This is a genomic window from Curtobacterium sp. MCBD17_003 (assembly GCF_003234885.2).
In the GTDB taxonomy this organism is placed as follows: domain Bacteria; phylum Actinomycetota; class Actinomycetes; order Actinomycetales; family Microbacteriaceae; genus Curtobacterium.
In genome coordinates this window covers 3130692-3184386 of record NZ_CP126275.1, presented here as the reverse complement: position 1 = coordinate 3184386, position 53695 = coordinate 3130692, and the positions used below count along the sequence as shown (strand labels likewise).

General features: G+C 72.7%; 62 protein-coding genes (2 of these 62 only partly in view). 34 read left to right on the top strand and 28 right to left on the bottom strand.

All coding sequences use genetic code 11. The annotated features are described in order from the left end of the window. Positions 1-516, bottom strand: partial view of a sigma-70 family RNA polymerase sigma factor gene (locus tag DEI88_RS15135; protein WP_111071869.1) — the 5' portion only. Its footprint begins 66 nt before the window's first position; only the first 516 of its 582 coding nucleotides appear in the window; its start codon is at positions 514-516; its stop codon lies beyond the left edge, outside the window. 223 nt (positions 517-739) lie between these two features. Here DEI88_RS15135 and DEI88_RS15130 point away from each other — a divergent pair, with 223 nt between their 5' ends. The 4 genes from DEI88_RS15130 (at position 740) to DEI88_RS15115 (ending at position 2871) form a co-directional block, all read left to right on the top strand. Next, positions 740-1165, top strand: a complete 426-nt coding sequence (locus DEI88_RS15130) for a BLUF domain-containing protein (RefSeq protein WP_181435132.1) — start codon at positions 740-742, stop codon at positions 1163-1165. 107 nt (positions 1166-1272) lie between these two features. After that, positions 1273-1887, top strand: a complete 615-nt coding sequence (locus DEI88_RS15125; RefSeq protein ID WP_111071867.1) for a hypothetical protein — start codon at positions 1273-1275, stop codon at positions 1885-1887. A gap of 75 nt (positions 1888-1962) precedes the next feature. Beyond that, positions 1963-2391 carry a hypothetical protein gene (locus DEI88_RS15120; RefSeq protein WP_111036248.1) on the top strand — a complete coding sequence of 143 codons (429 nt, stop codon included), beginning with the start codon at positions 1963-1965 and terminating at the stop codon, positions 2389-2391. 126 nt (positions 2392-2517) lie between these two features. Next, on the top strand, positions 2518-2871 hold the full coding sequence (locus DEI88_RS15115) for a hypothetical protein (RefSeq protein ID WP_111071866.1): 354 nt from the start codon (positions 2518-2520) through the stop codon (positions 2869-2871). A 36-nt stretch (positions 2872-2907) separates the two neighbouring features. Here DEI88_RS15115 and mgrA read toward each other — a convergent pair whose 3' ends face one another. Continuing rightward, complete coding sequence (gene mgrA / locus DEI88_RS15110; protein ID WP_111071865.1) at positions 2908-3948, bottom strand: L-glyceraldehyde 3-phosphate reductase; 1041 nt, start codon at positions 3946-3948, stop codon at positions 2908-2910. 206 nt (positions 3949-4154) lie between these two features. On the opposite strand from mgrA, the gene DEI88_RS15105 reads away from it, so the two are divergent. Next, positions 4155-5198: an NAD(P)-dependent alcohol dehydrogenase gene (locus DEI88_RS15105; RefSeq protein WP_111036246.1), complete on the top strand. Its 1044-nt coding sequence runs from the start codon at positions 4155-4157 to the stop codon at positions 5196-5198. Between the two features lie 57 nt (positions 5199-5255). On the opposite strand, the gene DEI88_RS15100 is transcribed toward DEI88_RS15105, so the two are convergent. Both DEI88_RS15100 and DEI88_RS15095 read right to left on the bottom strand, forming a co-directional pair. Continuing rightward, positions 5256-5420 carry a VapC50 family PIN domain-containing toxin gene (locus DEI88_RS15100; protein ID WP_181435131.1) on the bottom strand — a complete coding sequence of 55 codons (165 nt, stop codon included), beginning with the start codon at positions 5418-5420 and terminating at the stop codon, positions 5256-5258. Then, on the bottom strand, positions 5413-5700 hold the full coding sequence (locus DEI88_RS15095) for a hypothetical protein (RefSeq protein ID WP_146242853.1): 288 nt from the start codon (positions 5698-5700) through the stop codon (positions 5413-5415). The genes DEI88_RS15100 and DEI88_RS15095 overlap by 8 nt, the downstream gene beginning before the upstream one ends. Before the next feature lie 32 nt (positions 5701-5732). Between DEI88_RS15095 and DEI88_RS15090 the strand changes: the two genes are divergently transcribed. Then, the gene (locus tag DEI88_RS15090) at positions 5733-6365 is read left to right on the top strand and encodes a DNA alkylation repair protein (RefSeq protein ID WP_181435130.1); all 633 of its coding nucleotides are present in this window, start codon (positions 5733-5735) and stop codon (positions 6363-6365) included. Here the strand turns inward: DEI88_RS15090 and DEI88_RS15085 are convergent. Beyond that, on the bottom strand, positions 6310-6909 hold the full coding sequence (locus DEI88_RS15085; RefSeq protein ID WP_111025828.1) for a hypothetical protein: 600 nt from the start codon (positions 6907-6909) through the stop codon (positions 6310-6312). The two genes, DEI88_RS15090 and DEI88_RS15085, sit on opposite strands and share 56 nt — an antisense overlap. Before the next feature lie 259 nt (positions 6910-7168). On the opposite strand from DEI88_RS15085, the gene DEI88_RS15080 reads away from it, so the two are divergent. The 4 genes from DEI88_RS15080 (at position 7169) to DEI88_RS15065 (ending at position 11051) form a co-directional block, all read left to right on the top strand. Next, positions 7169-8356 carry a zinc-dependent alcohol dehydrogenase gene (locus DEI88_RS15080; RefSeq protein WP_111010613.1) on the top strand — a complete coding sequence of 396 codons (1188 nt, stop codon included), beginning with the start codon at positions 7169-7171 and terminating at the stop codon, positions 8354-8356. Beyond that, positions 8353-9375, top strand: coding sequence for an NAD-dependent epimerase/dehydratase family protein (locus DEI88_RS15075; RefSeq protein ID WP_111036240.1), 1023 nt, complete (start codon positions 8353-8355; stop codon positions 9373-9375). Before DEI88_RS15080 ends, DEI88_RS15075 begins: the two co-directional genes overlap by 4 nt. A gap of 158 nt (positions 9376-9533) precedes the next feature. Beyond that, positions 9534-10367, top strand: a complete 834-nt coding sequence (locus DEI88_RS15070; RefSeq protein ID WP_111036238.1) for a hypothetical protein — start codon at positions 9534-9536, stop codon at positions 10365-10367. 27 nt (positions 10368-10394) lie between these two features. Continuing rightward, positions 10395-11051 carry a pentapeptide repeat-containing protein gene (locus DEI88_RS15065; protein ID WP_111025824.1) on the top strand — a complete coding sequence of 219 codons (657 nt, stop codon included), beginning with the start codon at positions 10395-10397 and terminating at the stop codon, positions 11049-11051. On the opposite strand, the gene DEI88_RS15060 is transcribed toward DEI88_RS15065, so the two are convergent. Continuing rightward, positions 10994-11755, bottom strand: a complete 762-nt coding sequence (locus DEI88_RS15060) for a TetR family transcriptional regulator (protein WP_111025822.1) — start codon at positions 11753-11755, stop codon at positions 10994-10996. The two genes, DEI88_RS15065 and DEI88_RS15060, sit on opposite strands and share 58 nt — an antisense overlap. 353 nt (positions 11756-12108) lie before the next feature. On the opposite strand from DEI88_RS15060, the gene DEI88_RS15055 reads away from it, so the two are divergent. Further along, entirely contained in the window at positions 12109-14301 is a 2193-nt protein-coding gene (locus DEI88_RS15055; RefSeq protein WP_111071864.1) for an acyltransferase family protein, read from the top strand. Positions 14302-14507: 206 nt separating this feature from the next. After that, complete coding sequence (locus DEI88_RS15050; protein WP_111036235.1) at positions 14508-14825, top strand: hypothetical protein; 318 nt, start codon at positions 14508-14510, stop codon at positions 14823-14825. Between the two features lie 51 nt (positions 14826-14876). Here DEI88_RS15050 and DEI88_RS15045 read toward each other — a convergent pair whose 3' ends face one another. From DEI88_RS15045 to DEI88_RS15030, 4 genes are read right to left on the bottom strand one after another with little or no spacing between them, the layout of a single operon-like run. After that, entirely contained in the window at positions 14877-15680 is an 804-nt protein-coding gene (locus tag DEI88_RS15045; RefSeq protein ID WP_111025817.1) for a metal ABC transporter permease, read from the bottom strand. Continuing rightward, the gene (locus tag DEI88_RS15040) at positions 15680-16612 is read right to left on the bottom strand and encodes a metal ABC transporter permease (RefSeq protein ID WP_111025815.1); all 933 of its coding nucleotides are present in this window, start codon (positions 16610-16612) and stop codon (positions 15680-15682) included. The genes DEI88_RS15045 and DEI88_RS15040 overlap by 1 nt, the downstream gene beginning before the upstream one ends. Further along, entirely contained in the window at positions 16609-17460 is an 852-nt protein-coding gene (locus DEI88_RS15035; RefSeq protein ID WP_220038140.1) for a metal ABC transporter ATP-binding protein, read from the bottom strand. Before DEI88_RS15035 ends, DEI88_RS15040 begins: the two co-directional genes overlap by 4 nt. Further along, positions 17457-18383: a metal ABC transporter solute-binding protein, Zn/Mn family gene (locus tag DEI88_RS15030; RefSeq protein WP_220035673.1), complete on the bottom strand. Its 927-nt coding sequence runs from the start codon at positions 18381-18383 to the stop codon at positions 17457-17459. The genes DEI88_RS15035 and DEI88_RS15030 overlap by 4 nt, the downstream gene beginning before the upstream one ends. 59 nt (positions 18384-18442) lie before the next feature. Here DEI88_RS15030 and DEI88_RS15025 point away from each other — a divergent pair, with 59 nt between their 5' ends. Then, positions 18443-18904, top strand: a complete 462-nt coding sequence (locus DEI88_RS15025) for a Fur family transcriptional regulator (RefSeq protein WP_111010622.1) — start codon at positions 18443-18445, stop codon at positions 18902-18904. A gap of 27 nt (positions 18905-18931) precedes the next feature. Here DEI88_RS15025 and DEI88_RS15020 read toward each other — a convergent pair whose 3' ends face one another. The 4 genes from DEI88_RS15020 to ykgO all read right to left on the bottom strand — a co-directional run bounded on the left by DEI88_RS15020 (position 18932) and on the right by ykgO (position 20169). Continuing rightward, the gene (locus DEI88_RS15020; RefSeq protein ID WP_111010623.1) at positions 18932-19351 is read right to left on the bottom strand and encodes a Fur family transcriptional regulator; all 420 of its coding nucleotides are present in this window, start codon (positions 19349-19351) and stop codon (positions 18932-18934) included. Positions 19352-19422: 71 nt separating this feature from the next. Continuing rightward, positions 19423-19713 (bottom strand): ArsR/SmtB family transcription factor, encoded by a 291-nt coding sequence (locus tag DEI88_RS15015; protein ID WP_258368623.1) that lies wholly within the window; start codon positions 19711-19713, stop codon positions 19423-19425. Positions 19714-19794: 81 nt separating this feature from the next. Then, positions 19795-19950, bottom strand: a complete 156-nt coding sequence (locus DEI88_RS15010; RefSeq protein WP_111010625.1) for a zinc transporter permease — start codon at positions 19948-19950, stop codon at positions 19795-19797. A 96-nt stretch (positions 19951-20046) separates the two neighbouring features. Next, positions 20047-20169 (bottom strand): type B 50S ribosomal protein L36, encoded by a 123-nt coding sequence (gene ykgO / locus DEI88_RS15005; protein WP_071274734.1) that lies wholly within the window; start codon positions 20167-20169, stop codon positions 20047-20049. On the opposite strand from ykgO, the gene DEI88_RS15000 reads away from it, so the two are divergent. Both DEI88_RS15000 and DEI88_RS14995 read left to right on the top strand, forming a co-directional pair. Beyond that, positions 20168-21280 carry a GTP-binding protein gene (locus DEI88_RS15000; RefSeq protein ID WP_284183575.1) on the top strand — a complete coding sequence of 371 codons (1113 nt, stop codon included), beginning with the start codon at positions 20168-20170 and terminating at the stop codon, positions 21278-21280. The two genes, ykgO and DEI88_RS15000, sit on opposite strands and share 2 nt — an antisense overlap. An 8-nt stretch (positions 21281-21288) precedes the next feature. After that, a complete protein-coding gene (locus DEI88_RS14995) occupies positions 21289-21606 on the top strand; it encodes a hypothetical protein (RefSeq protein WP_111012994.1) in 318 nt (105 codons plus the stop codon). 10 nt (positions 21607-21616) lie between these two features. Here the strand turns inward: DEI88_RS14995 and DEI88_RS14990 are convergent, their stop codons facing one another. The 4 genes from DEI88_RS14990 to DEI88_RS14975 all read right to left on the bottom strand — a co-directional run bounded on the left by DEI88_RS14990 (position 21617) and on the right by DEI88_RS14975 (position 25652). Then, positions 21617-23026 carry a hypothetical protein gene (locus tag DEI88_RS14990; RefSeq protein ID WP_146242851.1) on the bottom strand — a complete coding sequence of 470 codons (1410 nt, stop codon included), beginning with the start codon at positions 23024-23026 and terminating at the stop codon, positions 21617-21619. Beyond that, positions 23016-23828 (bottom strand): TIGR03943 family putative permease subunit, encoded by an 813-nt coding sequence (locus DEI88_RS14985; RefSeq protein WP_111036222.1) that lies wholly within the window; start codon positions 23826-23828, stop codon positions 23016-23018. The genes DEI88_RS14990 and DEI88_RS14985 overlap by 11 nt, the downstream gene beginning before the upstream one ends. Further along, positions 23815-24840 (bottom strand): permease, encoded by a 1026-nt coding sequence (locus DEI88_RS14980; protein WP_181435126.1) that lies wholly within the window; start codon positions 24838-24840, stop codon positions 23815-23817. The genes DEI88_RS14985 and DEI88_RS14980 overlap by 14 nt, the downstream gene beginning before the upstream one ends. Positions 24841-24914: 74 nt before the next feature. Next, the gene (locus DEI88_RS14975; RefSeq protein WP_258371991.1) at positions 24915-25652 is read right to left on the bottom strand and encodes a TetR/AcrR family transcriptional regulator; all 738 of its coding nucleotides are present in this window, start codon (positions 25650-25652) and stop codon (positions 24915-24917) included. 107 nt (positions 25653-25759) lie between these two features. Here DEI88_RS14975 and DEI88_RS14970 point away from each other — a divergent pair, with 107 nt between their 5' ends. Beyond that, the gene (locus tag DEI88_RS14970) at positions 25760-26671 is read left to right on the top strand and encodes an NmrA family NAD(P)-binding protein (RefSeq protein ID WP_111036218.1); all 912 of its coding nucleotides are present in this window, start codon (positions 25760-25762) and stop codon (positions 26669-26671) included. Between the two features lie 8 nt (positions 26672-26679). After that, positions 26680-27387: a ThuA domain-containing protein gene (locus tag DEI88_RS14965; protein ID WP_111036336.1), complete on the top strand. Its 708-nt coding sequence runs from the start codon at positions 26680-26682 to the stop codon at positions 27385-27387. Positions 27388-27411: 24 nt separating this feature from the next. On the opposite strand, the gene DEI88_RS14960 is transcribed toward DEI88_RS14965, so the two are convergent. Beyond that, the gene (locus DEI88_RS14960; protein ID WP_258368642.1) at positions 27412-27588 is read right to left on the bottom strand and encodes a twin-arginine translocase TatA/TatE family subunit; all 177 of its coding nucleotides are present in this window, start codon (positions 27586-27588) and stop codon (positions 27412-27414) included. Positions 27589-27917: 329 nt separating this feature from the next. Here DEI88_RS14960 and DEI88_RS14955 point away from each other — a divergent pair, with 329 nt between their 5' ends. The 4 genes from DEI88_RS14955 (at position 27918) to DEI88_RS14940 (ending at position 31291) form a co-directional block, all read left to right on the top strand. Continuing rightward, the gene (locus tag DEI88_RS14955; RefSeq protein WP_111036216.1) at positions 27918-28796 is read left to right on the top strand and encodes an aldo/keto reductase; all 879 of its coding nucleotides are present in this window, start codon (positions 27918-27920) and stop codon (positions 28794-28796) included. A gap of 252 nt (positions 28797-29048) precedes the next feature. Next, positions 29049-29936: a hypothetical protein gene (locus DEI88_RS14950; RefSeq protein WP_111036214.1), complete on the top strand. Its 888-nt coding sequence runs from the start codon at positions 29049-29051 to the stop codon at positions 29934-29936. Between the two features lie 114 nt (positions 29937-30050). Then, the gene (locus tag DEI88_RS14945; protein ID WP_111010637.1) at positions 30051-30992 is read left to right on the top strand and encodes a sugar phosphate isomerase/epimerase family protein; all 942 of its coding nucleotides are present in this window, start codon (positions 30051-30053) and stop codon (positions 30990-30992) included. A gap of 104 nt (positions 30993-31096) precedes the next feature. Then, positions 31097-31291, top strand: a complete 195-nt coding sequence (locus DEI88_RS14940) for a hypothetical protein (RefSeq protein WP_111010638.1) — start codon at positions 31097-31099, stop codon at positions 31289-31291. 4 nt (positions 31292-31295) lie between these two features. Here DEI88_RS14940 and DEI88_RS14935 read toward each other — a convergent pair whose 3' ends face one another. Together DEI88_RS14935 and DEI88_RS14930 are read right to left on the bottom strand one after the other, a co-directional pair. Then, positions 31296-33842 (bottom strand): ATP-dependent DNA ligase, encoded by a 2547-nt coding sequence (locus DEI88_RS14935; protein WP_111071863.1) that lies wholly within the window; start codon positions 33840-33842, stop codon positions 31296-31298. 2 nt (positions 33843-33844) lie between these two features. Then, entirely contained in the window at positions 33845-34735 is an 891-nt protein-coding gene (locus DEI88_RS14930; protein WP_111036211.1) for an SDR family oxidoreductase, read from the bottom strand. A 135-nt stretch (positions 34736-34870) separates the two neighbouring features. On the opposite strand from DEI88_RS14930, the gene DEI88_RS14925 reads away from it, so the two are divergent. Then, complete coding sequence (locus DEI88_RS14925) at positions 34871-35611, top strand: alpha/beta hydrolase family protein (RefSeq protein ID WP_146242850.1); 741 nt, start codon at positions 34871-34873, stop codon at positions 35609-35611. Beyond that, positions 35526-35894, top strand: a complete 369-nt coding sequence (locus DEI88_RS16405; protein ID WP_349775205.1) for a type II toxin-antitoxin system HicA family toxin — start codon at positions 35526-35528, stop codon at positions 35892-35894. Before DEI88_RS14925 ends, DEI88_RS16405 begins: the two co-directional genes overlap by 86 nt. Before the next feature lie 47 nt (positions 35895-35941). On the opposite strand, the gene DEI88_RS14915 is transcribed toward DEI88_RS16405, so the two are convergent. Both DEI88_RS14915 and DEI88_RS14910 read right to left on the bottom strand, forming a co-directional pair. Continuing rightward, entirely contained in the window at positions 35942-37393 is a 1452-nt protein-coding gene (locus DEI88_RS14915; RefSeq protein ID WP_111071862.1) for an MFS transporter, read from the bottom strand. After that, on the bottom strand, positions 37390-38013 hold the full coding sequence (locus tag DEI88_RS14910; RefSeq protein WP_181441210.1) for a helix-turn-helix domain-containing protein: 624 nt from the start codon (positions 38011-38013) through the stop codon (positions 37390-37392). The genes DEI88_RS14915 and DEI88_RS14910 overlap by 4 nt, the downstream gene beginning before the upstream one ends. Positions 38014-38154: 141 nt before the next feature. Between DEI88_RS14910 and ku the strand changes: the two genes are divergently transcribed. Next, a complete protein-coding gene (ku, locus tag DEI88_RS14905) occupies positions 38155-39162 on the top strand; it encodes a non-homologous end joining protein Ku (protein WP_111071860.1) in 1008 nt (335 codons plus the stop codon). Positions 39163-39278: 116 nt separating this feature from the next. Then, a complete protein-coding gene (locus DEI88_RS14900) occupies positions 39279-40046 on the top strand; it encodes an SDR family NAD(P)-dependent oxidoreductase (protein WP_111071859.1) in 768 nt (255 codons plus the stop codon). 31 nt (positions 40047-40077) lie between these two features. Here the strand turns inward: DEI88_RS14900 and DEI88_RS14895 are convergent, their stop codons facing one another. Together DEI88_RS14895 and DEI88_RS14890 are read right to left on the bottom strand one after the other, a co-directional pair. Further along, the gene (locus DEI88_RS14895; RefSeq protein ID WP_111013012.1) at positions 40078-40599 is read right to left on the bottom strand and encodes a DUF6328 family protein; all 522 of its coding nucleotides are present in this window, start codon (positions 40597-40599) and stop codon (positions 40078-40080) included. A gap of 66 nt (positions 40600-40665) precedes the next feature. Then, positions 40666-41634 (bottom strand): glycosyltransferase family 9 protein, encoded by a 969-nt coding sequence (locus DEI88_RS14890; RefSeq protein WP_111071858.1) that lies wholly within the window; start codon positions 41632-41634, stop codon positions 40666-40668. 102 nt (positions 41635-41736) lie between these two features. Between DEI88_RS14890 and DEI88_RS14885 the strand changes: the two genes are divergently transcribed. The 8 genes from DEI88_RS14885 to DEI88_RS14850 all read left to right on the top strand — a co-directional run bounded on the left by DEI88_RS14885 (position 41737) and on the right by DEI88_RS14850 (position 49527). After that, entirely contained in the window at positions 41737-42360 is a 624-nt protein-coding gene (locus DEI88_RS14885) for a D-glycero-alpha-D-manno-heptose-1,7-bisphosphate 7-phosphatase (protein ID WP_111071857.1), read from the top strand. Beyond that, positions 42357-43415, top strand: coding sequence for a glycosyltransferase family 9 protein (locus tag DEI88_RS14880; RefSeq protein WP_111013015.1), 1059 nt, complete (start codon positions 42357-42359; stop codon positions 43413-43415). Before DEI88_RS14885 ends, DEI88_RS14880 begins: the two co-directional genes overlap by 4 nt. 97 nt (positions 43416-43512) lie before the next feature. Next, positions 43513-44580: a glycosyltransferase gene (locus tag DEI88_RS14875; protein WP_111071856.1), complete on the top strand. Its 1068-nt coding sequence runs from the start codon at positions 43513-43515 to the stop codon at positions 44578-44580. Then, positions 44577-45887 (top strand): glycosyltransferase, encoded by a 1311-nt coding sequence (locus DEI88_RS14870; protein WP_111010655.1) that lies wholly within the window; start codon positions 44577-44579, stop codon positions 45885-45887. The genes DEI88_RS14875 and DEI88_RS14870 overlap by 4 nt, the downstream gene beginning before the upstream one ends. Beyond that, a complete protein-coding gene (locus DEI88_RS14865) occupies positions 45884-46522 on the top strand; it encodes a D-sedoheptulose-7-phosphate isomerase (RefSeq protein WP_111013017.1) in 639 nt (212 codons plus the stop codon). Before DEI88_RS14870 ends, DEI88_RS14865 begins: the two co-directional genes overlap by 4 nt. Beyond that, positions 46519-47907 carry a PfkB family carbohydrate kinase gene (locus DEI88_RS14860; protein WP_111025782.1) on the top strand — a complete coding sequence of 463 codons (1389 nt, stop codon included), beginning with the start codon at positions 46519-46521 and terminating at the stop codon, positions 47905-47907. Before DEI88_RS14865 ends, DEI88_RS14860 begins: the two co-directional genes overlap by 4 nt. Before the next feature lie 97 nt (positions 47908-48004). Beyond that, positions 48005-48709: an SDR family oxidoreductase gene (locus tag DEI88_RS14855; RefSeq protein WP_111010658.1), complete on the top strand. Its 705-nt coding sequence runs from the start codon at positions 48005-48007 to the stop codon at positions 48707-48709. Between the two features lie 218 nt (positions 48710-48927). Then, on the top strand, positions 48928-49527 hold the full coding sequence (locus DEI88_RS14850; protein ID WP_111071945.1) for a putative antibiotic biosynthesis monooxygenase: 600 nt from the start codon (positions 48928-48930) through the stop codon (positions 49525-49527). Here DEI88_RS14850 and DEI88_RS14845 read toward each other — a convergent pair. After that, the gene (locus DEI88_RS14845; RefSeq protein ID WP_258374999.1) at positions 49493-50674 is read right to left on the bottom strand and encodes a glycosyltransferase family 9 protein; all 1182 of its coding nucleotides are present in this window, start codon (positions 50672-50674) and stop codon (positions 49493-49495) included. The genes DEI88_RS14850 and DEI88_RS14845 overlap by 35 nt on opposite strands. A gap of 199 nt (positions 50675-50873) precedes the next feature. After that, positions 50874-51446, bottom strand: a complete 573-nt coding sequence (locus DEI88_RS14840; protein WP_111071855.1) for a TetR/AcrR family transcriptional regulator — start codon at positions 51444-51446, stop codon at positions 50874-50876. A gap of 77 nt (positions 51447-51523) precedes the next feature. On the opposite strand from DEI88_RS14840, the gene DEI88_RS14835 reads away from it, so the two are divergent. Beyond that, a complete protein-coding gene (locus DEI88_RS14835; protein WP_111071943.1) occupies positions 51524-52426 on the top strand; it encodes an aldo/keto reductase in 903 nt (300 codons plus the stop codon). A gap of 49 nt (positions 52427-52475) precedes the next feature. On the opposite strand, the gene DEI88_RS14830 is transcribed toward DEI88_RS14835, so the two are convergent. Continuing rightward, a protein-coding gene (locus DEI88_RS14830) for a cation:proton antiporter domain-containing protein (protein ID WP_220038138.1) crosses the window boundary here: on the bottom strand, positions 52476-53695 show its 3' portion. It continues 235 nt past the right edge of the window; the window shows 1220 of its 1455 coding nt (coding positions 236-1455); its start codon lies off the right edge, out of view; its stop codon occupies positions 52476-52478.

The window sequence follows — 53695 nt, the reverse complement described above, 5'->3', positions numbered from 1 at the left end:
GCCGACCGGGACGCTCAACCGGTCGGCGACCTCCAGGTCGGTGAGCCCGTCGCGGTACCGCAACAGCACGGCGGATCGCTGGTTCGGCGTGAGGTCGGCGAGCGCGTTCCGCACCGCGACCCACTCGGCCAGCACGTCCAACCGCTCGGCGGCGTCGTGGTCGACCGGCTCGAAGTCCCGCATCCCGACGCGGATCTCCCGCTGTCGGGTGCGTTCGATGGACCGGACCCGGTCGACGGCGCGACGGTGGGTGAGGGTCTGGAGCCAGCTCGTCGCCGAAGCGCGCGCGGGGTCGTACGGTGTCGTGTCGTCGGACCAGACGTCGAGGAGGACGTCGTGCACGACCTCCTCGGCCTGGGCGTGGTCAACGAGCGTCCGGCGGGCGAACGACACGAGGCGCGGCGTCAGCCGGACGTAGAGCTGGCGGAAGGCCTCGCGGTCGCCGCCGCAGACGGCGATGAGCAGCGCGTCATCGCTCGTCGTGACGGGGTCGGTGGTCGGTCGACGGTGCAGCATCTCGGGTCCGTCTCGGGTGTCGTGATCTCGGGTGGTCCTGTCGACGCTGACTCCGCCGACGGGGTACGACGGCTCCGTCCCGTCTACTCGTGCGTCCTGGACCGGCTCGGAGGCACCGTTCGGGCCGTGCTTCCCCGATGCGCCCCGAACTGGGTGTCCCGCTCGCGGCGGTCGGGGGTGGAATCTGGGTCCTACCCCTGATCCCCACCTGAGGAGAACCGTCGTGCTGTCCACCGTCTACACCAGTTCCGCGACCTACCCGTTCACGGATGACGACCTGGCGGTCCTGCTCCTGAACAGCCGCGCGAACAACGCCCGTGCCGGTCTGACCGGCGTCCTGCTGCACCAGGACGGGCAGTTCATGCAGGTGCTCGAGGGCCCCGACGACGCCGTGCGCGAGCGCTACGCGATCATCGCGTCGGACCCGCGCCACGGTGCGGTCCAGCTCGTCGCGCAGGAGTCGATCGCCGAGCGACGGTTCCCGGCGTGGACCATGGGGTACCGCGCGGTCGTCGACACCGGCACCGACGACCTGCCCGGCTTCGACGACTTCTTCAGCGCGCCCGCGGCCGGTCGGACGTCGGAGACCGCGGCGCGGGTGCAGGACCTCGTCGCGCAGCTCGGCGACGAGGACCCGACCGCGGCCTGAGCCCCGGCGCAGGAGGCGGATGTCGGCCGATCCTCGGCGCGCCGTCCGCGGGACGACGATGATGAACGGGTCCGTTCCGGGCCTCGGGGCCCACGCGAGGAGGCCCCATGCAGCTGTACGCCGCCGATCCCATCCGTCGTGTGCGGCAGCTGGTCGCCGACGTGGTCGCCCTCGTCGCGATCGTCCTGGCGGTCCTGCTCGGGCGCGCGGTCGGGGCGTCGATCGCCGCACTCGGTGACGTTGGCCGGCGCGTGCAGGACGCGGGTGAGGGTTTCCGCAGCACCATGTCGCGGGCGGCGGACCGCATCGCCGACCTGCCGTTCGCGGGCCGTGCCGTGAGCACGCCGTTCCGGAACGCGAGTGACGCCGCCCGGACCCTCGTCGCCGCGGGGCGCGACCAGCAGGAGGCAGCCCACCACGTCGCGGTCCTCGTCGGCGTCGTCGTGGCGGGCCTGCCCGTCCTCCTCGTCGTCGTCCTGTGGCTGCGCCGGCGGGGCGGCTTCGTGCGGCGGGCGGCCGCGGTCCGGGCGTTGCTGCGCACACCGCTCGGACTGGAAGCCCTCGCGGCACAGGCGTTGGCGCACGCGCACCCCCGCACGCTGCGTGCCGTGGAGCCCACCGTGGTCGAGCGGTGGCGGGCCGGGGAGCCCGACGCAGTCCGGGTCCTCGCCACACTCGCGCTCCGCGACGCCGGGGTGCCGCTCCGGCTCCTGCCGCGCTGACGTCGACCGGAGACGCAGGGAGTCAGTGCGATCCTGGTGTGTCCACAGGAAACGCACCGAGTCCCAGAAGGATCAATGCACCAGCTCCACAGCACCACCCGTTCCACCCGATTCGTGGTCGGCGCCGCGACCGCACTCGCAGCGGCCGCACTGCTCGCCGGCTGCAGCTCGAGCACCTCCGCCGGTTCCTCCGGCTCCGCGTCGGCCTCCTCCGCATCGGGGTCGTCGTCCTCGTCGAAGCTGCCGGCGAACTTCCCGAAGGCCGTGCCCGTCGTCAAGGGTGACGTGATCGTCGCCCGCGGCAACGCCAGCGACGGCTGGAGCGCCACCGTCTCGCCGAAGGGCGGGAAGGGCTTCGCCCAGGCGGGCCAGGCACTCGCGTCTGCCGGCTTCACCAAGCAGGGCGGCGGCACCGCCACGCAGGCGACCTACACCAGCGACCGCTACACCGTGAGCATCAGCACGCCCGGCTCGTCCGTGACGTACATCATCTCGACGCGCTGACGCGCTGACGCGCTGACGCGCTGACGCTCGATCGCGCGGACCGGATGGAGGCCCGGAGTGGCCTCCATCCGGTCCGCTTTGCGCAACCCCCCGGACGGAGATCGCTAGACCGTCTAGCTTCATGTCATGTTGATCCCCAGCGTGTTCGACTTCGAGCCGGACCGCCTCCGCAGCTACTCGGCGTCGCGCATCGACCGGCTCTTGCAGGACCGGCCCGTCGAGTACCTGGCGCACCTGTCGGTGGCGCGGCAACTGGACACGTGGATCGCGCAGACGCTGGCGGACCCCGACCCGGACGACGAACGGTTCGACGCCGGGTTCGTTGCGGCCCTCCGCGCGGTCCGTGACGGCCTGCGCCAAGGGGACTTCGCGCCGGGTGGCCTCCACGGCAGCCGCCCGAGGGACGGGGCCGGAACAGGCCCCGACCCCGATCCCGACCCCGACCCCGGCGCGGCGGCGGGCGGCACCCCCGGGACCTGAACCGCCCCCGCAGCTGAGCGCACTGACCGACGGCGCTCAGACCTCGCCGGCCCGAGCGCCCGCCCACAGGTCGATGCCGGCCGAGTCCACCGCGTGCTCGTCGATGGCGCGCAGCTCGTCCTCCGTGAAGGACAGGTGGTCGAGCGCCGCGACGTTCTGTTCGACCTGCTCGACCCGCGAGGCGCCGATCACGAGCGAGGTCACCCGCTCGTCGCGGAGGGCCCACGCGAGTGCGAGCTGGGCGAGGGACTGCCCCCGAGCGGCCGCGATGTCGTGCAGCGCCCGGAGGTGACCGACGACCTCGGGCGTGATGACCGAGGGGTCGAACGAGGTGCCGGCGGCGGCGCGGGTCCCCTCGGGCACGCCGTCGAGGTACTTGCCCGTGAGCAGGCCCTGCGCGAGCGCCGTGAACCCGATGACCCCGAACCCGAGCTCGTCCGCGGCGTCGAGGAGGCCCTCGGTCTCGATCCAGCGGTTGAGCATCGAGTACGACGGCTGGTGGATGAGCAGCGGGGTGCCGAGGTCGCGGAGGATCGCCGCCGCCTGACGGGTCCGCTCCGTGTCGTACGAGGAGATCCCGACGTAGACCGCCTTGCCCTGCCGGACAGCCGTGTCGAGCGCGGTCATGGTCTCCTCGAGCGGCGTGGAGGCGTCGAGGCGGTGCGAGTAGAAGACGTCCACGTAGTCGAGGCCCATGCGCTGCAGCGACTGGTCGAGCGATGCGAGCACGTACTTCCGACTCCCGCCGCCCTGCCCGTACGGGCCCGGCCACATGTCCCAACCGGCCTTGGTCGAGATGACGAGCTCGTCCCGGTACGGGTGGAGGTCCTCCCGCATGATGCGGCCGAAGTTGATCTCCGCGGCGCCGTAGGGCGGCCCGTAGTTGTTCGCGAGGTCGTGGTGCGTGATCCCGAGGTCGAACGCCCGCCGGCTGATCGCGCGCTGGGTCTCGAACGGTCGGTCGTCACCGAAGTTGTGCCAGTACCCGAGTGAGAGCAGCGGCAGGTCGAGGCCGGACCGGCCGGTCCGGCGGAACGGCATCGAGTCGTAGCGGTCGTCACGGGCGACGTAGGTCATGGGGATGTGCCTCCGAGCGGGGTGGGGATCAGGGGTCCAGCCTCGCATGGAGGACGGTGGGGCGGGCCTCCGGACCGGTCAACGACACCTGTCGTGCACAGCGACAGGTGTAGTGTGACTGCCGGATCTTCCATCCGACCGCGACGCCGCGCCGACTCGATGACGGGGTGCCGATGGGCCACCACCAGCACAGAGAGCAGCCATCCATGCGCGCCGTCGTCTTCGAACAGTGGCAGACCTTCCCCTCGCTCACCGACGTGCCGAAGCCGGTCCCGGGACCGGGAGAGGTGCTCATCAAGGTCGCGGGCGCGGGCGCCTGCCACTCGGACGTCGCCGTCTACCGACACTTCTCCGAAGGCCAGCCCGGGGCGCAGGCGCCGGCGTTCACGCTCGGTCACGAGAACTCCGGTTGGGTCGAAGCAGTTGGCCCAGGAGTCGAGGGCTTCGCCGAGGGAGACGCCTACCTGGTGTACGGCCCGATCGGGTGCGGGCACTGCAGGGCCTGCTCGCGCGGGCAGGACACGTACTGCGAGAACGCCGCGACCATGCCGTACCTCGGCATCGGACTCGGCCGCGACGGCGGCATGGCCGAGTACGTCACGGTCCCCGCGCGGAACCTCGTACCGCTTGGGGACGCCGACCCCGTGCTCGCCGCGCCGCTCAGCGACGCCGCCCTGACGCCGTACCACGCGATCAAGAACAGCCTGCCGAACCTCGCGGGCGGGGGCCGCACCGCACTCGTCGTCGGGCTCGGCGGCCTCGGCCAGATCGCCGTGCAGATCCTCACCGCCCTCACCGGCGCGACCGTCATCGCGACGGACACCAAGGCGGACGCCATGACGCGTGCCGCCGAGCGCGGTGCGGTGACCGTCCCGGGAGGCCCGGATCAGGCCGCCAGGATCCGCGAGATCACGGGAGGCAAGGGCGTCGACGCCGCCTTCGACTTCGTCGGCGCGACGCCGACCATCGAGCTCGCCCAGGCGTCCATGGCGCAGGGAGGCCGGCTCACCGTCGTCGGGATCGCCGGTGGCGTCACGTCCTGGTCGTTCTTCTCGACGCCGTACGAGTCCACCTTGACGAACACCTACTGGGGCACGATCGAGGACCTCCACGAGGTCGTCGACATGTACCGAGCCGGTCAGATCGTGCCCGACGTGGAGCGCTTCGCGATGGACGACGCCCTGGAGGCCTACCGGCGGCTCGAGGCCGGCGAGCTGTCCGGGCGCGCGGTGGTCACGCCGAACGCCTGACGGAAGCGTGTCGGGAACTGCCGAACGGTCCTTCTACCCGACGCGAACGGGAGGCGCTCAATGCTCCGCGAACCGCTGGAGCGCGTCCACCGCGAAGCGTGGTACGCCGCTGCGCGCCAGGGCCCGCAGGAGCCCGACCTCGGTCAGCGGGGGATTCCGCATGTCGGCGGACCAGGACCGGAGCGCGTCGAGGACCGGACCGGGCAGAGGGAGGTCATGCATCGTCCTCGAACTCACTGTGCCGGCGCAGCGGTGAGACCGGGCCCGGCTCGGTCCCGACGCCCTGCGTGAGCGCGGCGAGTTCTCGGAGCGCCGAGCGACGCTCGTCCTGCTCGTGCTCCTGGTCCGCGACGAGGTCACTCAGGGCTCCCCGACGGTGTCGACCTGGCTTCTGGAACGGGATCGCACCCGCTTCGAGGAGCTTCGCGGCTCCGCCCTCGGCGACGTCGGACACGTAGCCTGGATCGGTGCCGTCCTCCTCCCGGTCCTGTCCGTCCGTCACGCGCCCCGTCGCGATCGGTTCGGCGGACTGACGTGGCCGTCGACACCGCCGAGGACGTCCTCGGCGCACTCGCCCGCACCCCGGGCGACCTCGCCGCCGCTCGACGCGTCGCGCGCCGGTTCGCGGCCCTCGGTGACGGCCAGGTGGGGGCGCTGCTCTGGAGCGAGGTCGAGGACGCACGGCTCGTGGCGGTGCTGCTGCTCGTCCAGCGGTTCCGGGACGGTGACGACGCGACCAGGTCGGTCGTGGTGGAGGACTACATGGCAGCGGCCCACAGCGAGCGCGTCGACAGCGACCTCCTCGTCGAGGTCAGTGCGGAACACATCGTGGGCGCGTGGCTCGCGGACCGTCCGCGTGGCCCGCTGTTCGCGCTCGCCAAGAGCGACGTCGTCTGGGAGCGGTGCATCGCCGTCAGCGCGACCCTGGCGTTCGTGAAGCGCGGTGAGGCCGCCACCGCGCTCGACATCGTCGGCAGGCTCGTGCGGGAGCGGAACGAGCACGTGCGGCGCGCCGTGGCGCTCGTCCTGCGCGGGGTCGGCAAGTGGGCCTCGCACGACGAGCTCGTCGCGTTCCTCGAGTCGAACGCGAGCGGGATGGACCGTGCGCTGCTCAGTGCGGCGACGGAGCACCTGCCTGCGGCTGCGCAGGCGCGGTTCCGCCGGTAGGAGCGTCGGCGGGGTAGGTCCACGAACTGCCGCGCTGCTGGAGGGTCCCGAGCACCCGGCGGATCCGTGGGAGCACGCGGCGCGTCTGGACCACGCTCCAGATGCCGAGGGCGACCCAGAGCACGACGAGCGCGATCCCGATGGGATCGGCGAACTGGGTCAGCAGCCAGACCGAGACGAGCGCGAGGACCGCGCAGAGCACCGGAGCCAACCACGCGGACCGTCGCTGCTGCCGCTCCCACCGCTCGAGCATCGGTGTCCAGGTGCTGGGATCGGCGTCATCGGGCACCTGGCCGGTCTTCAGGGAGCGTCGCATGGCGGAGAGGGCGCTCGTACCGCCCGCGCGCCGCCGGGCGATGCTGACCCGTACGGACAGCAGGGCTGTCAGCAGGACCGCGTAGACGGCGTCACCGATGAGCTGCGCGGGCCAGTCGGTGTGTCGCGGCGGGTCGACGAGGTCGATGCCACCACGGACGACGACGAGGACGACGAACATCACGACGGCCAACGCCCATATCGGCAGGTTGCGGAAGCGCTCGAGCATCACGGTCTCCTTCGGGTGGGATCGACCCGAGCTTGCCCCCGATCAGCATGAGTGATCCTCGTTGTACCCCCAACCAAGGACGTCCTCCCAGCCAGCAGTGGGCCGAGCCGATCCGCAGGGCGGGGGACACCCCCGGCTGGACGGGACCTGCACGGGTCGGACGTGGCAGGTGGCGGACGGGTAGCGATGGACCCGGCGCGGGAGGGGCCTCCCGGCCGACCGCTGCGGCACCGCCGCAGCCCGACGAGCTGGAGGAACCATGCGCGCACTCACCTGGCAGGGGACCGAGAAGGTCTCGGTCGAGACCGTCCCCGATCCCACGATCCAGGAGCCCACCGACGCGATCATCCGGATCACGTCGACGGCGATCTGCGGGTCCGACCTCCACCTGTACCGCGTGCTCGGGCCGTACATCGACAAGGGCGACGTGCTCGGCCACGAGCCCATGGGGATCGTCGAGGAGGTCGGTTCGGGCGTGACGAACCTCGCTCCGGGTGACCGCGTCGTGATCCCGTTCAACATCTCGTGCGGGCACTGCTGGATGTGCACGCACGGGCTGCAGTCGCAGTGCGAGACGACGCAGGTGAAGCAGTACGGCAGCGGTGCCGCGCTGTTCGGCTACACGAAGATGTACGGCCAGGTGCCGGGTGGGCAGGCGGAGTACCTCCGGGTGCCGCACGCCGACTACGGGCCGATCAAGGTCCCCGCGACCGGCCCCGACGACCAGTACCTGTTCCTCAGCGACATCCTCCCGACCGCGTGGCAGGGCGTGGCGTACGCCGACGTGCCCGAGGGCGGGACGCTCGCGGTGCTCGGGCTCGGCCCCGTCGGGCAGTTCGCGGCCCGGATCGGCAAGCACCTCGGGTACCGCGTGCTCGCCGTCGAGCCGGAGCTCGTCCGCCGCGAGATGGCGGCGAAGTACGGTGTCGAGACGTTCGACATGTCGGACGACGTGGTGGAGCACCTCGTGGATCTCACCGACGGACGCGGGCCGGACGGCGTCGTCGACGCCGTCGGTATGGAGGCCCACGGTGACGCCGTCGCCGGGTTCGCCCAGCGGGCGGCCGGGCTGCTGCCCGACAAGCTCGCGCAGAAGGCCATCGAGACCGCGGGCGTCGACCGGCTCGTCGCGGTGCACGCGGCGATCGACCTGGTCCGGCGCGGCGGCACGGTCTCGCTCAGCGGTGTCTACGGCGGAACGGCCGACCCGATGCCGATGATGACGCTGTTCGACAAGCAGATCACGGTCCGTGAGGGACAGTGCAACGTCCGCCGCTGGCTCGACGACCTCATGCCGCTCGTCGAGGACCCGTCCGACCCGTTGGGCACGCTCGACCTGACGACGCACCGCGTGTCCCTCGAGGACGCCCCGCACATGTACGAGGTGTTCCAGAAGAAGGAGGACGGCTGCGTCAAGGTCGTCCTGACCCCCGGCGCTCCGGCATGACCCGCGTCGCCGTCGTCGGCGCCACCGGCAACGTCGGCACGGCGCTGCTGCGCCGCCTGCAGGCCGAGGAGGCCGTGACCGGCATCGTCGGCATCGCCCGACGGATCCCGGACCGGTCGGCCGACCCGTACGCCGGGGTCGAGTGGCACAGCGTCGACGTCGGCGCCGACGGTGCCGTGGCGGCCCTGACGCCGCTCCTCGAGCACGTCGACGCCGTCGTCCACCTGGCTTGGGCGCTGCAGCCGACGCACGACATCCCGACGCAGTACCGCGTCAACGTCGAGGGGACGGCCGCCGTGCTCGAAGCGGCCGCCGCCGCGGGCGTGGGGCAGGTCGTCGTGGCGTCGTCGGTCGGCACCTACCGGGCTGCGGACAAGCGGCTGCGCGTGGACGAGTCCTGGCCGGTCGACGGCATGGCCACGGCGACGTACAGCATCCACAAGGCGCTCAACGAGGCGGCCCTCGACGAGTTCGCCGACACCCACCCCGACATCGTGGTCACCCGCCTGCGCCCGGGGTTGGTCTTCCAGCAGCCGGCGGCAGCGGAGATCCGGGGACTGTTCCTCGGGCACCTCGTCCCCATGCGCGTCGTCCGCGCGGCCCGGTGGGCGGTGCTCCCGCTCCCGGGACCGTTCGTGTTCCAGGCGGTGCATGCCGACGACCTCGCCGACGCGTACTGGCGGACGATGGACCAGCGGGCGGCCGGCGCGTTCAACATCGCCGCCGGGCCGGTGCTCACGCCACCGCGGCTCGCCGCGGTGCTCGGCATGCGTCGCGCCGTCCGGATCCCGCTCCGACTGCTCCGCGCCGTCGTCACCCTGACATGGCACCTGCGGATCCAGCCGACCGACGCCGGCTGGATCGACATCGCGGCGAACGTGCCGATCATGCGGACCGACAAGGCGCGCGAGGAACTGGGGTGGGAGCCACAGCACACGGCGGTCGAGGCCTTCGCCGACCTCGTCGAGGGATTCCGGCAGGGCTCGTCCGTGCCCGCGTCGGGGCCGCTCCGCGGCTGAGGGACAGCGCGGGTGCCGCGACCGGTGACGCCTGGGAGGGGCTGTCCCCCGTTCCCAGGAGCCATGACGCACCGGGTGTGGTGCGAGCACACTGTGGGCCGGACGACGCACACCGCGTCCGACCCGGGACGGCCCGGACGGGCCCCGAGGAGGAACCCATGAGCAACGCCGATGACGGCCGCCAGACGACACCGGCGGTCCCACTCACCAACCCGAACGACGGCGAGCACGTCCCCGAGCACCGGGCGCCGGTGGACGACCGGGGTCCCGCCGACGACGGGGCCGACCTGCGCGACCGTGCCGTGGCGCACGAGGACCGCGACCGTGCCGTGGCCCATGAGGACCGCGACCGTGCCGTGGCGCACGACGACCGCGACCGTGCCGTGGCGCACGAGGACCGGGACCGTGCGCCCTTGACCCGGCAAGAGGTCGTCGGACGCCAGAAGGAGGAGTTCGGCGGCTTCAAGTTCGGATCGGCCTTCTTCGGGTGGCTCACCGCGATGGGCACGGCCGTCATCCTCACGGCGATCCTCGGTGCGATCGGCGCCGGACTCGGCCTCGGCATCACCGGCGGGAACGCGAACCAGGTCGGCAAGGCCGCCACGTCGAACGCCGGCACCGTCGGACTCATCGGCGCCATCGCGCTCGCCGTGATCCTGTTCGTCGCCTACTACTGCGGCGGGTACGTCGCCGGGCGCATGGCACGGTTCGACGGCGTCAAGCAGGGCCTCGCCGTCTGGTTCTGGGCCGTCGCCATCGCGATCGTCGCCGCGATCGTGGTCGCGATCGCCGGGACGCAGGCGAACTTCCTCCAGCAGGTGAACGCGTTCCCGCGGATCCCCGTGGACGAGGGCAGCCTCACCGTCACCGGGATCATCACCGTCGTGGTCGCCCTCGTCCTCAGCCTGGTCGGCGCGATCGTCGGCGGTCTCGCCGGGATGCACTACCACCGCAAGGTCGACCGCGTCGGGCTGGAGCGCCCCGTCGACTGACCGGTGACCGGCTGCGATGATCGGGGCATGCCCGAGCACCGCACCCGGCCGCCCCGACACGAGGACGTCGCCCCCGTCGAGCTCGAGCCCGGCGGGGGCGACGTCCTGCTCCCCGGCGATCTCCTCGAGGGGCGGGACATCCGTGACCTCGACGTCGTGGACCGTGCCCTGACCGGACTCGTCGTCGAGGAGTGTCGCATCGGCACGCTGCGAGCCGGCGACGCGGACCTCGGCATGCTGCGTGTCCGGGACACCGTGGTGGACGTGCTCGACGCGCCCGTGTTCCGCACGCCACGGTCCACCTGGCGGTCCGTCGTGATCCGGTCCGGCCGGATCGGGTCGGCAGAGTGGTACGACTCGACGTTCGACGACGTCCGCGTCATCGGCGCCAAGCTCGGGTTCGTCAACCTGCGTGCCGCGACCCTCCGTGACGTCACGTTCGAGGACTGCACGATCGAGGAACTCGACCTCGGCGGCGTCGTGGCCGACCGCGTCGCGTTCCCGGGCTGTCGGATCCACGAGCTCTCCGCAGCGGGGTCCCGCCTCCGGGACGTCGACCTCCGAGGCGCCGACGTCGCGGTCGTCGCGGATGCGGCGGCGCTCCGCGGTGCGACCGTGTCCGAGGTTCAGTCCGCGTTGCTGGCGACCTCGTTCGCTCGCGCCCTCGGGGTCGTCGTGGACTGACCCGAGCGCCCCTGCCCGCTGCCCACGTGCTCGTACCGGCTGGCGACGCGGTCCGCGCCGGTGAGCCCGGCCTCCCGGATCGCGCTGGCGGAACGACCCGCTGCCCGCAGGAGCGCGTCGGCCGACGCGCCCATCGTCGCGAAGCGGTCCAGGGTCCCGACGGCCGCGCTCGCGGCGAAACCCTCGTGGTCGCCGAGCGCGGTCGTGACCTCGCGCACGCCCGCGAACTGCGCGACGAGCATGCGGGCCTCGAACGGCACGTCGATGCACGCCGGGAGCTGCCCGAGGGCGATCGCGCGGGTCAGGGCGTTCCGGCAGCGCCCGACCCAGCCGAGGTAGGGCGGGGGCATCCGTGTCGGGATGAGCGGCGCCTCACGTTGCAGGCGCATGGCCGCCCGCGCGATCACGTTCGACTCCTCCTGGATCGCGACGTGGACCGTCGACCGCGCCAGTTCGTCGAGGGGTGCGTCGAGGTCGACCGGGGCCGCGGCGAACACGCCGTTCTCGTACGCGATCGCGAACAGGTCGTCGACCAGGTCGGTCTTCGACGCGAAGTGGTAGCTCACGAGGCTCTTCGCGACGTCGGCGCGGGCGGCGACGGATGCGTACGAGGTGGCCTCGTACCCCCGTTCCTCGAACTCGGCGGCCGCCGCGAGCAGGATCGTCCACCGGGTGCGGCGTCGCTGGTCCTCGCGGATGCCCATGGGCAGAACGGTAGCGCGGCGACGGCCGCCGCGGCAGGGTCCCCCGAACTGGGTGGGCGCTCGGACGGGATCATCCCCACGGAGGATTGCCCTGGACGACCGTCCTGTGGAATCCTTCCAGGACACGCAGCGGCTCGACCCGAGAGCTGCGGGACCGCGTGGACGTACCAGTGGGGGGACGCCCACGGCGGTCGTGGTGCCCCGCCCCGCGCGCGCCGTCCGAGTGTTCGGTACGCGCGGGGACGGGTGTCGAGCGCGCCGGGTGAACCGTGGGGTGACGCCCCCGTCCTCGGGACGCGCGATGCGTGGCGGAGCCGCGCCGGGCCTCCCGGTCGTGACGGAGCATCGCTGCCGTGCGTCGTGCTGTGGATCCCTCCGGGCACGTCGGCGCCGCGCCGTTCCGTCCGGACATCGAGGGGTTCCGGGGCATCGCGGTCGCACTCGTCGTCGCGGCCCACGTGCTGGATCGACCGGTCGGCGGGTTCGTCGGGGTCGACGTGTTCTTCGTCGTCTCCGGGTTCGTCATCACGACGGGGTTGCTCCGGGAGGCCCGTGCGACCGGCACGGTCGACCTCGCCGCGTTCGCGCTCCGGCGGGCACGGCGCGTGCTGCCGGCCGCGGCGCTCACCGTGCTCGTCACGGTCGCCCTGGCCTGGGCCGTCGACCACCTGGCGCGGGCGAGCGCGGTCACGTGGGACGGCGTCGCCTCGATGCTCATGGTCCAGAACTGGCATCTCATCCGCGCCGCCACGGACTACTTCGGGGACAGCGGGGCGGCCTCGCCGCTGCAGCACTTCTGGTCTCTCGCGGTCGAGGAGCAGTTCTACGTGTTCTGGCCGTGGGTCGTCGTCGGCGCGGTCGCCCTCGGACGCCGCCGGTCCCGGCGTCCCGGCGCCCTCGCCGATCGCGGCACCAGCGAGCGGATCGTCCACCGAGTGCTGTCGATCGCACTCGGGGTGGGCTGCGCCGTGTCGTTCGCGATCGCCTGCTGGGAGACCCGGGCGAAGCCCGAGTGGTCGTACTTCTCGTTCGAGTCACGCGCCTGGGAACTCGGTGTGGGAGCCGCCGCGGCGGTGGCCGAGCCGCGCGTCGCCGCTCGGCTCGGTGTCGGCGCGGCGAGCGTGGTGACCGCGGCGGGGCTGGCCGCCGTGCTCCTGGCCGGGGCCGTCGACACCCCCAGCATGCCGTTCCCCGGACCAGCCGCCGCGCTCCCGGTCCTCGGCGCCGCGGGGGTGGTCCTCTGCGGCGCGACCGCAGCGCCGCGGGTGCTCGCGGCGCTCACCAACCCGGTCAGCCGAGCGGTCGGCCGTTGGTCCTACGCGCTCTACCTCTGGCACCTGCCGGTGTGGTCGTTCCTGCACGCCGTCGCACCACGCAGCCGAGCCGTCGTGCCCACGGTCGCCCTCGGGATCGCCCTGGTGCTCGCCGTCCTCACCGTCCGGTTCGTCGAGCGGCCCTTCCGGTACGGGCGCACACGCCCCGGCCCCCGTCCCGGCACGCCCGGGAGGCCCGTGCGCGCCCAGCCGGGTCGGCTGCGGACCACCCGTGGCACGCTCGTCGTCGCACTCGCCTCCGCGCTCGTGCTCGCGCTGTCGGCCGCGCAGTTCGTCGCGCCGGGGCGCCTGACGGGCGTGGACGACCTGCCGGACCCGGGCCCGCAGCACGTGGCGTCCTTCCGATCCGCGACCGCGCTGCAGCGGGCGGTGCGCGCGGCGGTCGACGACGGCGCGTGGGGCGCGACCGTCCCCGACCTGGACCAGGTGAGTGCGGCGGCCGCGGCGGCTCGACGGCTGCAGGCCGACGGCTGTCTCAACGACCCCGTCGCGACGACGCCGAGCACGCTGACCGCTGCGGCGACCCGCTGCACGTTCTCCGACGGTCGCGCTGCGCGGACCCTGGTGGTGGTCGGCGACTCGATCGCCATCAGCTGGCTGCCGGGCATCGTCGACGCCGTCCGCGGTCGGGGCTGGCGTGTCGTCGGGATCGGCCTGGAGAGCTGCCCGGCATCGATCGTGACGACCACCGACGCGGGCCGCCGCCCCGCCTTCGCGACCTCGTGCGACGCCGCCCGGGAGGCCGCGCTCGCCGAGGTCCATCGGCTCCGGCCCGACCTGGTGGTCGCGTCCTCCGCCGCCGGCGGGTACGACCGGCAGCCCGCCGCCGCCCGCGGTCGTGTGTGGAGCGACGGCACGCGCCTCCTCGCCCGGCGCCTGACGGGCGACGGCGCCCGCGTCGTCCTGCTCGGGTCGCCACCGGAGGGGACGCCCGTCAGCGCCTGCGCGGTCCGGGTCGCCGGCCCGGGGACCTGCCTGTCGACGCCACCGGCGACGTGGGCACCGAAGCGAGCGGCCGAGCGACGCGCGCTGGCGGACGTGCCGCGGGCCTCCTTCGTGGACACCGCCTCGTGGTTCTGCGATCGTGCGATGCGCTGCCCGGCGGCCGTCGGCGGGATCGTCGTGCGCGCCGACGGCGGGCACCTGACCGTGGCCTACTCCGTCGCCCTGGCGCGCGTGCTCCGTGCTGCGCTGATGCAGCAGAGCGGATGACGCCCGGACCGGCGGGGCGGTCAGGGAGCAGGGATACCGTCACGTGGAGCGGCATGAAAGCCTTTCACGTCCAGCGCTGCCGAAGGGTGACGTTCTCACCCACGGCCGGAGGTCGGCATGGCACGTCTCCCGTTCAGCACGAATCCCTCGCACGTCCTCGATCGGTCCGAGACCAGGAGCGGCGCGGCGACGGACGGGCGAGCGCGATGAAGCACCTCGTCCGCGGGCCGGTGTTCATCCTCGTGGCCGACGCCGTTGCTCGCACCGTGTGCGACTACGCCGATGCACTCGCTCGGAACGCCCGCACCGATCGCGTCGACGTCCCCACGTTCGACCGATGCGGCTGTGGGACGACCACGAGCGTGCACGTGGCGTCTGGCCGTCCGCTGCTCGTCCTCGACGCGGACGACGACGAACTCGGCGACGACCTCGACGGCCCCTTCGCGGCAGACACGAGAGCGTTCGTCGCGGACATCACCGCCAGGACCGCAGCCCTGGCGGGCGGAGGGACGAGTTCACGTTGACCTGACCGTCGGGGGCGGGACCATGACGGCGAGGAGCGTGTCGGAGGGACGTCATGCTGCCGTCCGGCCGCGCGTCGGTCTCACCGTGGCCAGGCGCCCGGCCAGGTACATCAGGGCGCTGATGGCGGTGACGAAGAACCCGACGGGCCAATCGGTCACGTACGCGAGCGAGATCGCTCCCCACACCGCTGCGACCGCGAGCGCGGCCGACAGCGGGATCGCGGTCGCCGGCCGTCTGGTGACGAAGCGCGCGGCCGCGGGCGGTCCGACGAGGAGCGCGAACATCAGGAGCGCCCCGACGATGGGCACGCTCATCGTGGTCGCGCAGGCGAGGATGAGGCCGAACAGGATCGACATCGCCTGCGGTGAGACGCCGCGCGACGGCGCGGTGTCCGGCAGTGTCGATGCGAGGAGCAACGGCCGGTAGACGACGCCCAGGGTGATGAGGCAGACCGCCCCGAGGATGATCATGGGCGTGATCTCGAGGCTCGAGACACCGAGGATCTGGCCGAACAGGAGCGCGAACACCTCGGCGGAGTACTCGGTGGATCGGCTGAGGAACAGCGCTCCGAGGCCGAGCATCGAGACGAGGGTGAGCGCGGTGACCACGTCACTGCGGGCGCGCCGCCCGAGCGCCGAGATCATGAACGCGCCGCCGGCTGCGAACACGCCGAGTCCGATCAGTGGGTCGACGCCGATGAGCACGGCTCCTGCCGCTCCGGCGAATGCACCGTGGGGTACGGCGTGGGCGAGGAACGAGTTTCCTCGGAGGACGACGAAGAAGCCGACGATGCCGGCGATGAGGGCGACGATCGTCCCGGCGAGCCAGGCGTTGAGCATGAACGGTGCGAACATCAGGGCAGCACCTCCTCGGTGTCCTGCGCGCGGGACGAGCCGCGAACTGACCCGACGCGCGCCGGTTTCCACATCCGATGACGTCGCACTGCCACTCCGACGCGGATCGCGAGGTAGACGACGAGGATGATGGCGACGATGCAGAAGCTGACGGGCCAGTTGCCGTCGTGGCCCGCCCAGGAGTAGCTCTCGAAGGAGACGAAGCACCCCGCCCAGGTGCTGAGGACCGCGAGAGCGGCCGACACGAGGACCGCGGTCCCGAAGCGTCGGGTCAGCAGCAGCGCCGTCGCGGCGGGACCGATGAGGAGCGCGGTCGACAGGATGGCGCCGATCGTCAGTGACGACAGCTCCACCGCGAGGGCGAGCGCGACGAGGAACACGATGCCGGTGATGCGAACGGGGACACCGCGTGCTGCTGCCAGGCCGTGATCGAGCGATTCCATGAGCAGCCACCGGTACGTCGCCGCGACGAGGGCGAGGGCGACGACGCTGAGTCCGACCACGAGCGGGATGACGTCATGAGCGATGACGAAGAGGGATCCGAACAGCACGGACACGGCTGCGTTGCTCGAGCCGCCGATGGTGGTGCTCCAGTACAGGAACAGTGCCGTCAGACCGAGTCCGAAGCCGAAGACGATGCCGGTCGAGACGTCGCGACCCTGCAGACGACGGACGCCGATGAGCTCCATGAGCAGTGCTGCGAGGACGCCGGCACCGATGAACCCCCACACCTGGCTGATGCCGATGAGGAACGCGCCGGATCCGCCGACGGCTCCGAGGTCGGCGAGCGCGTGTCCCGCGAACGACTGGCCGCGCACGATCGTGAACACGCCGACGATCCCGGTGACCAGGGCGACGAAACCACCGACCACCAGTGCGGTGTGGATGGTGGGGCTGCCGAGGAATCCGCCGATCACGGAGGCGGGGGTCATGCGGGGGTTCCGTTCGGTCTCGACACCGACTCGAGGCCAGGGGACGCGAGGTCAGATGCGGGATCCCGGTCGTCCGCGAGCACCATCACCCGGCCTTCGGCCTCGATCACCCGGATCGGCCGACCGTACAGGCGCGAGAGGACGTCGCTCCGGACGACGGATCCGGGGTCGCCGGTGACGGCGCGGCCGTTCGCCAGGTACACCACGCGGTCCATCACCGGCATGAGGACGTTGATGTCGTGCGCGGTCATCACGATCGCGACGTCGCGATCACGGCGGAGCGTGTCCAGGAGACGGACGATGTCGTGGGCGCTGGCCGGATCGAGGTTCGCCAGGGGTTCGTCGAGGAGCAGCAGCGCCGGCTCGCTGATGAGTGCGTGCGCGAGGAGCACGCGCTGCTGCTGGCCTCCGGAGAGCTGTCCGATCCGCTGGTCGGCGAACGCGGCTGCGCCGACGGCGTGGAGGACCACGGTCACGCGTTCCTGCACCGCGCGACGACGGATCGGGAGGCCCAACCGCCCGCCGTCGAGACCGAGTGCGACGACGTCGCGTGCCCTGAGAGGCGTGTCGGGGTCGAGCGCGACCTTCTGGGGGAGGTACCCGATGCCGTGCGTGCTCGCCTTGCGTTCGGGTCGGCGCACGGCACCGTGGGTGGGTCGGAGGATGCCGAGCAGGACGCGCAGCAGCGTGGTCTTCCCCGCGCCGTTCGCGCCGATGAGTCCGACGAACTCACCGGGCTGCACGTCGAGGTCGACCCCGTCGAGGACGAGGGCCCCCGACATCACGACGCGGACGTCCCGGGCGGAGAGGACCCCGCCCGGGACGTCGCTGTCGGTCCGACCGGTCACAGCTTCTCGGTGGACGTGCCGCTGGTGAGCGCCTTCTGCAGCGCGGTCAACTCGGCTTCCATCCACTTCTGGTAGTGGTAGCCCGTCGGCATCGTCTCGTACACGCCGACGACGGGGATCCCGTTGTCGTGAGCGAGGGACAGGTAGTGCGAGGTGATCGAGTCGGTGACCTGCTGGTTGTAGAGGAACGCCTTGACGTGCTTGCCGGTGAACAGCGCGTCCTGCGCCGCCGAGTTCTGTGGGCTCGGGTCGGTGTCGTTCATGATCGCTGCCTGCAGGGACCAGGGTGTCTCGACGTCGACTCCGGCGGCCTGCAGCGCGTAGTCCGCGACGGGCTCCGTCACGGCGACGGGGGCGTTGGCGTGGGTCTGCTTGAACGACGCGAGCTGGTTCGTCCACGTCTCGAGCGACCGGTTGAACGTCGTCAGGTTGTCCTGGAAGTACTGCTTGTGCGAGGGCTGCAGCGCTCCGAGGTCGGCGGCGATGCGCTTGGCGACCGCCGGCATCGTCTTCGGGTCGTACCAGAGGTGCGGATTCCGCGTGCTGTCGGGAAGGCCGAGCACGTCCTGCGCGACGATGACCTTCCGGCTCGAGTTCGGCGACGCCTTGGCGAGCTTGGTCATGAAGTCGTCGTACCCGAGCCCGTTCTGGACGAGGATCTGGGCCGAGCTGAGCTCCTTCGCCACGCTCGCGCTGGCCTCGAAGGTGTGCGGGTCGGTGTTCGGGTTGCTCATGATCGCCTTGGCCGAGACGTACTTGCCCCCGATCTGTGCGGCGACGTCCGAGTACTCGTTCTCCGCGCCGACGACGACGATCTTGCCGTCGCTCCCCCCGCTCGCCGACTGCGAGCACCCGGTGAGAGCACCGGTCACGGCCAGGGCCGCGACGCCGAGCGCCGCCAATCTCTTGATGCGCACTGACATCCATCCAATCCAGGGACCGCGTCCCACCCGCGCGCTCTGTTGAGAACGCTTATCGATAGGTGCAGACTACGGCACGTTGGAGCGTGTTGGTAACGGGAGTCGTTCCCGATTGTTCCACGGACGGATGGTGTCGGTTGGTGTCGACGGAGTGGGCCGGGGATCGACCGCGCGGCCACCGGTATCGCGCGAGCGTCCTCGCCGCACTGGTCGAACATGATGCGCCGGCGTCGGCACAGTCCGTGTTCGCGCGGATCCGTGCGCGTGGGGTACGGATCGGACTCTCGACGGTCTACCGGGAGCTCCACGCCCTGGCGCGTGAGCGAGCGCTGACCGAGGCGTACGTCGGCGGCGAGGTCCTGTACCGGCTCCCCGACCGGGACCTCCTGGTGTGCGACACGTGCGGGCGCACGAGCGAGGTCGCGGACCCACGACAGCACCCCGGACCATGCCTCGCGTTCTTCGAGGAGAATGCTGCGCTGACCATCCACGGGAGGTGCAGCGCCTGCTCGGTGCGCGGTTGAGCGAGACGTGCCCCGGCCCGAGGCGCCCTATGCTCCGACGCCGCGTGCGCGGCAGTCGTCGCACACCCCGAAGATGTCGACCACGTGGCGCACGCGGGAGAACCCGTGCTCAGCGGCGACCGTGTCGACCCAGTCCTCGATCGGTGCTTCGATCTCGACGGTGCGACCGCAGCTGACGCAGTACAGGTGATGGTGGTGGGCATCGCCGCAGAACCGGTACAGCTGGACGCCGGGCTCGGCCTGGAGGACGTCCGCCTCGCCGTTCACCGCCATGTCGCTGAGGTTGCGGTACACCGTGGCGAGGCCGACCGAGCTGCCGTCCGCGCGGAGGACCTCGTGCAGGTCCTGCGCGCTGATGAAGGACCGCACGCCTCGCAGCGCGTCGCGGATCGCCGTCTTCTGGGCGGTCTGCCGCTGGGGTTTCTTCCCCACGGGTGCTTCGGTCATGGACGCCTCTCGGGTCTCGGACGCTCGGTGGTGCTGAGGAGGCAGGGTCGCACGTGCAGCTGAACGGGCACTCACGCCGCGGCTTCGCCGACGTGCGTGAGCGCATCGCTGACGATGTGCGCGACGTGCTCGTCCCGGAGTGAGTACACGGCGTTCCGCCCGATGCGCTCGACCTCCACGAGCCCGGCGAGTCGCAGGGTGCGGAGGTGCTGCGAGACCAGCGGTTGCGACAGCTCGGTCTGCGCAGCGAGCGACGACACGTCGCAGGGCGCCTCGATGAGGGCGACCAGCACCCGGAGGCGGGCCGGCGAGGAGAGGGCCTTGAAGAGTTCCGCCGCGATGCTCACTCGATGATCGGTCACCTGGCGATGTAAGCAGATGTGCATACCGACGGGCAACGCCCGGGGGTCCGGCGGGTTGGCCCTACCCCCGGGCGGAGGGTCTCAGTGCTCGTCGTAGTGGTCGCCGTGCTCGGCGTGCTTGTGGCCTTCGTGTACGTAGTCCACGTGGTCCTCGTGCCGCACTGCCTCGTGACCGCAGCCGTCCTCGTGGTGGTGCTCGGTGACGGTGTGCTCGGCGACGGTTTCCTGCTCGGTCATGGTGGTGCTCCTTCGATCAGTCGGTTGACGTGACCCCGACACTAGAGCAAGCATGCACGAGTAGCAATACGTGCACGGAAGATGATCAGGTCGCACTCACCCCTGGCGCCCCTTCCCGCGCGGGTTGAGCTTGTTGATGACGAACGTGCGACCTCGGCGGCGTACGACCTGCGCGCCCGGGAGCTGCTTCAGCGACTTGAGTGAGTTCCTGACCTTCATGATCCTCCTACTGAGAACGTTTCTCACTAGAGTAGGGGCAATGGAGCCACGGAACGAACTCGGGTCTGCACATCCGGACGGCGGCGTCCTCCGGGTGACCTTGGTCAGCGGCCTGCGCGCCGCTGACCGACGACAGGTCAGCCGGCGACTGAGCGGAGCACCGCGCCGAGCACCGGTCGAGGTCGACGACGGTACCGAGGACAGCGGCGAGTTCGCCTTGGTCCTGGCCGACCGGATCCTGGAGTCGGCCCGAGCCGGTGCCACCGGTCGCTCCATCGTCGAGCTGGAGGAGGCCGCGGACGTGATGGAGATCGGGTTCGTGCTGGAGACCGAGTTCGAGAGCCGACGGGCGGAAGGGACCCCCGTGGAGCTACACGACCTGATGACGGTCGTGGCGGTGCGGGACATCGAGCGGTGGCTCCTGTCGCTCGCACCGTCCCCGCTGGACGACTACGTCACTGCGGAACGACTGGCCTCGCAGATCGAGTTCGCGACGGTGATCGTCCTCAGCGATGCGGACGACATCGGCCCCGCGTCCCTCCGCAGCGCCCTCGGCGTCCTCGAACAGCTCAACCCCGGTGCGGCCGTGGTCCGGAGCCCGAGCGCGATGTCCTCCCGACGGACGGGGGCGAGCGGGCGGTGGTGTGCTCGTCGACTCGGGGAACGGATGGGCTGGATGCACGCCCTCGCCGACCCGGCCACGCAGCCGGGACCCCGGTACGGCGTCGAGGCGATCGTGTTCCGTGATCCGCGCCCCTTCCACCCCCGACGGCTCTTCGACGCCGTCGACAAGCAGTTGACGCCCGGACGAGTCGGCCGGATCGCTCGATCGCGGGGCTTGGTCCAACTCGCGACCCGCGCCGACCAGATCGGGTCGTGGCGGAGCGCCGGCGACACCGTCGCGCTCGATCCGACCGGAATGTCCACCTGGGCACGGAATGCTCCTGCCGGACAGGAGCTGGTCCTCTTCGGGGAGGACCTCGATCGCCACCGGATCATCAGCACCCTCGACCGGAGCTTGGTCACGGACGCGGAACTCCTCGCGGGGCCGATGGAGTGGGCGACATACGACGACCCCTTCCCGGCATGGCCCACGGAACACCACCACTAGGGGGTCGTATGGCGCGCAGCGGAACCCGGTTCGGGGCGGTGATCACGCGGATGTTCGGCGGCCGCGTGCCGGGTCCGCCGCTGCCGGTACCTCCTCGTCCGGCCGGACTCGACGGTCCGCGACGGACGCCGGAGCATCACGGGAGCGCTCCGTCGACGACGCATCGGGTGCGGCTCGTCGTCGTGTCGAGCGAGCGACGACTCATCGAGGCCGAGAGCGCCGACGCCCGGGGCGCACTGTTGAGCGCGCTGGGACAAGTGCCCCTCGGGTTCTCGGTGGCCTCGGTCGAGGTCATCGAGGCCCCTGACGGGGTCGACGCGACGTGAGCCCCGACCGTCACCCGGCGTCGGCGCTGGAGGGGAGCGCGGCACACCAGTCGAGGGTCACGCCGTCGAGGCTCGCTTCGAGGGCGCCGGACGTGGCGTCGACGACGCTCACCAACGACGAGTCGGCCGCCCGCGTGGTGATCGCGAGGAACTGACCGTTCGGTGAGGGACAGACCGCGGTGACGCTGGCGTCGGACGGGATGTGGACCTCCAGGTCCGAGACGTGCTCCCCGTCGACGCGGACGAGTCGGGCGGCGATGGTCCCGTCCGCGCGGACGTCGCCGACGAGGCGGACGTAGGAGGAGTCCGTGAGCGCGGCGATCCGCCCCAGGTACTGCGCCCTGGTGCTCGCGGCCGGTGCCGTGAGGGCGGCCCGGTCGCCGTCGGTCAGGTCGAGCCGGACGATGGCGTCCCCGGTCTCCACGACGGCGGTCGTGCCGGTTCCCACGAAGCCGTGGACGTACGTCGCGGACCCGAGCCGCGCCGCGTCGGTCCGTCCGCTCATGTCCACGAGCACGAGGCCGTCATCGGTCGTCCTGACGAGCGCGCTCTCGGTCCGCGGGACGTACGCCCACTGGCGCACCGTCATCGGGGTGGCACCCGTGGTGGGCCTCCCGTCCGCCGCGATCGCGGTCGGCATGTGCGTGCCGGTGAGGTCGACGTCGTAGAGCCCGACGTCCTGCGAGCGACCCGTCGTCGTGTCGGCGTACACGAAGCCGAACGACGCGCCGTCGTCGGCGGCGTGGAGCGCCGACGCGTGCCCCCGTGCGCTGGGCATGGTGATGTGCTCGACCGGGACGGCCGGGTCTTGCCGCCCGTCGGCGAGCGGCACGATGTCGATGCTCGAGGTGCCGTCGGCCGTGTCGCTGAGCACGACGAGGGACCGGGCGAGGCGTGCGAACCCGGTGATGCCGGTGCCCTGGAACACGGTGTCCGTGCCCCCGGTGGCGAGGCCACGGCTGACGATGCGATCGTGTGCACCGTTCGTGCCCGGGACGAGCGCGAGGACGTCGGTGGTGCCCGTGTGGATGGTCGTGCGCAGGTCGGACGTCGCGGCTTGCCCCGGCGCCCGGACGTGCCGCACGACGACCGCGTAGGTGCGGTCGTACGCCAACGGGCCGTCGAACTGCACCGCGACCGTGTTCCCGCTCGAGGTCACCGTGTGCGCTGCGGCGGGGGACACGACGACGTCGGACGGTGCGACCCGCTGCAGTGCCTGGTTCGCGGTGAGGATCAGGCGCTGCGCGGGACGGGAGACGAGGTCGGTCGCCGAGTACGACACGGAGCGGAGGCGCGGGCCCTGATGCGACCCGACGATCGCCGCCAGGGCTCCGATCAGCGCGAGCACCGCGACGACCGCGACGAATCGGCGTCGGAGGGGGCGGCCGGGGGCAGGAGTACCGCGGACGTCAGTACTCATACGGATCCGATGGTCGCTGCACCTGCTCGACCGTGGCGGCGCGGATCACCAGCGGGACGTCGGACCCGGCATCCGGGTTCGCCGCGAGCGCGCCGGACACCGTCACCCACTGGTTCGCCGCCGGCACGGATCCGTCCGTGACCACGCCCACGCCGACGGGCTGGGCGTCGACGGCACAACAGCTGATCACGAACCGGGTCAGCGTGAAGCCGCCGTCCGTGTCGGGCACGACGAACCCCGTGAGGCGGAGGCGCTTCCCGACGAGGGCGCTCGTGTCCGTCGTCTGACGGATGAGCGCGGCCCAGTCCTTCACGCCGTACTCCGACGTGTCGACGGAGCCGCTGCCGAGCAACGCGACGGCGCCGCCGGAGCCCGTGGCGGTCGAGAGGCTGCCCGAGTCGACGCTGCGCTGCTGGGCCGTCCGCGCCGACAGCGTCGTCGGCGGGAGCACGAACATCGCCGTGCTGATGCCGACCGTGACGACCACTGCGACGGCGACCGCCACGACGCGCAGGGACCGTGCAGCACCCCGCCCGCTGCTGCCGTCGGGCACGACCGTCACGTCGTCGCCGTGCCCATGACCCCGTTCGAGGTGTGGGTGCGCGGTCTGCCGTGCGACCGCCGACAGACCGGCCGCGGCGGCGACGACCGCGATGGCGGCGAGCGCCATCGTGAACACCCCGTACCGCGGATTGATGTAGAGGTCGAGATGACCGGCCGCTCCGAGCCAGAGTGTGGCGACGGCGAGCGCGAGCACCGAGCCGAGCCCGAACAGCACCCGTCGACGTTCAGACGAGGACATCCATCACCAACCCCACGGATGCGGCGAACAGCACGCAGATGACGGCGAGTGCGCCGATGAACCGGGTGCGGAAGGTGGTGCGGAGCAGCGCGATCATCTTGACGTCGATGATCGGCCCGATGAGCAGGAACGCCGTGATCGACCCGGGCAGGAACGTCGAGGCGAACGAGAGTGCGAAGAAGGCGTCGACGTTCGAGCAGAGCGACACCGTCATCGCCAACAGCATCATCGCCAGGACCGACAGCACCGGGTCGCTGCCGATCGCGATGAGCGTGCTCCGGGGCACCGCGACCTGGATCGCGGCGGCGACCGCTGCCCCGACGAACAGCGCGGGCATCATCGTCGCCGTCTCGCCGCCGAAGTGCGATGCGCTCTCCGCCCACCGGCTCCCACGCGCCTGCCCGCCGGCCTCCACACGGCACCGGGCCTCGAACGCGGGCACCAGGAGCTCGGAGGGTCGGCGGTGCGCTGCGACGACCCATCCGACGACGTTCGCCACGACGAAGCCGCCGATGATCCGGACGGGCAGGATCCATCCCGACCACCCGAACGCCTGCGCCGTGCTGACGATGACGAGCGGGTTGAGGATCGGCGCCGCGACGAGGAACGTCGTCGCCTCCGCTGGCGAGAACCCGCGCAGCATCAACCCTCGCGCCAGCGGGACGTTCCCGCACTCGCACACCGGGAAGAGCATGCCGATCAGGGAGATCACCGCCCGACGCGGGACCGGGCGTGCCGGCAGGACCCGTTCCAGCACGCCGTGCGGCACCCACACCTCGACGACGATGGACAGGAGGATCCCCAGCACCACGAACGGCAGCGACTCGACCACGACGCTGATCGCGAGCGTCAGGAAGTCCTGCAGCTCGTCGGGCAGCCCGGCGGTGCTGTCGCCGGTGGTGACCACCCGCGCGGCGAGGAGCGCACCGACGAGCACGAGCACGAGCACGGGGCCCGAGCCGGCCCGGGACCGGGACCGCGACCGGGGGACGCGGACGGGGGAACTCGTCACCGGGTCAGGATAGGCAGGCGGGCCATCCCGGCTCGGCAGAACCGCGGGCGGGCCGGGCTCCGGCCGGCCCGGTGCTACCGCGACGTGGGCGGGTCGTGGTCGACGATCCGGTCGAGCCACTCGGCGAGCACGCCCCGTTCGGCCGACGAGAGTGCGCCGAGCTCGTCGATGGAGGCACGGAGGGTGATGGCGGCGGTCCGGACACCGGACGTGCCTCGGGGACCCTCGTCAGCCGGCTCCGGAGCCAGGACCTGCGTCATGACGGCGTCGAAGACGACGTCGGCCAACCGCGGGTCGCGCTCGTCCGCCGGCTCGTCCAGGATGGCGAGCACGGCGCCCAAGCCGGCCGCGTGCATGAGCCGGACCGCGTCCCGCTCGCGCACCGCGAGCCTCCCGGCCGCGGCGACCCGACGGAGACGCTCCTCGAGCAGCCGGATCCCGGCGGCGACCGCGGGGGAGTCCCGCCCTCGACGCGGGTCGCTCATGATCACGAACAGATCCGGGTTGGCGAGTCCGAACGCGATGGTCATCGCCCAACCCGCGCGGAGGTCCGCGACGGGGTCGACACCGGTGACCGCGTCGACGGCTGCGGCCTTCGTCGCGCTGAACGTGGTCATCGCGTGCTCGGCGACCGCGTCGAGCAACCCGTCCTTGTCGCCGAAGAGCCGGTAGATCGTCGGAGCCTGGACGCCAGCTCGCTCGGCCACCGCTCTCGTGGTGACAGCGACGGCGCCTTCGTCGCGCAGGAGCTCGGCGGCTGCGGTCACGATGCGCATCCGCACGTCGAGGCGGGGCTCGGGGGCGTCGTCCACGTATCGACGATAACGCGCCGTTGCTTCCGACGTGATCCTGTTGCTACGGTGGTGGTGTTTCCAATGATACGGACACAGCGTTTCCATCGATATGAGAGGGATCCACCATGATCACCATCACCGGGGCGACCGGCGCCCTGAACGGCGCGACCGTCGACCACCTGCTCCGGCACCTCCCCGCGTCGGAACTGACCGTCGTCACGCGCGACCCGGCGAGGGCCGCACGCTTCGCCGAGCGCGGCGTGACGGTCCGCCAGGGCGACTACGACGATCCGGCGGGGCTGCCGGCGGCCTTCGCCGGCGCGGACCACTTGCTCCTGGTCTCGTCGAACGACCCGGCGGGCGACACGATCAGCCAACACCGGAACGCCGTGGAGGCGGCGATCACCGCCGGGGTCGGGCACGTGCTCTACACCAGCCATCAGGGTGCCGGTGCAGCGTCGCCGTTCGTGCCGGCGCGACACCACGCCGCGACCGAGGACATGCTCGCGTCGTCCGGGCTGCCCTGGACGTCGCTCCGGAACGGCTTCTACGCCCACAGCCTGCAATGGCTCCTGGGACCGTGGCAGCGGACCGGCGTGGTGTCGATCCCGGCCGACGGTCCGGTGTCGTGGACCGCGCGCGAGGACGCAGCCGAGGCGGCCGCAGCGATCCTGCTGCTCGACGAACCCGTCGAGGGCCCCGTGACCATCACCGCTCCGGAGGCGCCGACGTTCGCCGACCTCACCCGGACCGCCTCGGACCTCGTCGGGAACGAGGTCCGGTTCGAGGTCGTCGATGACGACGTCTGGGTCGAGCGTGCCGTGGCCGGTGGACAGCAGGAGCCGATGGTGCGGTTCCTGCTCGGCATGTACCTGGCGGCGGAACAGGGGTGGTTCGCGGGGACGGACCCGATGCTCGGGGAGCTCCTGGGCCGCGCGCCGAGGTCCGCGCAGGACGTGCTCCGGGAGGTCGTCACCGCTCGGTGCGCGAGGACGGGAGAGCCCGGGACGGACGCCATCCGTCCGGGCAGGCCATGATCGGGACCATGTCCGACATCGACGTCACCAAGCACGCGCTCGTCGTCCGCGGCGGCTGGCCCGGCCACCATCCCGTCGCGGCGACGGACGCGTTCCTCCCGTTCCTCCGCGACACGGGGTACGAGGTGCGGATCGAGGACGACCCGGAGGTCTACGCCGACGAGTCCGTGATGGCTGCGGTCGACCTCGTCCTGCAGTGCGTGTCGATGGGCACCGCGAGTGACGCGGCCGTCCGGGGCCTCGCCGCCGCCGTCGAGCGGGGCACGGGATTGGCGGGCTGGCACGGCGGCGTCGTGGACTCCTTCCGGGCGAGCGCCGACTACCTGCACCTCGTCGGCGGGCAGTTCGCCACGCACCCGGGCAAACCGGTCGCTGATCGGCGGGACGACGGCGCCGACTTCTTCATCGAGCACCAGATCGTCATCGCGCCGGATCGCCGGGACCACCCGATCGTCGCCGGGCTCGACGACTTCACGCTGACCACCGAGCAGTACTGGGTGCTGACCGATGGCTCCTCGGACGTGCTCGCCACGACGACCCTGGCGGCCCGGCCGGGCGACCCGTGGCACCGACCGGTGACGTGTCCCGCGGTGTGGACCCGCGAGTGGGGCGCCGGACGGGTGTTCGTCGCGACACCGGGCCACGACCGCGAGGTCCTCGCGCACCCGAGCGTCCGGACCATCGTCGAGCGCGGCATCCGGTGGGCGAGCCGGTGACGAACGGGCGGCGGCAGGGAGCGGTCAGGCCCCGTCCTCGTCCCGCGGCGTGACCTCGGCATGGTCGTCCGCCCGGCTCTCCTGCTTGAGGATCCGCAGCGACGCGCCGAGGCCCTTCGCGAGCGCAGGCAGCCGGGTGGCGCCGAACAGCAGGACCACCACGCCGACGATGATGAGCAGGTGGAGTCCCGTGAGGCCCATGAACACAGGCGTTCCCTTCCGGTCAGCGGACGCGGCGGTCGCGCCGGGTCCTGCACGACGGTAGGTCCGCCCTGGGGCCGCGCCTGGCGTTCCGCCGGGGGTCCGGGCGTCAGCAGCAGGAGATCACCCGCCCGGTCACCACCGTCGGCAGCCGCCCGCTCGGCCGTCTCACCCGCCACGCGCGGCTCGCGCCCGGGGAATGCACCGACGGGCGACACGTTGCCCCAGGCACGGACGGTGCACCAGGAGTACACCGGACCGCGGTACCCCCGGGGAGTCCGTCGACGACGGAGCACCCGGACCGTCGACGAGAGGGAGAACCCCTGAGCATGACCACCGCAACCGACTCGAACCGCCCCGCCGCAGCGAGCGGCACCTTCCGCATCGGCGGTGACCTCGAGGTGCACCGCCTCGGCTACGGCACGATGCAGCTGACCGGCCCCGGCGTCTGGGGACCGCCGAAGGACCACGACGAGGCGATCCGCGTCCTCAAGCGCTCCGTGGAGCTCGGGGTCGACTTCTTCGACACGGCGGACAGCTACGGTCCGTACGTCGCCGAGGAGCTCCTCCGCGAGGCCCTGCACCCCTACGGTGACGACATCGTCATCGCCACGAAGGCCGGCCTCACCCGGACCGGCCCGAACGAGTGGCCGCCGGTCGGCCGCCCGGAGTACCTGCGCCAGGAGGCCGAGATGAGCCTCCGCCGCCTCGGCCTCGAGCGCATCGACCTCTTCCAGCTGCACCGCATCGACCCGAAGGTCCCGCTCGAGGACCAGATCGGCGAGCTGGCGAAGCTCCAGGACGAGGGCAAGATCCGTCACATCGGCCTCAGCGAGGTCAGTGTCGACGAGGTGAAGGCGGCGCAGGAGATCGCCACGATCGTCACCGTGCAGAACCTGTACAACCTGTCGAACCGGTCCTCCGAGGACCTGCTCGACTGGTCGGAGGAGCAGGGCATCGGGTTCATCCCGTGGTTCCCGCTGGCGACCGGGCAGCTCTCGGGCGAGGGCAGCCCGCTGTCCGAGCTCGCGAAGCAGCACGACGCGAGCCCCTCGCAGCTCGCGCTCGCGTGGCTGCTCAAGCGCTCGCCGGTGATGCTGCCGATCCCGGGCACGTCGAGCGTCGCCCACCTCGAGGACAACCTCGCGGGCGCGCTCATCGACCTGACGGACGACGAGTTCGAGGCCCTCTCGAAGGCCGGCGCGTAAGCGCGCTCCGCTCCAGGACGACGGACGGGAGGGACGGTGGCGGCTCGCCCCGTCCCTCCCGTCCGTCGTCCTGTCCCGGATCACTGCGTCACCCGCCGGGTGAACCGGTGGATGAGCGGCGGGGCGTGCCGAGCCGCCGTGGCGTGCGCCCGGACGCCGCGTGGCGCGCCGTCCGCTAGACACGTCCCGCCAGCGCGGAGGGCGCTGCAGCGTCGATGCCCGGCGGGGGAGCCGGGGACGGAGGGGGACGACATGGTGGACACGGGCACGGACACGGACACGGACGCGGACACGGACACGGACGCCGTCACCGCGACCCGCAGACGACCGGGGCCCGGACGACGTCGGCTCCTCCTCGGGGCCGCCTGGGGCCTCCCCGCCATCGGCGTCGTCGTCGCGACGCCGGCCCACGCGTCGAGCCCGACGCACACGCTCGACGTCATGGTCCCCGAGCCGACCACCCGCCCGACCGGAGCCGACCTGAGCGACGTGGCGCTGCGACTCACCCGCGAGGGCGTCCCGGTCGAAGCCGAGGTGCTCGCCGTGGTCGAGGGCGCCGGGCCCACGTTCGAGGACGGCGCCACCATCCGGACGCTCCGGACCGACGCGGCCGGCATCGCACGCTGCGCCGGACTCGGCGCGGGGACCGTGCCCGGCGTCTTCGCGGTCGTCGGACGGCACACGGCGTCCGGCTCGACCGGTCGGGGCGTGTTCACGGTGGTCGAACCGCCGCGCCCGCGCCCGTTCGTGCTCCGCGACGACGCGAACGGCGTCCACGTCGCGATCGGGCCCGACGGCGTCGTCGCCGCGCGGGGTCCCCTCGCGGACGCTCTGGCGGCAGCGGCGTGCTTCCGGTTCCCGTTCGACCCGGGGCCGGTCGCCGACGCGATCGGGTCGATCCACGACGACGCCGGACGCTGCCTCACGCGCATCCGCCCGTCGAGCCCGTGGGCGGACCCGGTCGTCGACCTGCGGGACCCGGACGGCAGCGCGGACCAGACCTGGCACGTCGGCGCCGACCGGACCGCGTCGATCGGTGCTCCCGGCGTCGACGAGGTGTTCCTCGCGGACGCGGGCGGCGTGCGACTGACGGTCGTGCCGGCGGGTCGACCCGGCGTGCTCCGCATCGTGCTGCCGTGAGGCGCCTTCCCCGTCGTCTCCGGCCGCCCCAGCGGGTCCGGCTCCTGGGGGTGCTCCCGAGGCGTGGGGAGTAGCAAGGCCACGACGCCGGAGGCGCACGGACGGAGGGTCGACATGGAGGAACACGACCTGCTCGCGCGGTGCTGGGCACCCGCGGTCGCGGACGCGCGCTCGGGGACGGACGCGCTCGGCGCGCTCCCCGTCGCCGAGCGCATCCGGGCGGTCGCCCGGGCCGGGTTCTCCGGCATCGGGTTGGGACTCGAGGACCTCCACGAGACGCGCGTCACGATCGGCCTGGAGGCACTGCGCCGGGTCCTCGACGACGTCGGCCTGGTCTGGGTCCAGCTCGGGACGCTCGAGGACTGGTGGACGACGGGGGACCGACGCGCCCTGAGCGACCTGGACCGGATGGTCGTGCTCGAGGCGGCGGCCGCGCTCGGGGCGGCGCAGATCGTCGTCGCCGCGGACACGACGACGCCCATGACCTCCCCCACCACGATGGCCGACGACTGGCTCGCCCTCGCCGCACAGGCGGAGCAGGTCGGGGCGCAGGTCGTGCTGTCGGCAGCCCCGACGTCGAACCTCGGCACCACGGAACGTGCGGCGCGGTTCGTCCAGCAGGCGGGGCACCCGAACGGTGGCCTCGTGCTTGACATCGCCCACGCCGTCGCCGGCGGCTCCACCGTCGCGTCCCTCCGCGCCGCCATCGACCCCGCGTTCCTGTTCGCCGTCGAGCTCTCGGACGCCGCCGGCCCCGATTCGGTGTCGACACGGGCCGGAGACCGACGCGCGCTCCCCGGTGGCGGCCTGGGGGACCTCCCCGCGTTCGTGCACGTCGCCCGCGAGCTCGGCCACGGTGAGCCCTGGGGCGTCGAGGTCCGGACCGCGGTGACCGACGGCATGTCCGCGGCGGACGCCCTGCGGACGGCGGCCGCGGCGAGCCGGGCGGTCCTCGACGCGGCCGACGCGATCGGGGCGCCCGCCGCGCCACCGATGCCCTCGTCGTCCGCGCCCGCCTCGGCGGTGGACGCCGACCTGCCGTACACACCGATCTGACGCGGGCGCGCTCGTCCGACGCGCCCGAGCGCGCCGACACGGGCACGGCCGTGTCGGCCCGCGTAGCGTCGACGGGGATCCAGACCGACGATCAGGAGGCCCACATGAGCGACGACCAGCACCCCGCCGAGCAGGCCGACGAGCGCCCGCTGCAGCGGAGCCAGGACGCCATCGACGACGCGAAGCACTTCGTCGCCGAACGGCTGGAGCCCACCGAGGACGACCAGACCGGCGACGACTCGGGACTGCCGGTGACCGGTGGCGGTGCCGCTGCGGAGGAACCCGCTCCCGGCGCCTGACCCGTCAGGACTCGCGGACCACGTCCCCGGGGTCCTTGTCCGTCCGCCATCCCCGCCACGAGGGCTGCCGCAGCCGGTCGCCGTTCGTCCACTCCGCGAACTCGACCTCGCCGACCCGGACGGGATCGACCCATCGCGCATCCCGGGCGTCCGCCCGGGGCACGTCGGCGAAGGGCGGGTCGGCGCGGGCCAGGGGGCCGAGGACCGCCTCGATCTCGTCGAGGTCGCGGTCCCGGAACCCGGTGCCCACCTTGCCGACGTAGCGCAGGCGGTCCCCGTCGGGGATCCCGAGGAGGAGCGAACCCACCCCGCCCGCGCGGCGTCCGGTGCCGGGCTTCCAACCGCCGACCACGACCTCCTGCGTGGCGTGGTGCTTGATCTTCACCCAGGCATCGGAGCGGCGGCCGGTCGAGTAGCGGGAGTCGCGTCGCTTGGCGACCACGCCCTCCAGGCCGCGGCGACGGCTCTCGTCCATGGCGTCGTCGAGCGTTCCGTCGACGGCCGGGGGGACGTCGATCGGGCCCCCGGGCTCGACGACGGTGGCCAGTGCCTCCCGGCGGTGGTCGTACGGAACGCGCGTCAGGTCGTGCCCGTCCGCCTCGAGCACGTCGAACACCTCGAACCGCACCGGGGTGGTGCGCATCCCGTGCTCGACGTCCCGGGCGCGCGACAGCCCCATGCGGTTCTGGAGGTCGCTGAAGTCCGGACGGCCACGGTCGTCCAGTGCGACGATCTCGCCGTCGAGGACCGCGTCGACCCCGACCTGGTCGGCGAGGGCACGGAGTTCGGGGTACTGGCTCGTCAGGTCGTTCCCGTTCCGGCTGGTCAGGCGGACGTGTCCGTCGCGGACCTCGGCGATCGCACGGATGCCGTCCCACTTCATCTCGAAGGCCCACCGGTCCGGCGTGAGCGCGCCCGGGGTCTTCGCCGGGCTCGCGAGCATCGGACGGAACCGCTCGGTCGCGTCGGTGTCCGCTGGCGGCGCCGTCGCCGCGGGCGGTCGGGAGGACCGGGGGGACTCCGGCGCGGACGTCGCCCCCACCTCGGCGTCGCCGTGGTCGAGCCCCTCGGGCTGCTGCTTCGTCCGGTGGATCAGCCAGTTCCGTTCGTCCCCGCCGCGCCCGCGGGTGTGCAGGAGCGCGAGTCGGCGGGTCCCGCGGCCGACGCCGTGCAGGGTGACGATGACCTCCTGGCCCTCGCGCCACTTCTCGAGCTCGTACGTGCCGTGGTCCCAGATGGTGACGCTGCCGCCGCCGTACTCGCCCTTCGGGATCGTGCCCTCGAAGCCCCCGTACTCGAGCGGGTGGTCCTCGGTCTGCACGGCCAGGTGGTTCTGGCCCGGGTCCTCGGGCTCGCCCTTCGGCAGGGACCAGCTGACGAGCACGCCGTCGTGCTCGAGTCGGAAGTCGTAGTGGAGCCGGCTCGCGTGGTGTTCCTGGATGACGAACGTCGGCCGACCGTCGGTGCGGACGGTCGGGGCGCCCTGCGGCACGGGCTCCGGCGTCCGGGAGGCGTCGCGCATCGAGCGGTAGGTGGCGAGGCGGTCCGGTGCCGCGCCTCCCGGCTGCTCGGTCCGGTGCGCGCGGTTCGGCTCGTCCTCCTTGAACGAGCCGTCCGGGTTCCGGTTGCTCTCCCAGTGGCCGTGGTCGGGCCTCCCGACCGCGAGTGCGGCGGCGGCGACCGGGTGCAGGGGGTCGCCGATGGTGTGGAGGCGCTCGACGACCTCGGCCATCGTCAGGTGCCGGAGGTCGGGGTCGTCGAGCTCGTCCCAGGTGCGGGGCGCGGCCACCGTCGGCTGGGCGCGACCACGGAGCGAGTACGGGGCGATGGTGGTCTTGTTGCCGTTGTTCTGCGACCAGTCGACGAACACCTTGCCGTTCCGGGCGGCGCGGGACATCTGCGACAGCACGAGGTCCGGCATGTCCTGTTCGAGTGCGCGGGCGAGTTCGTGCGCCACCTCACTGACCTGCGCGGACGTCGACGAGCCGTCGAGCGCCGCGTACAGGTGGATCCCCTTGCTGCCGCTCGTGACGGGCATCGGTTCGAGGCCGGCACCGTGCAGGAGCTCCCGGGCCGCGTGCGCCACCTCGACGCATTCGCGGAGGCCCACACCCTCGCCCGGGTCGAGGTCGAGGACCAGCCGGTCCGGGCGCATGGGCGTGCCGTCGGCGTCGAATCGCCACTGCGGCACGTGGAGTTCGAGGGCGGCCTGCTGGGCGACCCAGGTCAGGGTCGCGACGTCGTCGAGCAGCGGGTACTCGATGTCGTGGTCCTTGTGGTGGACGACCCGGTGGCGGATCCAGTCCGGGGCGCTGTCAGGCAGGTTCTTCTCGAAGAACACGGAGCCCTCGACGCCGTTCGCCCAGCGCTTCCGGGTCAGTGGGCGGTCCTTCGCGTGCGGGATCATCCACGGCGCCACCTCGACGTAGTAGGCGATGACGTCGCCCTTCGTCGTCCCCGTCTCCGGGTAGAGCACCTTGTCCAGGTTCGTCAGCGTGATGCGGCGGTCGCCGACCGTGATCGTCCGGCCGCGCGTCGTCGTCCCGGCCATCGCTACAGCGCCATGCCCGTCGCCCCCGCGATCGTCAGCGTCGACCCGGACGTGTAGCTCGACTCGGGGCCGGCCAGGTGCACGTACGCCGCTCCGAGCTCGACCGGTTGGCCCGGCCGCCCGAACGGTGTGCCCTCGCCGTAGTGCTCGATCTCGGCGCTGTCGTACGACGCGGGCTGCAACGGGGTCCAGATCGGCCCGGGGACGATGCAGTTCGCGCGGATGCCCTTGCTCGCGAGCTGACCGGCGAGGCCGTTCGTGAAGGTGATGATGCCGGCCTTGGTCATGCCGTAGTCGAGGAGCCGGGTCTGCGGCTGGTACGCCGCGACGGAGGCGGTGGTGACGATGGTCGAGCCGGGGGCCATGTGTGGGACCGCGGCCCGGCAGAGCCAGAACATGGCGTAGAGGTTCACCTTGACCGTCAGGTCGAAGTCCTCGGTGCTCGTCGTCGTGATGTCCTCGTTGACCTTCTGGTGGCCGGCCACGAGCACGAGCGAGTCGAGGCCTCCGAGGATGCTGACCGCCTCGGCCACGATCCGCTCACACGTGGCCTCGTCGGTGAGGTCCCCGGGCAGGATCACCGCCTTGCGTCCGAGGTCGCCGATGACGTCGCGGACCTCCTCGAGGTCCTCCTGCTCCTCGGGCAGCGCGTTCAGGGCGACGTCCGCGCCCTCCTTCGCCATCGCGATCGCCGCGGCCCGGCCGATGCCCGAGTCGGCACCGGTCACGAGCACTCGGTAGCCGGGCATCCGGCCGGTGCCGACGTAGCTGGTCTCGCCGTGGTCCGGCTTCGGGTCCATCGCGTTCGTGCCGCCCGGGAGCTCCTGCGACTGCGGCGGGTACGGGGGCTGGGGGAACTGTGTCCGGGGGTCCTGCTTGTCGAGCTGGCTCATGCGGCCATCGAACACGCCGGATGTGGTCGCTGCTCGGAGCCTCCGGCGCGATCGGTCGCACGACGGGGAGCGGGTGGCGCTCCGGCGTGTGCAGGACCGGTGGGGAGAGGGCGCGCCCCGAGTACCGTCGTGTCCATGCCAGAGCGTTCCGAGTACGGCGACGATCCCATGCAGTACGGCGTGTTCCACGTCGCCGAGGCCCCGGCACGCGGGACGGTCATCCTGATCCACGGCGGCTTCTGGCGGGGCACTCCGGAGTACTTCGACGGACCCGTCCCGCTCGCCGAGGCCCTCGTGGGCCGGGGCTGGAACGTGTGGCGGATCGAGTACCGGCAGCTGCCGAACGGTGGCGGCTGGCCGGGCACGCTCGACGACACCGCGGCCGCGATCGAGCACCTCGTCGTCGTCGCCGCGTCACTGGCCGTCGACCCGGGACCGGTCCTGACGGTCGGCCACAGCGCGGGCGGTCACCTCGCGGTGTGGGCGCTGTCCCGCCCGGACGCCGTGCTGCCGCTCGAGGGCGCCGTCAGCCTGGCCGGCGCGCTCGACCTGCGGCTCGGCGAAGCGGACCGCATCGGCGGTGGCGCGGTGGTGGACTTCCTCGGCGGCACGTCCGCGGCCCACCCCGACCGGTACGCGGCGGCCGACCCGGCGACGCGGGTCGTCCCGGAGCTGCCGGTCCGCATCGTCCACGGCGACCGCGATGACGTCGTCCCCATGAACCAGTCCGACGCGTACGTCGCCGCGGCGCGAGCGGCCGGACAGGACGCCTCGGTCCGCGTGGTCCCCGGTGACCACATGGACGTCATCGACCCCGCGCACCCGGCCTTCGCCGCGCTGCTGGCGGCGCTCGAGGAGATCCGCGCGGCAGCCTGACGCGGGCGGAGCGATCCGGTTCCTCACCAGTGAAGTCTCTGCAGCAGCTGTCCACACCGCGGTGGAATGTGATGTGTCGGCATCGGCAACGGCCGTAGATAGCCTGGTGCCGAAACCCCAGAAGGACCGCGACGTGGCCCGGTTCCTCCGGGAGCACGGGTGGGTCATCGCCCGTCAGGGCAAGGGCAGTCACGAGGTCTGGCGGAACCCCGCAGGCTCTGTGATCCTCCTACCGCGGCTCGGCCCGACGGGGCGTGGTGGACCGTGGAACTCCCGGAGTTGACGTCGCCGAGCCCGCTGGGAGGCGAGCCGATCATCGCGCTGGTCCGGTCAACGCTCCCTGCGGGCGATGTCGGCGCCACGGGGGAGCGTCACGAACCCGAGCGCCATCGCGAGCACGTACACGCCGGCTTGGACCTCGAGCAACGGCATCGTGCCGACGACGGCCTGGAGCGCTCCAGCCGCGACCAGGCCGACGCCCTGCCCGACCGCGACGCCGAGACCGAGCGCGGCGAACACGGCAGGCCGTGCCGCAGCCGACGCCCCCAGTTGCAGCAGGCTCGTGAGCCCGGACCCCATGACGACCCCCGGAGCACCGACCAGGGCGAAGAGCACGACGTACAGCCAGAGCGCGTGCGTCGCGAACGACGCGTTCCAGGCGACGACGGTGAGTCCGGCGAACCCGACGAGTCCGAGCAGTGCGATCCGACGGACGCGGACCCGACCGGCGATCGCGGCGAGCACGAGGCCCGCGCCGATCGCACCGACCGCCTGGACACCCCGGAGCAGGCCGACGTCGGCGTCCGAGCCGCCGAGCCGGTCGCGCACGAAGAACACGAAGAGGACGACGAACATCCCCTGGGCGATGGATGCGGTCGTGACGACGGCGAGTGCGCCGCGCGTGGCGGGGTCGCGGAATGCGCGGAGGAGGCCCTGCGGACGACGCCGCGACGCGGACGACGCCGGGACACGGACCGCCGCCTCCGCCGCGCCGGCCGCCTCCGCCGCGCCGGCCGCCTCCGCCGCGCCGGCCGCCTCCGCCGCGCCGGCCGCCTCCGCCGCGCCGGGCGCCTCCGCCGCGCCGGGCGCCTCCGCCGCGCCGGCCGCACCTGCCGCGCGGACGGCGTGGTCCGTCGGCGCCACTGCCGGCCCGGGTCGCGGGAGCCCCGCCAGCACGACGGCCGACACGACGTACGTGGCGAGGTCCACGCCCGCCACGAGCGGCAGGTCCCCGACGACGAGGAGCACGCCGCCGAGCGGCCCGCCGACCAGCCGGCCGACGTCCTGGTTCAGCCCGACGAGCGCGTTGGCGGACACCACGCGGTCGGGACCGACGAGCGTCGGGAGCAGTGTGTTCTTCGCGGGCTCGAACACCGCACTGCACACCGCCTGCAGCACGATCACCGCGCACACGACGGTCAGCGCGGTGCCGGCCGGCAGGCCCTTCCCACCCACCAGGAGCAGCGGCACCAGCCCGCAGGCCTGGACGACGTTCACGGTCACCATCAGCCGCCGGGGGTCCGTCCGGGCGAGGATCCGTGGCACCACCGGTGCCAGGAGGATCGGTGGGAGCAGTTCGAGGAGGAACGCGACGGACGTCGTCAGCGCCGAGCCGCTGAGCCGGAGGACGACGAGCGGCAGCGCGATGAACAGGAGCCAGTCTCCGCCGTCGGACACGACGCCCGCGGTCCACAGGCGTCGGAACGCGGGGACCGCGAGCGCGGAGCCGGCGAGGCGGCCTGGTGCCGGGCCTCCCGGCCGGGGCGCGGTGCGGGTGGTCATGCGGCGGGGCCGGACCGTGCGGCGGCTGGGTCGAAGCCGGGCCGCGGGAAGGCGGTGAGTGTCAGGTGGACGTGCGCGGCGTCGTCGGGCGCGACCTCGCGGATCGGCGCGATGTACGGGCGCACGATCGCGTCGATCCTGGCGACGATGTCGGCGAGTTCGTCGGGGGTGATCCGGAGTCCGTACTGGGCGTGCACGTCCGCCGACCGCCAGACCTCGGGGAGCGTGTCCCGGGTGCGGAGGTGCTCGCGTGCCAGCTGGTGGTCGAGCTGGAGCGCCGCGGCGAGCATCGCGTCGAGGCCGACACGGTCGGCGGGGTCGGTGTCGTCGTTCGTGAACCCGGTGATCGTCGCGCGCCAGGGGCGTGTCCGGCCGTCGGTGCCGTGCGCAGGCTCGACGAGTCCGTGCGCGGCGAGGACGCGGAGGTGGTAGCTGCAGTTCGAGGGCGAGTCCCCGACCGCACGAGCGCACTCCGAGGCGGTCGCCGGTCCGGCGGACATGAGGTAGGCGAGGACGTCGAGGCGCACGGGGTGAGCGAGTGCGTCGAGGACGGCGGGGTCGCTGATGTCCGGGCGGTGTTCCGCCCTCGGGGTCCGGTCGGCCTGCTCGTGCTCGTCCACGTGTGCTCCGTCCTGGTCTGAAAGAGTCTTTCGGATTGTACGGTCCATCCCGCTGATCTGCAAGGGCCTTTCAGATCCCCTCCCGCTGGTGGTCCGCGGAGAACCGGTGCGCCCTGACCCGAGCACGGGCATCATGGCCCCATGAGGTCGATCTGGAAGGGCTCCATCGCGTTCGGGCTGGTCAACGTGCCGATCAAGGTCTACGCGGCGACGGAGACCCACGACATCGCGCTGCACCAGGTCCACGACGAGGACAACGGCCGCATCCGGTACAAGCGCGTGTGCGAGCTCGGTCACGACGTCGACTACGAGCACATCCAGCGCGCCTACGACGACGGCGACAAGACGGTCGTGCTCACCGCGGACGACCTGAAGACGCTGCCCGAGGAGCAGTCCCACGAGATCGAGGTGCTCGAGTTCGTGCCGAGCGACCAGGTGGACCCGATCTCGTACGAGAAGTCCTACTACCTCGAGCCGGACTCGCGGTCGCCCAAGGCGTACGTCCTGCTCCGCGAGACCCTCGATCGCACCGACCGGACCGCCATCGTGCAGTTCACGCTCCGGCAGAAGACCCGGCTCGGTGCCCTTCGGGTGCACGACGACGTCCTCGTCCTGCAGGGGCTGCTCTGGGGGGACGAGGTCCGCGCAGCCGACTTCAAGGCCCTCGACACGGACGTCAAGGTCTCGGCGAACGAGCTGAAGATGTCGTCGTCACTCGTCGACAGCATGTCCACCGACTACGACCCGAGCAAGTACACCGACGAGTACCAGGAGCAGCTGCAGCAGCTCATCGACGCGAAGCTCGAAGCGGGCGACGACGTCGACACCGCCGCGACCTTCGGTGAGCAGCCGGACGAGGACGAGGGCGACGGCGGTGACGTCATCGACCTCATGGCGGCGTTGCGCGCGTCGGTCGACCGGAACCGCGCCTCCCGGTCGAGCCGGGGTGGTCGATCGGCCGATGACGACGCGGCGGACGACGACGCGGCCGAGGACGACCCCGAGCCGCGGCGCAAGGCACCGGCCGGGAAGGCGGCCTCGAAGGCGTCGTCGAAGACGTCCGCCGCGAAGGCGTCGTCGTCGACCGCGGGTGCGAAGGGCGAGAAGAAGGCCCCTGCCGCTCGGTCCCGCTCGAAGAAGGCCAGCTGAGCGGTCCTTCACCCGACCGTCCCTCGCCCGAGGTCGGGCGGCAGCGCTCCGCGCGTACGTTCGGCGGCGCTGGTCCGAGCGTCTGCTCGACAGCTCGACGGAACGAGGAGACCGAGATGTTGCTGGACGGAACGACGATCGTGGTCACGGGTGGCAACAGCGGGATCGGCGAGCAGATCTGCCTCGCCGCGGCCGCGGAGGGGGCCAACATCGTCATCGACTACGTCGTGCACCCCGAGGCGACGGACGCCCTCATCGCGAAGATCGAGCAGGCCGGTGGCAAGGCCGTCGGCGTCGAGGCGGACATCACGAAGGCCGACGACCTGCACCGCATGGTGCAGACCGCGGTCGACACCTACGGGCGGCTCGACGTGCTCGTGAACAACGCGGGTGTCGAGGACCGCAAGTCCCTGCTCGAGGAGACCGAGGAGGGCTACGACCGCGTCATGGCGATCAACATGAAGAGCGCGTTCTTCGGCTCGCAGGCGGCGGCGAAGCAGTTCGTGGCGCAGGGCGGCGGCGGGCTCATCCTCAACATCTCGAGCGTGCACGAGGACTGGCCGATGCCGGGCAACCTCGCCTACTGCGTCGCCAAGGGCGGCATGCGGATGCTCGCCCGGAGCGGTGGCGTCGAGCTCGGGCCCCGCGGCATCCGCATGGTGAACATCGCGCCGGGTGCCGTGGACACGCCGATCAACACCGCGACCACCTCGGACGCCGACAAGCTCAAGCAGCTCGACGCCGCGATCCCGCTCGGTCGGCTCGCCGAGCCGAAGGAGATCGCCGAGGTCGTCGTCTTCCTCGCGTCCGGCAAGGCCGGGTACATGACGAGCACCACGGTCACCGTCGACGGTGGGATCTCGCAGGGCAGCGTCGGGCTCTGACCGCGGGGCTCTGACGGCGGGTCCGCCGCGATCAGCTCCGAGGCACCTCGCCGTCCTCCTGGTCGTCCTGGCGAGTCCGCCGGGCCGCCAGGGGCACACCAATCCAGAGCACCGCGGTCGCGACGAACACGACGACGCCGCCGATCACACCCATCGTGTGTCCCAGGACGACGTCGAACACGAACAGGACCGTGCCGGCGAACAGCAGCGCGCTCATGACGAGACAGGCGATGAGGATCCGGTTGCCGAAGCGCACGAGGTCGTGCTTCTGCCGCTGCCCGAACAGGAGGCGGTGGGTCGAGACCGCGCCCAGCGCCAGGATCGTGATGCCGGCCGCGAGGATGACGAGCACGAGGTAGATCGCGACCTCGCCGTCGTCGAGGATGCTGAAGCGCTGTTGGAACGGCAGCGTGAGCAGGAACCCGGCGAGGATCTGCGTGCCCGTCTGCACGATCCGCAGCTCCTGCTGCATGTCGCGCCAGTTCCGGTCGTACCGCTCCGACCGGGTCTCGTTGCGTGCCCGATCCGCGGCTCCGTCGTCGGTCGTGCTCATGGCCGACCAGGGTAGCCGAGGGGGAGCCCGCACCGGACGCAGCTGTCGGCTGGTGCCGACCCGCGGTCAGGACGCGACGCGCGCCGTGACCTCCGCCACCGCCTCCAGGACGTCGTCGACCGTGACCGCCAGGAGGGCCGGGTCGGGCTCCGTCGCGAACACGTCACCCCGGCGGACGCTCGCGTCCGTCAGCACGACGTGCGGACCGGAGGCCGGCGGGCCCCACTCCTCCGGCGGCGCCGGGCCGAACAGCACGACGCTCGCCACGTGGTACGCCGACGCGAGGTGCGCGGCGCCCGTGTCGACGGTCACGACGACGTGCGCGGCGGCGATGACCGCGGCGAACTCCTGCAGGTCGAGCCGGCCCGCCAGCACGGCGGCCGGTGCCAGGCCGGCCCCCTCGGCGACGGCGGTGGCGCGGTCGACGTCGTCCGCGCCTCCCGTCACGACGACGTCGAGTCCCTGGGCCGCGAGCGCACGGGCGACCGCGGCGAACCGCTCGACCGGCCAGTGCCGCGCGCCGTAGAACGCGCCGACGTGCACGACGGCGGCGTCCCGGACCGCGGGCTCGAGGTCCGGCACGCGGATGTCGACCTCGTCCGGGTCGCCCTCGATCCCGAAGGCGCGGACGAGGCGGATCCACCGCTCCCGCTCGTGCATGCCGTCGAGCCAGGGCAGCCCGTCCTCGCCGTGCGCGGCGTGCTTGATGGTATGCCGGGCCTCCAGGTGCGCGATGATCGCGCGGGACTCCCCGCCGGAGCCGTGCAGGTTGACCGCGACGTCGACGGTGCCGGGTTCGATCGGCATGTCGTGGTCGAGGCCCTGCTGCGCCAGGTGCACGTCGACCCCCGGCAGCAGCTCGACGATCGGGGCGAGCCACGCGGTGGTCGCGAGCGTCATGCGGTGCTCCGGGTAGGCGCGGCGCAGGGCGTGCAGCGCGGGCACGGCGATGAGGATGTCACCGAGCTTGATCGCGCGGAGCACGACGAGTTCGGGGCGGCCGTCCGACGGCGGCAGGGCGGGGAGTGCGGGCACGGGTCGACGCTACCGGGCGTGACGGGCACCCGCCCGCGCCCCGCCTCGCTCGACGCGCCGGGCACGTGACGGGGACCGGCCGGACCGGGTACGAATCGGTGCATGAGCCTGCGCACGCACCGCCCCCCTCGCGCTGTCCTCTTCGACCGCGACGGCACCCTCGTGGTTGACGTCCCGTACAACACGGACCCGGACCTCGTGGAGCCGGTGCCGGGGGCCCGCCGCGCGGTCCAAGCGCTCCGTGCCGCGGGGGTCGCGGTCGGTGTCGTGACGAACCAGTCGGCGATCGCCCGGGGGACCGCCACCCGGGACCAGGTCGACGCGGTGAACGCCCGGGTGGACGAGCTCATCGGTCCGTTCGACGTGTGGGAGGTCTGCCCGCACGGTCCGGACGACGACTGCGACTGCCGGAAGCCCCGTCCGGGGATGGTCGTCAACGCCGCGGAACGCCTCGGCGTCGCGCCCGAGGAGTGCGTCGTCATCGGGGACATCGGCGCGGACATGGGCGCGGCGCGCAACGCGGGAGCGGCCGGCATCCTCGTTCCCACCGAGGTCACCCGGGCCGAGGAGATCGACGAGGCGGACGTCGCCACGGAGTCGCTCGTCGACGCGGTCGCGCTCGTGCTCCACTCGCTGCGCCACGGCCGCCAGGGTGACCTCGCCGCACGGGCGGAGCGCGCCGGGGCGGAACGCGCGGCGGTGGAACGCGCCGGGACCGGGCGGTGACGCGCCGGGTCCTCGTCGTCCGGCTCGACAGCTTCGGAGACGTCCTCGTCGGCGGACCCGCGGTCCGGGCCGTCGCCGCGGCTCCGGACACCGAGGTGTGGATGCTCTGCGGCCCCCAGGGGGCTCCCGCGGGGCGGCTCCTGCCGGGCGTGGACGAGCTCCGGGTCTGGGCCTGTCCCTGGATCACCGAGACCGACCGGCCGGTCGACGCCGCGATGCTCGCCGAGTTCGACGCGATCGTCCAGGAGGCCCGGCCCGACGAGGCCATCGTCCTCACCTCGTTCCACCAGTCGCCCCTCCCGGTCGCGCTCCTCCTCCGCCTGGCGGGGGTCGCGAGGATCACCGGGGCGTCGGTCGACCACGCGGGGGCACTGCTCGACGTGCGACTCCGGCCCGGCGAGGACTTCCCCGAGGACCAGCCCGAACCCGAGCGTGCGCTGGAGATCGCCCGAGCGGCGGGGTACGCGCTGCCGGACGGGGACGACGGTCGGCTCGCGGTCGTCCACGACCCGGCGGACCTGCCCCCGGAGCTCGACGGGCTCGGACCGTACGTCGTGGTCCACCCCGGCGCGAGCGTCCCGGCGCGGTCGTGGCCGGTCGACCTGCACGCCGCGCTCGTGGAGCGGCTCGCCGCCCTCGGACACACCGTGGTCGTGACCGGCAGCCCGGGCGAGCGTGACCTCACGGCCGCCGCCGCAGGGGCCTCGGGCATCGACCTCGGGGGCCGGACGAGCCCGGCGGCACTGGCGTCGGTGCTCGCAGGCGCCGAGGTCGTCGTCGTCGGGAACACGGGTCCGGCCCACCTCGCCGCGGCCGTCGGGGTCCCGATCGTCAGTCTGTTCTCGCCGGTGGTGCCCGCGGTCCGGTGGGCGCCCTACGGCGTGCCCGTGGAACTGCTCGGCGACCAGCAGGCGCCCTGCCGACTGAGCCGCGCCCGCGAGTGTCCGGTGCCGGGACACCCGTGCCTCCGCTCCGTCGACCCGGAGGCCGTGGTCGCCGCGTGCGCGCGCCTCGCTGGCTGGGAACGGGGCACGTCCGGGGTACAACACTCCTGAGAAGCAGTCCCACCGGGAGGCGAGCAGCAGGAGGAGTGCGTATCGTCCGAATTCCCGGCGTTCCCTCAGCCGGGGACGGACGAGCAGGAGGTATGGCGTGCGGATCCTGGTGTGGCACGTGCACGGCGGCTGGATGGACGCGTTCGTCCGGGGCCAGCACGACTACCTGGTCCCCACCACCCCCGCCCGTGACGCCTGGGGCCTCGGTCGCGCCGACCGGCTCTGGCCCGAGAACGTCGTCGAGATCGCGCCGGAGGCCGTGCGCGACGCCGACGTCGACGTCGTCGTCCTGCAGCGCACCGAAGAGCTCGCCGAGGCCGAACGCCTGCTCGGTGCCCGTCTCGGCCGCGACGTCCCGGCGGTCTTCGTCGAGCACAACGCCCCGCGGGTCGACGTCCCCGCGTCCCTGCACCCGCTGCGCGACCGGGACGACGTCCTCATCGCGCACGTCACGCACTTCAACGCCCTCATGTGGGACTGCGGCACGACCGCCACGACGGTGATCGAGCACGGCGTCGTCGACCCCGGTCCGCGGTACACCGGCACGCTCGAGCGGTTCGGGGTCGTGGTCAACGAGCCCGTCCGCCGGACGCGCGTCGCCGGGACCGACCTCGTGCCGCGGTTCGCGGCGGTCGCCCCCGTCGACGCGTTCGGGATGGGCACCGACCAGCTCCCGGACGCCCTCGGACTCGGTCCGGACCGGCTCGGCGTGATGGGGGACGTCAAGCCCGACCCGATGCACACGCAGCTCGCCGAGCGCCGCGCCTACCTGCACCTCAACCGCTGGACCTCGCTCGGGCTGTCCCTGCTCGAGGCGATGCACATGGCGATGCCGGTGCTCGTCCTCGGCACGACCGAGGCGGCCCGTGCGGTCGCCGCCGAGGCCGGCGCGATCTCGACCGACGTCGAAGACCTCGTCGCCACCGCCCGACACCTGGTCGCCGACCCCGACGAGGCGCGTCGCCGCGGCCTCGTCGCCCGGGAGGCCGTGCTCGCGCGCCACTCCCTGGAGCGGTTCCTCGGCGACTGGGACGACCTCCTCAACGGCGTGCAGGAGCGTCACCTCGCAGCACACCACCGATCCGCACCGGCCCCGGCACCGCTCACCGACCTGGTCGGCGCAGCCCCGGTCGCCGATGGCACCGACGGAAGGAACCGCGCATGAAGATCGCCATGGTCTCGGAGCACGCCAGCCCGCTGGCCACGCTCGGGGGCGTCGACGCCGGCGGCCAGAACGTCCACGTCGCAGCCCTGTCCGGGGCGCTCGCCGACCGCGGGCACCAGGTGACGGTCTACACGCGGCGCGACGACGCGACCCTGCCGCGCCGGGTGTCGCTCCGCCCCGGTGTGGACGTCGTGCACGTCGACGCCGGGCCGGCCGAACGCCTGCCGAAGGACGACCTGCTCCAGTACATGGGGCAGTTCGCCTCGTTCCTCGTCGCCGCGTGGACCGTCGACCGCCCCGACATCGTGCACAGCCACTTCTGGATGTCCGGGCTCGCGGCCCTCGACGCAGCACAGCAGCTCGGTGCCCACAGCGACGGACCGCGCATCCCCGTCGTGCACACGTACCACGCGCTCGGCGTCGTGAAGCGCCGCCACCAGGGCTCGGCCGACACCAGCCCGAACGAGCGCGAGTGGCTCGAACCGGAGGTCGGGCGCCGCGCCGACCAGGTCATCGCGACGTGCTCCGACGAGGCGTTCGAGCTCAAGGCCCTCGGCATCCCGAACCGCAGCATCTCGGTGGTGCCCTGCGGGGTCGACGTCGACGCGTTCACGCCGGACGGCCTGACCGAGGTCCGCAGCCGACGGCACCGGGTCGTCACGGCCTCCCGGCTCGTGCAGCGCAAGGGCGTCGGCACGACGATCGACGCGCTCGCCCGCCTCGTGCACGCGGGCCGCGACGTCGAACTCGTCATCGTCGGTGGGGCGGGGACCGCCGGGGCCGACCTCGTGGACGACCCGGAGTACCAGCGCCTCGACGCCCTGGCCACCCGGCTCGGCGTGCGGGACCACGTGACGTTCCGCGGCCAGCTGTCCCAGCGCGAGATCCCGACCGTCCTCCGGAGCGCCGACGTCGTCGTGTGCGCCCCGTGGTACGAGCCGTTCGGGATCGTGCCGCTCGAGGCCATGGCCTGCGGCGTCCCGGTCGTCGCGTCGAGCGTCGGCGGCCTCATCGACACCGTCGTCGAGGATGCCACCGGCCTGCACGTGCCGCCGCGGGACGCCGCCGCGGTCGCCGAGGCCGTCGCCGCGATCCTCGACGACCCCGACCGTCGCGTGGCGTTCGGCCGCGCCGGCCGCGAGCGGGTCGAGTCCCGCTACTCGTGGGCGCGCATCGCCACCGACTCCGAGCGGGTGTACGACCGCATCACCGGTCGCCGTTCCACCCGTCCCGGACGTCGCCGTGCCGGTGCCGTCCCCACGCTCGACCCCGCCCCCCTGGGCACCGCCGGAAGGACCCTCCGATGACCATCGACCTGCCCGCCACCACCGCACGGCCGACGTCGGACGAGCCGGCCTCGAGCGCGTCGCTCGTCCTCGACCACATCGCCGCGTCCGTCCCGGTCATCGCGTCCCTCGCCGAGCACGGCGACCACATCGCGGCGTGGGCCGACGACCTCGCGTCGCGGCTCGGCCGGGGCCAGCGGCTCCTCGCGGCCGGCAACGGCGGCTCCGCGGCGGAGGCGCAGCACCTGACGAGCGAGCTCGTCGGCCGGTTCGACGGGGACCGTCCCGCCTTCAGTGCGATCTCGTTGCACGCCGAGTCCTCCGCGGTCACCGCGATCGGGAACGACTACGGCTACGAGCACGTCTTCGCCCGCCAGGTGCACGCGCACGCCCGCGCCGGCGACGTCCTCGTGCTGCTCTCGACGAGCGGCAAGAGCGAGAACCTGCTCAACGCAGCCCGTGCCGCCCGCTCGATCGGCGTCCGCACCTGGGCGATGACCGGATCACGCCCGAACCCCCTCGCCGAGGTCGTCGACGACGCGATCTGCATCGACGGGCCCTCCGCCAACGTGCAGGAGGCCCAGCTCGTCCTCGTGCACGCACTCTGCCGGGCCATGGAGCCCGCGCTCAAGGGACTCCGGGGAGGCCGCCGATGAACGCCCGCACGGACACCACCCGCACGCGGATCGTCGTCGTCGGCGACACCTTGCTCGACGTCGACGTCACCGGGACCTCGGAGCGCCTCAGCCCCGACGCGCCCGTGCCCGTGCTCGACGTGCAGGACGAGGTCCGCCGCGCCGGTGGTGCCGGGCTCGTCGCGACCATGCTCGCGCGCGACGGCCACGACGTCACGCTCGTCACCGTCCTCGGCCAGGACGACCGGGGCGCCGAGCTCCGGGACGGCATGCCCGGAGTCCGCGTCGTCGCCGGGGACTCCGGCGTCGCGACCCCCGTCAAGACCCGCGTGCGTGTCGGCGACCACGCGCTCGTCCGCATCGACGAGGCCTGCGCGACGCCGCCCGTGCCGGATGTGACCGCGGACATGACCGCCGCGCTCGAGGGCGCCGACGCGATCGTCGTCGCCGACTACGGCCGTGGCCTCGCCGCCGCTCCCGCGCTCCGGGAGGCCCTGACCCGCGTCGCCGAGACCACCCCCGTCGTGTGGGACCCGCACCCGAAGGGCGCGCAGCCGGTCCCGGGCATCGCGGTCGCCACCCCGAACGCCGCGGAGGCCCGGGGCTTCTCCGGTGCGACCGGCTCCGGCGTGCCCTTCGCCACGGCCGCCGGCGAGCAGCTCGTCGCCGACTGGTCCGCCCACGCGGTCGCCGTCACGATGGGCGAGAAGGGCGCGTTGCTCCGCACCGACGCCGGCGACTCCCGCTTCGTCCCCGCGCCCTCCGTCACCGCGGGCGACCCCTGTGGCGCCGGTGATCGGCTCGCGGCCGGCGTCGCCGTCGCGCTCGCGCAGGGCGCCTCGACCGAGGACGCCGTCGCGGCGGGTGTCGCCGACGCCTCCGCCTACCTGGCCGCGGGCGGCGTCGCGTCGCTTCTCGCGCCTCCCGCACCGGTCACCGTGCCGGGCAGTGACCGGGACGCCATCCGGGTCGCCCACGACGTCCGCGCCGCGGGTGGCACCGTGGTCGCGACCGGTGGTTGCTTCGACCTGCTCCACGCCGGCCACGCCCGCACGCTGTCGGCCGCCCGAGCGCTGGGCGACTGCCTCGTGGTCTGCCTCAACTCGGACAGCTCCGTCCGCGGGCTCAAGGGCCCGGACCGACCGATCATGACGCAGGAGGACCGCGTCGAGCTCCTCCTCGCGCTCGACTGCGTCGACGCCGTCATCGTGTTCGACGAGTCGACGCCCGACGAGGCCCTCCGCCGCTTCCAGCCCGACGTCTGGGCGAAGGGCGGTGACTACTCCGCCGACGAGCTCCCGGAGTCCCGGACCCTCGCCGAGTGGGGTGGCCGCGTCGTCACCGTGCCGTTCCACCCGGGACGCTCCACCACGCGGCTCGCCGCCGCCCTCGAACGCGTCGGGTAGCGCGAGCGCGCACCCTCCCGACCACGTCCGGCCGGGAGGCGCGGCAGGCGTCCGCCGTCGCGCCTCCCGTCCGACCGCAGAACCGAAAGGAACACCCATGCCCATCCCCACCACGCCCATCGGCCGCGTGCTCGTCACCGGCGGTGCGAGCGGCCTCGGTGCCGCCGTCGCCGCCGCCGTCGCCGAGGCGGGCGGCACCCCGATCGTGCTCGACCTGAAGACCGACGCGGTCCCGAGCGAGTGGGACAGCGTGGCCGTCGACGTCACCGACACCGCCGCCACCGAGCAGGCCGTGCGTGACGCCGCCGAGCGTCACGGTGGCCTCGACGCCGTCGTCACCGCCGCGGGCATCGACAAGCCGGCCCCGATCGGCGGCATCTCGTCCGGCGACTGGGAGCGCATCGTCGGCGTCAACCTGCTCGGCACCGCCGCGACCGTGCGGGCTGCCCTGCCCGCGCTCGAGGCCTCGAACGGCCGCGTCGTCATCATCTCGTCCTCGCTGGCGCTCAAGGGCGTCGGCGACGGCACCGCGTACTCCGCGTCGAAGTTCGGCGTCCGCGGGTTCTCCCAGGCGCTCGCGGCCGAGACCCGGGGCGTCGTCGGCGTGACGAACATCATCCCCGCGGGCATGCGCACCGCCTTCTTCGAGGGTCGCACCGAGCAGTACAAGCCGGGGCCCGACGCCAAGCTCATCGAGCCGGAGTACGTCGCGAACGCGATCATCTTCGCCCTGAGCCAGCCCGCCGGGTGCGAGATCCGCGAGCTCGCGATCATGCCGGCCGAGGAGCCCAGCTGGCCGTAGGCCCGGCCTCCGGCCTCCGGCCTCGGCCTCCGGTTCCGCCGAGATCGCAGAACACGCCGTTCACCTTCCGAGGTGAGCGGCGTGTTCTGCGATCTCGACGGGGATCGTCGCGCTCGTGCCGAGGCGTTCTTCCGCGCGGAGGTCGAGCGCGTGCACTGACGGCGCGGTGCCTGGTCGACGTCACGTGCGGGAAACACGGGCGCGGGATGATCGTCGTCATGACTCCAGCCGAGCCTGGGGACGCCGTCACGCCACAAGCGACCATCGGCCTCCCCGTCACCGTGTCCATCACCCGCCTCGTCGAACCCGCCCGCATCCCCGAGGTCACCCGCTGGGTCCAGTCGGGCGTGAACCTCGCGAACCGCTACCCGGGGTTCCTCGGGTCCGGATGGGTCCGCTCGCACGCGACCTCACGCGAGTGGCACATGCTCTACCGGTTCGCCGACCACACGACCCTGGCGACGTGGGAGAACTCGGACGACCGGCTCCGGTGGCTCGACGAGGGGCGCGACCTCGTCGTGGAGTCCCGGGTGGAGAAGCGCACGGGGATCGAGGGGTGGTTCGACGTGCCGCGCGATGCGCCGTCGGACAGCGCACCGCCCCGGTGGAAGCAGGCGGTGTCGATCTGGCTCGGGTTCTTCCCGGTGAACCTCGTGTTCACGCTGCTCGTGACCGCGTTCGTGCCGTTCTGGCCGACGTTCCCGACCGTGCCGAAGGTCCTGCTGACGACGCTCGTCCTCACGCCGGTCATGACGTTCTGGGTGCTGCCGTTCGTGACGCGGCTCATCCGTCCCTGGTTGCTCGCGCCGCGGCGCTGACGACCGCCCCGTGATCGGGTGCGGTCGCCAGCAGGTCCGCGACGTCGGCGAGCACCACCTCGACCCCGACCTCGGCCACGAACGACGGGTCGTGCTCGCAGCGCTCCGCGGTCCAGCCGACCTGGGTGACGTCGACGCCGCACACGGGGCAGTGCGTCGTGAAGCTCATCTCGACCCGGTGGCGCCCCCGGTCGAACGGCGCCGCGTTGACGACGTTGCCGAACCAGAAGATCCCGACCGTGCGGGTGCCGACCGCGACCGCGAGGTGCCGCGGCCCCGAGTCGTCGGCGACCATGACGTCCGCGATCGCGAGCGTCCCCGGGAGCTCCCCGAGGCCGAGCACCCCCGCGAGGTCGACGATCTGCCCGGGGCTGTCCGGACCCGCGATGTCGGTGGCCGAGCGCGCGATGGTGATCGCCGCCTCCCGGTCCGACTCGTCGCCGACGACGATGACGACGTCGCCCTGGGCCATGCGGGCGGCCGCCACCGCGGCGAAGCGTTCCTCGGGCCAACGGCGCCGGGGGTCCGTCGCGCCGGGGTGGACCGCGACGACCCGGCGCCCGGCGAGCGGTGCGCCGATCGCGTCCTCGATCCGGGCGACGGCGGCCGCGCGCTCGTCGTCGGACACGTGGACGACGGGATCGAGCACGACGGGTGCGGCACCGGCGAGCCCGGCGACCTCGAGCGCCCGGAGCACCTCGTGCTGGTAGTAGACGTAGCGGACCCAGCGCTCGAGGACCTCGGCGTCCTCGGTCGCGGTGCCGACGGTGTGTCGTGCGCCGAGGCGCAGCAGGAACGGATTGGAGTTCCGGCCGCCGCCGTGCACCTGGACGGCGAGGTCGAAGCGCCCGTGCAGTCGGGCGGTGAACGCGTCGACCTCGGCGGGGTCGGACTCCTGCCCGGCGACCTCGCGGACACCCGGCGCCACGGGGAGCACCTCGACGGCGTCGATCGACGAGGGCCGGTCGGCGAGCAGCGCGGCGGCCATGGGCGTGCCGAGGAGGGTGATGCGGGCCTCCGGGTACGCGGCGGCGAGCGCGTCGATCGCCGGCATGGCGAACAGCAGGTCCCCGAGTCCGCCGCCGCGCAGGACCGCGATCTCGCGGACGTCCTCGAACGCGGGCTGTGCTTGACCGATCGGGAACACCGGGCCTCCTCGTGGTGCGGCACGCCGAACGGCGCGCGGGTGCGTCCTCCTGTCTACCGGGAGGCGCTGGGTGGCGTTCCGCGCGCCGCGGTCACGTCGCCGCCGGGCGCCGCTTCCTGATCGAACCGCCCGATGCCGGTCGAACACCCGTGTTCCGCGGTTCGAACGGACGGGGCCGGTTCGAAGTGGCGCCGCGCGGTCAGGGCCGGAGGCCCGACACGAGCAGGTCGAGCAACCGCCCGACCTGCTCCTGGTCCTCCACGCCCGCGGTCGCGAGGAACACCCCGACCAGCGCGGCGGTGACGTCGTCGGCGGGGACCGCCGGGCGCAGGACGCCGAGGGCCGCCCCCGCGGCGAGGATCGTGGCGATCGCGGCGTTGACGCGCTCGCGGGTCCGGGCGCTCCCGACGGCATCGCGGAAGGCCCCGGCACGGAGGGTCTCGGCCATCCCGCGCTTCGTGACGACGAACGCGGCGTACCGGTCCATGAAGGTCCGCAGGGCGACGTCGGGCGTGTGGCGGGCGAGGAGTGGCTCGACGGTGGCGAGGACCGATGTGAGCTCGGTGTCGTAGACCGCGGCGACCAGGTCCTCGCGGGTCGGGAAGTGGCGGTAGAGCGTGCCGATCCCGACGCCGGCGGCGCGCGCGATCCCCTCGAGCGACGCGTCCTGGCCGGTGCCGGTGAAGGACACGCGTGCGACCTCGATGATCCTGGCGCGGTTGCGCGCGGCATCGGCGCGCGGACGACGCGCGGGCGGGGGAGCGGACGACAAGCGGAGGTACCTCCGGATCGGTGGTAGCGTCGCGGAGACCGGAGGAGCCTCCGTTTCCGACGACGACAGGAGCCATGATGGCAGACCACACGACGATCCCCGGAGGGACGGCGACGCTCGCCGGGCGCGCGATCGCTCGCATCGGGTACGGCGCGATGGCGCTCGAACGGTTCGACGACGACCGGGAGGCCGGGGCAGCGTTCCTCCGTCACGCCGTCGAGCTCGGGGTGGACCACATCGACACTGCCGAGTTCTACGGCGACGGGGTCGCGAACGACGTCATCCGTCGGGCGATCGGGTCCTCGGACGCCGTGGCGGTCGTCAGCAAGGTGGGAGCGGTCCGCGTCGACGCGCCGATCCCGCTCGTGCTGGCGCAGCGACCGGAGGAACTCCGTGCGCAGGTCGAGGCGAACCTCCGCACGCTCGGACGCGATCCACTCGACGTCGTCAACCTCCGCCGCCCCGAGATCGGCCCCGGTCTCACCGTGCCGGACGAGGACCTCGTCGACCTCGACGACCAGCTGGCCGAGATGACCGCGATGCGCGACGAGGGGCTGATCGGCGGGATCGGGCTCAGCGCGGTGCGGATCGAGAGCCTCCGGCGGGCGCTCCCGGTCGGCGTGGTCTGCGTGCAGAACGCGTACTCCCTCGTCGCCCGCGAGTTCGAGGCGATGCTCACACTCTGCGTCGCCGAGGACATCGCCTGGGTGCCGTTCTTCCCGCTCGGCAGCGGGTTCCCCGGTCTGCCGAAGGTGACGGACGAACCCGCGGTGCAGCGGATCGCGGCCGAGCTGGGGGCCTCCCCGGCGCAGGTCGGCCTGGCCTGGCTGCTCGGGCACGCGCCGAACACGCTGCTGATCCCCGGAACGGCGAACGCCGACCACCTCGCGGAGAACCTGGCGGCGGGCGCGGTGGAGCTCACGGCCGAGCAGACCGCTGCCCTCGATGCGCTGGCGCCAGCGGCCGGCGCGCAGCGCTGACCGGACTCACGGGCGCGCGGCCGCACCGTGCGCGGGTGGACTCCCGCGCTCAGGGCGCGTCGAACAGCCGATCCAGACCGCCCTCGTCGTCCGCGAGGGCGAGGACCTCGTCACCCTCGTGCAGGACGGTGTCCCGCCGCAGCCGGATGAGCCGACCCTGCCGACGCACGACGCTGATCCAGCCGTCCTCGCCGTCGAGGACCTCGTCGACGCGGCGACCGTCCGCCTCGGACCCGTGCTGGACGACATGGCGGTGCAGTCCCTCCGGTTCCGCCGTCAGACGCATGCCGACCGCGAAGGGCTCCGGCTCGCGCACCCGCATCGGGATGTGGAAGCGCCGGGCGAAGAACGGGACGAGACCGCCCTGCAGCACCACCGAGCACACCACCACGACGAAGATGATGCCGAACAGCCGATCCGCGTGTGCCACGCCCGAGGCGAGGATCGAGAGTCCGAGCAGGATCGGCACGGCCCCCTTGAGTCCCGCCCACAGCACGAATGCGCGCTCACCCCACCGCAGGCGCAGGGGGATGCTCAGCGCACCGACGAACAGCGGCCGGACGACGAGGATCAACAGGGCCGCGATGAGGAGCCCCGGCAGGAGGACATCGGGTCGGACGACCGCGGCCACGTCGGTGCTCAGGCCGAGCAGGGTGAACACGACGATCTCCGCCAGGTTCGAGAATCCCGAGCTGAACCGGTCGATCTCGCGCTTGAACGGCGCGCGGACGTCGCCGATCAGGATGCCGGCGAGGAACACGGCGAGGAACCCGGACCCGTGCAGGAGCGTGCCCACCGCGTAGAGCACGACCGCGAATGCGAGTGTCCAGATCGAGTGCAACGCCTCGTTCGGCAACGCGAGGCGCTGCAGGGCCCACCGGAGCGTCAGGCCGCCGAGGACGCCCACGGCCGTGCCGATCAGGAGTTGCAGCACGAACGTCAGGAGGCCCTGGGTCACCGCGTCGAGGCCGGCACCGGTCGCGGCGAGCAGGCTGACCATCAGCGCGATGCCGACCGGGTCGTTCGCGCCGGACTCACCCTCGAGGATCGTGCCGGACCGGCCCGAGATCTCGCGCTTGCCGAGCACGGAGAACACGACCGCGGGATCGGTGGGGGCGAGTGCGGCCCCGAGCAGCAACGACTGCTGCCACGGGAGCTCGAGCAGGAGGTGTCCAGCGAGCGCGACCCCCGCCGCGGTCACGGCGGTCCCCGCGACCCCGAGCCAGGTGATGGGGCCGAGCGAGTTCCGGAACCGGGACCAGCCGATGT

Excerpts from the sequence above, each read along its gene's own strand:
- DEI88_RS14915 (WP_111071862.1), bottom strand. The coding sequence starts at position 37,393 with ATGACCACCCGCACCGCGCCCCGGCCGGGAGGCCCGGCACCAGGCCGC.
- DEI88_RS15020 (WP_111010623.1), bottom strand. The coding sequence starts at position 19,351 with ATGACCGAAGCACCCGTGGGGAAGAAACCCCAGCGGCAGACCGCCCAG.
- DEI88_RS14855 (WP_111010658.1), top strand. The coding sequence starts at position 48,005 with ATGCCCATCCCCACCACGCCCATCGGCCGCGTGCTCGTCACCGGCGGT.
- DEI88_RS15115 (WP_111071866.1), top strand. The coding sequence starts at position 2,518 with ATGTTGATCCCCAGCGTGTTCGACTTCGAGCCGGACCGCCTCCGCAGC.
- DEI88_RS15080 (WP_111010613.1), top strand. The coding sequence starts at position 7,169 with ATGCGCGCACTCACCTGGCAGGGGACCGAGAAGGTCTCGGTCGAGACC.
- DEI88_RS15105 (WP_111036246.1), top strand. The coding sequence starts at position 4,155 with ATGCGCGCCGTCGTCTTCGAACAGTGGCAGACCTTCCCCTCGCTCACC.
- DEI88_RS15050 (WP_111036235.1), top strand. The coding sequence starts at position 14,508 with ATGAAGCACCTCGTCCGCGGGCCGGTGTTCATCCTCGTGGCCGACGCC.
- DEI88_RS14900 (WP_111071859.1), top strand. The coding sequence starts at position 39,279 with ATGTTGCTGGACGGAACGACGATCGTGGTCACGGGTGGCAACAGCGGG.
- DEI88_RS14865 (WP_111013017.1), top strand. The coding sequence starts at position 45,884 with ATGACCATCGACCTGCCCGCCACCACCGCACGGCCGACGTCGGACGAG.
- DEI88_RS14930 (WP_111036211.1), bottom strand. The coding sequence starts at position 34,735 with ATGAGCCAGCTCGACAAGCAGGACCCCCGGACACAGTTCCCCCAGCCC.
- DEI88_RS15060 (WP_111025822.1), bottom strand. The coding sequence starts at position 11,755 with ATGGGCATCCGCGAGGACCAGCGACGCCGCACCCGGTGGACGATCCTG.
- DEI88_RS14935 (WP_111071863.1), bottom strand. The coding sequence starts at position 33,842 with ATGGCCGGGACGACGACGCGCGGCCGGACGATCACGGTCGGCGACCGC.
- DEI88_RS14950 (WP_111036214.1), top strand. The coding sequence starts at position 29,049 with ATGGTGGACACGGGCACGGACACGGACACGGACGCGGACACGGACACG.
- DEI88_RS14970 (WP_111036218.1), top strand. The coding sequence starts at position 25,760 with ATGATCACCATCACCGGGGCGACCGGCGCCCTGAACGGCGCGACCGTC.
- DEI88_RS15010 (WP_111010625.1), bottom strand. The coding sequence starts at position 19,950 with ATGACCGAGCAGGAAACCGTCGCCGAGCACACCGTCACCGAGCACCAC.
- DEI88_RS14945 (WP_111010637.1), top strand. The coding sequence starts at position 30,051 with ATGGAGGAACACGACCTGCTCGCGCGGTGCTGGGCACCCGCGGTCGCG.
- DEI88_RS15100 (WP_181435131.1), bottom strand. The coding sequence starts at position 5,420 with ATGCATGACCTCCCTCTGCCCGGTCCGGTCCTCGACGCGCTCCGGTCC.
- DEI88_RS15040 (WP_111025815.1), bottom strand. The coding sequence starts at position 16,612 with ATGACCCCCGCCTCCGTGATCGGCGGATTCCTCGGCAGCCCCACCATC.
- DEI88_RS15065 (WP_111025824.1), top strand. The coding sequence starts at position 10,395 with ATGCCCGAGCACCGCACCCGGCCGCCCCGACACGAGGACGTCGCCCCC.
- DEI88_RS14885 (WP_111071857.1), top strand. The coding sequence starts at position 41,737 with ATGAGCCTGCGCACGCACCGCCCCCCTCGCGCTGTCCTCTTCGACCGC.
- DEI88_RS14990 (WP_146242851.1), bottom strand. The coding sequence starts at position 23,026 with ATGAGTACTGACGTCCGCGGTACTCCTGCCCCCGGCCGCCCCCTCCGA.
- ykgO (WP_071274734.1), bottom strand. The coding sequence starts at position 20,169 with ATGAAGGTCAGGAACTCACTCAAGTCGCTGAAGCAGCTCCCGGGCGCG.
- DEI88_RS14940 (WP_111010638.1), top strand. The coding sequence starts at position 31,097 with ATGAGCGACGACCAGCACCCCGCCGAGCAGGCCGACGAGCGCCCGCTG.
- DEI88_RS14895 (WP_111013012.1), bottom strand. The coding sequence starts at position 40,599 with ATGAGCACGACCGACGACGGAGCCGCGGATCGGGCACGCAACGAGACC.
- DEI88_RS14955 (WP_111036216.1), top strand. The coding sequence starts at position 27,918 with ATGACCACCGCAACCGACTCGAACCGCCCCGCCGCAGCGAGCGGCACC.
- DEI88_RS14850 (WP_111071945.1), top strand. The coding sequence starts at position 48,928 with ATGACTCCAGCCGAGCCTGGGGACGCCGTCACGCCACAAGCGACCATC.
- DEI88_RS14870 (WP_111010655.1), top strand. The coding sequence starts at position 44,577 with ATGAAGATCGCCATGGTCTCGGAGCACGCCAGCCCGCTGGCCACGCTC.
- DEI88_RS15000 (WP_284183575.1), top strand. The coding sequence starts at position 20,168 with ATGATCCTCCTACTGAGAACGTTTCTCACTAGAGTAGGGGCAATGGAG.
- DEI88_RS14860 (WP_111025782.1), top strand. The coding sequence starts at position 46,519 with ATGAACGCCCGCACGGACACCACCCGCACGCGGATCGTCGTCGTCGGC.
- DEI88_RS14965 (WP_111036336.1), top strand. The coding sequence starts at position 26,680 with ATGTCCGACATCGACGTCACCAAGCACGCGCTCGTCGTCCGCGGCGGC.
- mgrA (WP_111071865.1), bottom strand. The coding sequence starts at position 3,948 with ATGACCTACGTCGCCCGTGACGACCGCTACGACTCGATGCCGTTCCGC.
- DEI88_RS14925 (WP_146242850.1), top strand. The coding sequence starts at position 34,871 with ATGCCAGAGCGTTCCGAGTACGGCGACGATCCCATGCAGTACGGCGTG.
- ku (WP_111071860.1), top strand. The coding sequence starts at position 38,155 with ATGAGGTCGATCTGGAAGGGCTCCATCGCGTTCGGGCTGGTCAACGTG.
- DEI88_RS15075 (WP_111036240.1), top strand. The coding sequence starts at position 8,353 with ATGACCCGCGTCGCCGTCGTCGGCGCCACCGGCAACGTCGGCACGGCG.
- DEI88_RS15070 (WP_111036238.1), top strand. The coding sequence starts at position 9,534 with ATGAGCAACGCCGATGACGGCCGCCAGACGACACCGGCGGTCCCACTC.
- DEI88_RS14985 (WP_111036222.1), bottom strand. The coding sequence starts at position 23,828 with ATGTCCTCGTCTGAACGTCGACGGGTGCTGTTCGGGCTCGGCTCGGTG.
- DEI88_RS15120 (WP_111036248.1), top strand. The coding sequence starts at position 1,963 with ATGCACCAGCTCCACAGCACCACCCGTTCCACCCGATTCGTGGTCGGC.
- DEI88_RS15125 (WP_111071867.1), top strand. The coding sequence starts at position 1,273 with ATGCAGCTGTACGCCGCCGATCCCATCCGTCGTGTGCGGCAGCTGGTC.
- DEI88_RS14835 (WP_111071943.1), top strand. The coding sequence starts at position 51,524 with ATGGCAGACCACACGACGATCCCCGGAGGGACGGCGACGCTCGCCGGG.
- DEI88_RS15030 (WP_220035673.1), bottom strand. The coding sequence starts at position 18,383 with ATGTCAGTGCGCATCAAGAGATTGGCGGCGCTCGGCGTCGCGGCCCTG.
- DEI88_RS14995 (WP_111012994.1), top strand. The coding sequence starts at position 21,289 with ATGGCGCGCAGCGGAACCCGGTTCGGGGCGGTGATCACGCGGATGTTC.
- DEI88_RS14960 (WP_258368642.1), bottom strand. The coding sequence starts at position 27,588 with ATGGGCCTCACGGGACTCCACCTGCTCATCATCGTCGGCGTGGTGGTC.
- DEI88_RS15045 (WP_111025817.1), bottom strand. The coding sequence starts at position 15,680 with ATGTTCGCACCGTTCATGCTCAACGCCTGGCTCGCCGGGACGATCGTC.
- DEI88_RS15085 (WP_111025828.1), bottom strand. The coding sequence starts at position 6,909 with ATGCTCGAGCGCTTCCGCAACCTGCCGATATGGGCGTTGGCCGTCGTG.